Below are 57031 nucleotides of genomic sequence, written 5' to 3'. Positions count from 1 at the left end.
TTGTAGGACTATCCCTACACGACCTCAGCCGGCTTAGCTGAACGCAACTTCCATTCCTCCTGCCAATACACACGCATGTGCCTGATTGCCCTTTCGTGGAAGCAGCATTCCCGCTATCGGCTGGCGCTCATCGCCAATCGCGACGAGGCCCATGACCGTCCGGCGGCCCCGGCCGGCGTGGACCCGGTCGACCCGACGCTCTACGGCGGCCGCGACCTGCTCGCGGGAGGAAGCTGGCTGCTCGCTTCCACGCGCGGCCGCCTGGCCGCCGTCACCAACGTCCGCGCCGGCGCGGCCGAAGGACCGATGCCGCGCTCCCGCGGCGCACTCGTCCGCGAATTCGCCGCCGGCGACGGCGAGGTCGGCGCGCTGGCCGACCTCGCCTCGCAAGCCGCCGGTTTCGGCCGCTTCAACCTGCTGGCGTTCGACGGCGTGAGGCTCGCCTTCGCGAGCAACCATCCCGACTTCCGCACGTACGACGTCACGCCCGGGTTGCATGCGATGTCCAATGGGGACTTCGACGCGCCCTGGCCCAAGAGCGGCCACGCCACGCGGGCGCTGGAGCGCTGGCTCGCGAGCCCCGCGGCGCACGCCGGCCGGACCGGCGACGACGACGACCTCGCTCCGCTGTTCGAGGCGCTCGCCGACACCACACCCGCGCCGGACGACACCCTGCCCGACACCGGCGTCGGATTGCCGCTGGAGCGGTTGCTCTCGCCGCCGTTCGTGCGCGGCGAACGCTACGGGACGCGCTGCAGTTCGATCGTCCTGGTCGAGGACGCGCGGCTGACGTTCGTCGAGCAGAGCTACGGGCCGAATGGCGTCCGCCTCGGCCGCACCCGGGCGAGCTTCGCCATCGGCTGAACACGAGCGACCTCGCCGGCGCGGTCCCAAGGCGTCGCCAGCGGCACGCATCAGTGCGCGCATCGCGCTACCGGGCCCGCTGCCGCACGCCTACCATGTCGGTATCGCCCCATGCGCGAGGGCCATCGCGGCCTCATGAACACCCTCCTCCACCTCATCGCCGTCTACGGTCTGCTGGTCGTCTTCGTCAGCGTGCTGCTCGACCAGGGCGGCATCCCCGTGCCGGCGTATCCGCCGATCATCCTTACCGCCGCGCTCGCGACCGACCAGGGCCGCAGCGCCTGGCCGATCGTCGCCGTCGCGGCGATCGCCGCCGTCATCGCCGACTGGCTCTGGTACGTCGGCGGCCGACGGCTCGGCGCGAAGCTGCTTCGACTGATGTGCCGCCTCTCGCTGTCGCCGGATTCGTGCGTGCTGATGACACGCGGCATCTACGGTCGCTGGGGTCCGCCGTCGCTGATCGTCGCCAAATTCATCCCGGGATTCGCCGCCGTCGCGACCACGCTTGCCGGCGAAACCGGCACGCGGCCGGGGCGGTTCCTGTTGTTCGACGGCATCGGCGCGGTGCTCTGGGCTGGCGTCGCGGTGGCGCTCGGCGTCGTCTTCCACGAAGCGGTGAACAGCGTGCTCGAGCGCCTGGAAACGCTGGGACGCATGACGATCCCGGTCGTGCTCGCGCTGATCGCCGGCTTCGTGTTGTGGAAGCTGTGGCGCCGCCGGATGTTCCGGCGCCAGTTGCGCATGGCGCGCATCACGCCGGCGGAGCTGCGCGCATTGATGGATGGCGAATCGCCGCCGCTGATCCTCGACGTGCGCCCCCAACCGCAGCGCGCGCTCACCGGCTGGATCCCCGGTTCGATCTTCGTGCAGACCGTCGCCGAAGCGGCGCTGACGCCGCGCGAGGAAGTGATCGTCTATTGCGACTGCCCGAACGAAGCCTCGGCTGCGGTACTCGCCCGCGCGCTCAACAAGCGTGGATTCAAGCGCGTGCGGCCGCTCGCGGGCGGCTTCGATGCGTGGAAGAGCGACGGCAACCTGGTCTCGTTCGAATGACGGCGCATCACGTCGACGACCACGGCCACCATCCGCGGCCGGTGCTGGCATAACGGTCGGCGGCACGTTCGAACCGGTTGCGCACGCTGATCCCGCCCGACAACAGGTACAACGGCAGGAACAGCGGTCCGAGCGCGAGGTACTGGTAGACGTGCGCGCGTTCGTGATCGGCGAGCACGATCGGCGCTTCCTCGCCATGGCCGGCGCGATGCGCGTAGGTGACGCACGGCGCATCGAGGTCGTCGCCGGTGTGCAGGATCACGTTGCCGAACGTGATCGCCCCGCCCGGGCCCCACGGCCATCGATGGAACACCAGCGCCAGCTCGCGCCCGCGCCAGTGCGCATGCGCGCCGAACGCGAGCCCGATCGCGCCCAGCAGCAGCCCGACCAAGGTGTTGGGCAGCGTCCACAGCGCGCCCAGTGCGAGCGCCACGTTTCGAAGCATCGTCATGCGCGAAAGCGTAGCGCGGACGTCGAACGCCTGCGTGGCGTCAATCGCCTTCGGGGATCAGCAACCACAGGATCAGGTAGACGAGCGCGCCCGGGAAGGCGGCCGAGGCGATCGACACCAGCACGAACAGCACGCGCGTGAGGGTCGAATTCCAGCCGAATCGTCGGGCGATGCCGCCGAGGACGCCGGCGATCATGCGATCGTGGCGGGAACGGGAAAGCGTGCGGGTGACGTTCATGGGGCGTGCTCGGAAGGCCGACGCGCGCGAGTCTAGCGCCGGCCGTCAGGGCGTCGCGTGACGGAGCGCCGACAGCCGCCCACCGAGCCATTGCGCGGACGGCACGGCTGCCTTGCCCGGGCATCGCACCGAATACGCCTTGCCGCTCATGCTGCTCTGCGTGCCCGCGCGCTCGATGAACTGCTCGGCGGTGTCGACGAGATCGCGCTTTCGCAGGTAGTCGTACTTGCGTTGCAGGTGCGCCTGCGCGTCGGTCGCGGAATACCACGTGCCGTTGCGCTGGAACTCGCATCTGGATGCGCCCAGCGCGGCGATCAGTTGTTCGATCTCGCGCTGCGCCTGCGGCGGCGGCGCCGCCCACGCGGACGCGGAAAGCGCCCCGAGCAGCGCGCCGACGAAAAACCCTCGAACTGCACGCGAGGCGCGCATGCCCATCACTGCGCCGCCGCGAGCCACGGCCGCACGACGCCGGCCCAGATCGCGTAGCCGCTGGCGTTCATGTGTAGGCGGTCGGCGACGAACAATTCCTCGCGCGGCTGGCCCTGCGCGTCGAGCATCGGCAGGAAGATGTCGAGGTAGTCCACGCCGTCGGTCTGCTGCGCGAATTCGCGTACCAGCGCGTTGGCTTCACGGATCTGCGGAAGCAACGTCGCGCGCGACGGACTGGGCTTGATCGACACGAACGCGATGCGCGCCTTCGGCAGGCGGTCGTGCACCTTGCGCACGAATGCGGCGAAGTCGTCGCGCACCTGCGTCGGCGTGCGGCCTTCGAACAGGTCGTTGTCGCCGGCGTAGAACACGATCGCGCTGGGCGAATACGGCGTCACGATGCGATCGGCGTAGTACGTCGAATCGCGCACGCGCGAGCCGCCGAAGCCGCGGTTGATCGTCGCCACGCCGGGGAAGTCGTCGGCCATCGAATCCCACAGCCGGATCGACGACGAACCCACGAACACCACGCCGCCGGGGCGTCGGCGCACGACGCTGTCGGCCTGTTCGAATGCGGCGATGTCGGGCTCCCATCGGACCGAGTCGCTGGGAAGCGCAACGGGCGCATCCGGCGCCGGGGTGTGCCAGACGCAGGCGCCCAGCAGGGCCAGGCAGGCGATGAGCAGGATTCGAATCACGGTCGCGTCCGTCCTTCTTTGATCACGCGAGTTTCGCACGCACCGCGTCGACGCCGCGAGGTCGCCTGCGCGGAAGGGGACGGTCGTCACGCGTGTGCGCGATCGACGCGGGCTAGCGCGCCCGCTGTCCGAGCCAGTCGTGGATCGCCTGCGGCACTTCGCGCTGCGCCCGGCTCGACACGTAGATGCCGATGTGCCCGCCGCGGAACGACAGCTCGCTGTAGTCGTCGCTTCCGGTCAGCCCTGCCAGCGCCTTCGACGACGCCGGCGGCACGAGGTGGTCCTGCTCGGCGTAGATGTTGAGGATCGGCACGTCGATGTTGCGCAGGTCCACCGTGCGCCCGCCGATCTCGATGCCGCCCTTGAGGAAGCCGTTGCCCTGGTAGAACTGCTTCACGAACTGGCGGAAGGCCTCGCCGGCCTGGTCGGGCGAATCGAAGATCCACTTCTCCATGCGCAGGAAATCCTCCAGCGCCTTCGGATCGTCGAGCACGTCGACCATGCCGACGTATTTCTGCACGAACAGCCGCCACGGCTTGAGCGTGAGGTAGCACCAGTTCATGACGTCGGCCGGCACGTTGCCGAGCGTATCGACGAACAGGTCCACATCCAGGCCGCGCGTCCAGTTGCCCAGCATGTTGTCGCTGGTGTGGAAATCCACCGGCGTCACCATGGTGATGAGGTTGCGCACCTTGTGCGGGTTCAATGCGGTGAAGCACAGCGAGAACGCGCCGCCCTGGCAGATGCCGAGCACGTTGACGCCGTCCATGCGGTATTCGCCGCGCAGATGGTCCATCGCGCCGCCGATGTAACGCTGGATGTAGTCCTCCAGTTCGAGGTAGCGGTCCGAGCGATCGGGATAACCCCAGTCGAGCACATACACGTCCTCGCCGCGTTCCAGCAGGCCGCGCACGATCGACTTGTCGTCCTGCAGATCGACCATGTACGGACGGTTCACCAGCGCGTAGACGATGAGCAGCGGCACGCGCGCCGTCGGAGCGCGGTCGCCGCGGAAGCGGTACAGCACGACCTTGCCGTCGCGCCAGACTTCTTCGCGCGCGGTCGCGCCGTACTCGATCTCGTGCACCTGGTGCAGCGTGTCCAGCCCCGCGCGCAATTTGGCCTGGAGGCGAAGCGATTCCTGCGCGAGCGAATCGGGCGTGAACCCAAGCGGACCGAAGCCGTCCATCAGCGTGTCCTCCCGGTCTTGTTCTTCGATGCAGGCGCTGCCTGCTTCGCAGCCTTCGTCGCCTTGGACGCGGCCTTTTTCGGCGTGGAAGGCGGCGGCGATGCCTGCGCCGGTTCCTCGCGCTGCGGCGTGCGCGACGACTGACGCGTGAGTGCGTCGATCGCATCGCGCAGCCGGCGTTGTTCGCGTTCCAGCTCGACGATCTTGCGATGGGCCGAATCGACTTCGGTTCGCGTCGGCATGCCGAACTGGGAACCGATCTGCTCGACTTCCTTCTGCATGCGGCCGCGCAGCGTCATCTGCGCATTGACCAGCGCGGCGTACGCGTCGCGAAAACGCGGCGACAGCGCGATGTCGGCATAGGCTTCCTCGGCCGCGTCGATCCACACGTCGAACAGCGCGCGTACCGAATCGAGCTGCTTGCCCGGCGCGCTGCGCTCTTCGAGCTTGCGTTCGAACCGCGCGAAGGCGTCCTGCCCCGCTTCGGCCAGCAGCGCCTGGTACGCCTGGCTCTGCTGTTGCAGGTCGAGCTGCGCCTGCGCGAGCTGCTGCCAGCGTTCCTGGTGTTCGCGTGCGAAACCGAACGCGGGCAGCGACAGCCACGAACGCCCGCCCTGCTGCATCGACTGCAGCCAGGGCGCGAAGGTTTCGAACAGCTTCGACGGATCGGTCTGCGCGCTGCCCGGCATGTTCGCGAACACCTGCGCGAACGGGTTCGCGCCGTCGCCGCCGAGCGCCTGTTTCCAGGCGGACGCGATATCGGCCGCGTTGGCCGGGCGCCCGGCGAACTGCGCCGCCAGCTGCTGCATCTGTCCGAACCAGCCCTGCGCCTGCGCGTTGAAGCGCGTCACGGCCTCATCGCCCTGCGTCAGCCCGCCGCGCGCGAACTGCGACCACCAGTCCACCGCTTCGTTCCAGCCCGGCATGGCGGGCGTCGCCGATGGCTGCGTCGCGCGCAGCGCATCGCCCCAGGCGTTCCAGTACCGCCGGTTCCACGCTTCGAATTCGTCCACGCCCTGCATCGCCATCACCGCCGTCGGGGAAGGCGGTCATGGTACCAACGCCGTGTTTCGCCGCCGCGACGGCGCCGCTGTCAGGGTTTGGGGATGCGCAGCGTCTTGCTGATCATCAGCGAGCCGGAGAGCGCGAACATCAGCACCAGCGGATGGAACTGCCACGGCCCCAGCTGGATCATGCCCAGCCACAGGTTGTCGCCGATGGCGCCCTGCGAGGCGGCGATGGCGAGGACGATCACCAGCACCAGGCTCGTCGGGATCGGCGTGCCCTCGAAGTACTTCACCTTGTCGTCGTCGCCGGACAGCGCCTCGGCGGTGACGTTGTAGCGCGCCAGGCGGCTCACGCCGCACACCACGAAGTAGCTCAGCACGATCCAGTCCCAGCCGCCCTGCAGGCCGCAGGCGTAGGCCAGCGCGGCGGGCGCGACGCCGAAGGAAATCACGTCCGCCAGCGAGTCCAGTTCGCGCCCCAGCGTGGACGCCGACTTGCGCCAGCGCGCGACGCGGCCGTCGAGCGCGTCGAAGATGAAGGCCAGCGGGATCAGCGCCATACCGATGAGCAGGTCGTTGACCACGCCGTCCTGGAGGAAGCGCATCGCCGCGAAGATCGCGCCGGTGCCGCAGAAGGCGTTGCCGAGCGTGAACCAGTCGGCGAGATGGAACTCGCGCAACATCGAGAAATGGCGGCGCGGCATGCGGCGCTCCGTGTCCTGTGAGGCCGCCAGCGTGCCAAATCGGGCGTGAAAGCAGCAAGAGGCGCGGCCGGAGTGCGCCGACATGCGCATTCCGCCGGGTCGGCGTTTAGCCCCTCTCCCGTCGGGAGAGGGGTTGGGGTGAGGGGTAACGAAGCAGCGGCGGCGAACAACCTTCGCGGCAACGCGCTGCGTTGTTGCTTGCCCCAGCAAGACCCGGCCGAACCAATGGATTCCAGCGTTCACTGGAATGACGATGCAGCAAGTGAAACGTCGTTAGCCTGGATCCCGGCCTTCGCCGTGACGGCGGTTTCAGGGCATGGCCAGGTTCGAAGGCGCCAGCGCCTTCCCCGCACCGCGCGGCGTGGTTTCGATCACCGCATCGGCCGGCAGCGCGCCATGGCCGTCCAGATGCGCGCTGACGCGGTCGAGTGCCTGGTACACGTACGGCAGCAGCGGCAGGTAGCGCGCGCCGTAGTCCGGCAGGCCGAGGAACGCGTCGAAATGCTGCGCATTGCGCACCTGCCAGTAACGCACGTCACGACCGGCCGTCTGCGCGGCGCGCACGTACGGCGCGCTGCTGAAGGCGGGCGGGATCAAACCGTCGTCCGTGCCATGGATCACCACCACCGGCAGGCCTTCGCGCGGCAGGCCGGCGCGCGTTTCCGCGACCCCCTGCTTCACGCGCGCGGCATCGGCGCCCTCGCCCGTCCACAGGTCGCGCAGGCATTGGAGCGTGACCAGCGGCGCGGTCGGGTTCGCCTCGACGATGTGGACACCGGCGCCCGGCGGAATGCCGCTGGCGTCCGACCACCACGCGGCGCGTTCGGCCGCCATCGCCGGGCGCGGCGTAAAGTCGGTTCCCAGCGCGGAATAGCGATTGCCGCACGGCATCTCGTCGAATCCGTAGCGCCCGTACGCCGAGGCATAGGTCACCGCCACCGCGCGCCACAGATCGAAGCCGACCGACAGCGCGCCCGCGCGCAGCGCCTGGTCAGTCCAGCCGGACGATTTCATGGCCTCGTATGCCGATCGCGCCTGAGCCGCCGTGTCGGCACCATCGATCACGCCCGCGGCCTTCAACGCGGCGCAGCGCTGCGTCCACATCGGTACCGACTGCGCGGCGAGCGGCGGCTGCGGCAGGTTCTGCAGATGCAGCAGCGCGCACGGCATGAGCAGCGCCGCCTGCGTCGTGTAGTCGTACAACGGGCGCGCGCCTTCGACGAAGACGTTCGGCTCCCCGGCGACGACCGCGTCGAGCCAGTCGCCGTCCAGTTCGGCCGCGCGCAGCACCGCGCCGCCGCCGTTCGAGATGCCGACCGCGATCACGCGCGTGTTGTCGAAAGTGAAAGGCGCCGCGTCCGGGAAGGCGGTGTCGAGCGACTGCAGCGCGAACTGCGCCGCCTGCTTCACGTGCCGACCCCAGTCGGCCTCGGGGTTGTCCTGCGAATGCGCATGCTTGAACGCAACGCCGGTGGCGGACGTCGTTGCCGGCTCGAACGCGAGGTCGTCGCCGCGCGCGCCGACCGTCCCGTCCGCACGCATCCCCTGCCCGGCGTCGAGATCGAAATAATCCGTGCCCGCGCCCTTGTCGGTGTAGGCCACCGCGCAGCCCTTCGGCAGCCCCCAGGCACCGGCCACGGCGATGGAGCCGTAGATGCCGCGCGAACCCGACGAGGCCGTGACCACGACGCATCGCTTCGCCGCATCGAAGTTGTCCGGCACCTGCACCAGCACGCGGTGCGGCTGGCGCGCGCCGGCGACGGTCGCCAACGCGCTGAACTCGCGTCCCGGCGCCGGGGCGATGGCGCCGTACAGCTCGCCATAGCCGCCGCCGGGTGCGAGATCGGCGATGCCGCGCCAGTTGCTCCACAATGCGCGACGACGCAGTTCGGCCGGCGTGGGGTGTTCCGCATCGGCAAACGCCGGCGGTGCGATCGCGCGAAGCCCGGCAAGGCCGAGCCCGCCGCTGAGCAGGTCGTCGTCGCCGCGATGCTCGGTCGTGCGCGGTTGCGAGAGCACCGGTGCGGCCTCCTTCGCGGTGCGCGGGCTTTGGGCGGCGCATGCGGCCAGCGCGAGCGCGGCCCCTGCGACGGCGATGCGGACGGGTGTCAGGTTCATGCGGCGAGCCTAGCAATCCCGGCCGCGGCGCCCATCGTACTTTCGTACCAGCGCCGTGCCGGAAGGCTTGGCCGCTTGCTAGGCTTGCCCCATGCCGAGCCTGCTGATCGCCGACGACCACCCGCTGTTCCGCGCCGCCCTGCGGCAAGCGGCGATGGAGGCCGTTTCGGAGGCCGACATCCGCGAAGCGGGAAGCCTCGATGCAGTGCTCGCCGCACTCGAGGCCGACGCCGGCATCGATCTGGTCCTGCTCGACCTGCACATGCCGGGCAACCATGGCCTGGCCGGACTTGCGGCCATCCGCGCGCAATATCCCGGCGTTGCCGTCGTGGTGGTGTCGGCGAACGACGACCCGCGCGTGGTGCGTCGCGCGCTCGACCACGGCGCCGCGGGCTACCTGCCCAAGAGCGCCGGGCTGGACGAACTGCGCGATGCGATCCGCGCCGTGCTCGCCTGCGAGCAATGGCTGCCCGGATCGCTGCGTGCGGCCGTGGCGCGCACGCAGAGCGACAGCGGCGATGCGGATCTCGCCGCGCGCCTGGCGAGCCTGTCGCCGCAGCAATTCCGTGTGCTGACGCTGGTGGCGCAGGGCCTGCTCAACAAGCAGATCGCCGATCGGCTCGATGTCCAGGAACGCACCGTGAAGGCGCACCTGTCGGCGATCTTCGAACGCCTGCGCGTGCGCAATCGCACGCAGGCCAGCGTCGTCCTGCGCGAACTCGAACTGGCCGACCCGGCGCGGCAACTCGCGTCGTAGGGCCCGGCGTCCGCGCCTTCCCTGCGATCAGCGTCCGCCGCTTCCGTTGCTTCCGTTGGTTCCATTGCGGCCATCGCGCGCCGCGCGATTGCTTCCGCTGGCTTCCCCGCCCTTCCTTCCGATCGCCGACATGTGCTCGCGATCGCGGCTCACTGCCTCGCCGCCCTTGCGTCCGGCGATACGCGCTTCGTCGGAGTTGAATTCATGCGCGCGTCCGCTCTCGTGCGCGGCCTTGCCGCCCTTGCTGGCGATCTCGCGCTGCCTGCCTGCATCCATGGACGCGAAACCGCGTTCGCTCTTTCCGTGTCGACTCTCCTGTGAATGTTCGTTGGCCATCGTCGCGTCCTCTGGTGTGGGGTGGGCACAGGCCCCGGAATGCGCCTGCAACGAGGGAAGGCGCAATTTCCATGCCATCGCGGGCCCCTGTGCGACGGCGTGCCCCGGACGGTCGCGGATGAAATTGCTTCAGGCATCAACGAAGCTGCGGGCTCGCCGTTGCGCGAAAGCAGCGCGCCGGGCCTGCCTATGAGGCATGTGACGAAGGCGCTGCCATCCTTTCCCCGGATGCAGAACCGGCCTCGACGGTGAAGAACTTTCCGCCTGCCAGGGCGTGGCGATCAGAGCGCGACTTCGCGCGCGGCGAGCGCGCGGTCCAGCATCGACTTCAACGCGAGCGGCTTCACCGGCTTGGCCAGCAGCGACAACCCGGCTTCGTGTACGGCGCGGCGCACGTCCTCGCCGCGATCGGCGCTGAGGATCAGGGTCGGCCGCGCACCAAAGCGCTCGGCCAGGCGCCCGGCGACGCGCACGCCGGTGTCGCCCTCGTCGAGGTGGTAGTCGAACAGCCACAGCGCGGCAGGGGCATCGTGCAGCGCACGCGCCGCCCCGTCGCCGTCCAGCGCGCAGACGACCTCGTAACCCCAGCGTTGCAGCACGCCGGCGAGCGCCTCCATCGCCAGCGGATCGTTGTCGACCAGCAGCACGCGCAACCGCTGCCCGTCGTGCGCGATGGCGTGCGATGGCGCGACCGGACGCGCCGCCTGCATCACGCGCACGCAGAACGTCGTCCCGCGGCCGGGTTCGCTTCGCAGCGTCAGCGGCGCGTCGAGCAGCTGCGCGATGCGTTCGGCGATCGACAGCCCCAGCCCCAGCCCCTGCCCCGGCGCGTCCTCGCCACGGCGGAATTCCTCGAAGATCGCCGCCTGCTGCGTCGGCGCGATGCCCGGCCCGGTGTCGTGCACTTCGATGCGAAGGCCGTCGCCATCGCGCCGCACGCCGAACAGCACCGTGCCCTGTGTCGTATAGCGCACGGCATTGGCAAGGAAGTTCTGCAGCACGCGGCGCAGCAATTGCGGATCGCTGTGCGTCCACGCGCGCGTGCCGACGAAGCGGAACCGCAGGCCGTGCGCCGTCGCGATCGCGCGGAACTCCGAGGCGAGCGGTTCGAGCACGTCGGCCAGCGGGAACGCGCGCGGCTGCGGCTGCAATCCGCCGGCTTCCAGCCGCGACATGTCGAGCAGGCCCGTCAGCAGGTCGTTGGTCGAATCCAGCGCACCGCCGATCTGCGCCACCGTTTCGCGCTGGCGGCCATCCAGCGGCTGCTGCGCGAGCGCGTCGGCGAACAGCTGCGCGGCGTGCAGCGGCTGCATCAGGTCGTGGCCGATCGCGGCGAGGAAGCGGCTCTTGGCCTCGTTCGCGCGTTCGGCCTCGCGCTTGGCGACTTCGAGGTCCGCCGTGCGCTCGGCGACGCGCAGCTCGAGCGTTTCGTTCGCCATGATCAGCCCGGCTTCCGCGCGGCGGAACGCCGTGACGTCGGTGAAGGTCGCGACGAACCCGCCCCCCGGCATCGGGTTGCCGCGGATTTCGACGATGCTGCCGTCGGGCAGGACGCGCTCGGACAGGTGCGGCGTGCCGGCGCGCATGAAGGCCAGGCGCCGTTCGAGTGCGCGTTCGAGATCGCGCCCGCTCCAGCCACGCGACGGCAGACGTTGCAGCGCCCAGCGCGAGAGTTCGGCGATCGGCCGGCCCACGGTCAGCAGTTCGGGCGGGAACCCGAACAGCTCGGCGTAGCGGCGATTCCATGCGACCAGGCGCAGGTCGGCGTCGACCACGCTGATGCCCTGGCTCATGTTGTGCAGCGCGGCCTCCAGCACGCGCTGGTTGAAGCGCAGGTCGGCGGAAGCCTCGCCGACGATCGCGGCGACCGTATCCAGTTCGTGGCTGCCGGCGCGACGCGCGGCGTCGAGCAGCACGCGCGCCGAGGCCGAACCGAGCACGGCCGCGAGTTCGCGCTCGATGCCCGCTTCCACGGACGCCGGCACCGCGCCCACGGTCGGCACGCCGTGCAGCAGCTGCGCGACGCGTTCGCGCGGGAGGAAGCGCAGGCCGGCGTCGCGCAAGGTGCGCAGGTCGAGGCCGCGTTGCGCGCGACGCGGGGTTTCGCGTCGCCATAGCGCGACGATGACGGTGGCCATCGTGCCGACGAACAGGCTCGTACCGACCGCGCGGCCGAGGCGGCTCCAGCCGGTCAGGCCGAACAGGCCGTCCGGCGCGAGCCAGCCCTGTCCGAACGGGCCGCCGACGATCCACGACGGCACGGCGCCGCGCGCCTCGAAGGTCATCGGCACCAGCAGCACCCACGCCCACGCCGCGAAGCCCGCGACGATGCCGGCGACCGCCGCGCGCGCCGGCGTCTGTGGCCGCCACACGGCGAAGAACAGCGCGGGCGCCAGCGTCGCCAACGCCGAGAACGAGACCGCGCCGACGTCGGCCAGCGCGTCGCTGCCGGCGAGCAGGCGGCTGTACGCCCACGCCAGCAGCATGATCGCGACGATGCCGCTGCGGCGCAGCGCAAGCACGCTGCCGCGCAGGTCGCTGCCGTCGTTGCGCGACCACGCGCCGCGCAGCAGACCCGGCGCGAACCAGTGGTTGCCGATCATCAGACTCAACGTGAGCGTGCTGACCACGACCATGCCGGTAGCCGCGCTCAGGCCGCCGAGGAAGGCGAACAGCGCCAGGCCTTCCTGACCGTGCGACAGCGGCAGTGCGAGCACGTAGAGATCCGACGGCACGCCGGTGTGCGCCAGCAGCGACTGCCCGGCCGTCGCCAGCGGCAACACCGGCAGCGCGATCAGCACCAGGTACAGCGGGAACTGCCAGCGCGCGGTGCGCACGTCGCGCTCGTCGCGGCATTCGACCACGCCGACGTGGAACTGGTGCGGCAGCACGAACATCGCCAGCGCGCCCAGCAGCACCAGCGGCGCGAAGCCGTCGGCGCCGCGCGTGGGCGGCGGCGGCGTGGCGGGCTGCGGCAGATCGCCGAGGCCCAGCCACACGAACGCGCCCAGCGCCAGCATCGCGGCAAGCTTGAACACCGACTCGAACGCCATCGCCAGCACGAGGCCGCGATTGTGTTCGGCAGCGCTCGCGCGGCGCGTGCCGAACAGCATCGCGAACAACGCCATCGCCAGCGCGACGTACAACGCGCTGTCCTGCCACGCCGGCGCGGCGGCTCCTTCCGCGCGGCGCGTGGTGAGCATCGCGAAGCTCATCGCGACCGCCTTCAGCTGCAACGCGATGTAGGGGATCAGGCCGAGTGCGGCGACGAGGGTGACCGTCGCGGCCAGCCACGCATCCTTGCCCAGGCGCGTGGCGATGAGGTCGGCTAGCGAGGTCGCATTGGTCTCGCGCGAAAGCCGCACGAGTTTCACCATGAAGGCGATCGCCAGGCCGTACAGCAGGATCGCGCCGAGGAAGGTCGGCGGCAGCGGCCAGCCGTAGCGCGCGGCCTGCGTGACGGTGCCGTAGAACGTCCACGACGTGCAGTGCACCGCGAGCGAGAGCGCGTAGACGTGCCGCCATTGCCGCGCGAGCACCGTCGGCCGCCGCTCGGCATACAGCGCCGTGCCGAACATCAGCGCGAGCCACGCGAGGCTGGCGATGGCGACGGTGGTGAAACTCAGCATGGGCATGCGGCGGGGCTCATGGGCTGAGGATAGCGGGCGCCGCGCACTGGCCGGAATGCCGGCGCTTCAGCCCTCCCCCGGGAGGTGTTCTGGGGTGATGGTCGAGACGTGCGGACACGTCGAGAATTGCGACGCGCTTGTAGCCCGGGTAAGCGCAGCGCACCCGGGGTTGCCTCGGAGCGAAGATCCAGATGGGTTCGCTGGAATGACGGAGATGAGGCTGCGTGCGTGACGGCCTGGGTCCCGGCTTTCGCCGGGATGACGGCGGGGGTGCCTCAGCTTTCGCTGGAATGACGGTGATGAGGCTGCGGGCGTGACAGCCTGGGTCCCGGCTTTCGCCGGGATGACGAAGGGGTGCTGATGACGCGACCGCTCTTGTAACCCGGATAAGCTCAGCTCTTGTAGCCCGGGTAAGCGAAGCGCACCCGGGGCTTGCCTCGACGCGAGCATCAAGCGTGATCCCGACCGAGCCGGGATCACGCGTGAGCCAACGCCACCCCTCAGAAGTCGTACCGCACCGCCAGGCTGTACTGCCGCGGCGCGCCGTAGAAGCCCGTCAGCACGCCCAGCGCGGCGTTGAGGTTGTAGCCCGTCGTGCGGTACTCCTTGTCGGCCAGGTTCGTGCCCTGCAGCGAGAACGACCAGTTCTCGTCCAGGCGCCAGATCACGCCCGCGTTGACCAGCCCGTAGCCGTCCTGCGTGATCGGCAATGCACCGGTGCGCACGATCTCCGTCGTCGCCACGACGTCGCTCTGGTAGCTGTAGCCCACGCGCGCCGAGAGGTCGCCGCCGTTCGACAGCGGCGTGCGCCATTCGACGTTCAGCGCACCGGAGAACTCCGGCGCGTTGGTGAACTCCTGCTCGTCGGCGATGTTGACGCCGGCGTACATGAACTCGTCGTACTCCGCATCCAGCCACGCGAAGTTGCCGCTGATCAGCCAGTGCTTCGTCGGCAGCCACTGGTACTCGACTTCCACGCCTTCCACCGTACCCGAACCGGCGTTGGTGAAATCGCCGAAGAACGCGTCGTTCACGCCGTCGCCGTTGCTGTCGTAGGAGGTGAACACCGACAGCTGGATGTCCTCGTACTTGTTGTGGAACGCGGCGAGGTTCACGAACAGCGTCTGGTCGAGGAAGCCCATCTTCGTGCCGATCTCGAAGCTGTCGACCGACTCGTCGTCGAACGGCTCGGCCGAACGCGGCACCGCGGTGGCCTGCGCGCGGATGTTGTAGCCGCCCGACTTGAAGCCGCGCGAGGCCAGGCCGTACACCATGATGTCCGGCGTGATCTGGTAATCCAGCGAGATCTTCGGCGAGGTGTTCTGGAAACCGATGCGCTTGTCGAAGTTGGCCGCGATCGGCGTCGGATTGTTCGCCGCGCAACGCACCGCCAGCGTGCTGAAGGTCGCATCGGTGTAGCAGCGGTTGAGCACGACCGCATGCTTGCGCTCGTCGGTGTAGCGCGCGCCGACGTCGAGCTTGAGCTTCTCGGTCAGGTCGAACGTCCAGTCCGCGTACAGCGCCCACTGGTCGGTGTACACCGTGCCCTGCGTGTCGCCGAAGGAGGCGTTGAAGAAGTTGTTCAGCACCTGGCCGCCGGCCCAGCCGTCGAAGAAATACAGGCCGACCACGCCGCGGCTGCGGCCGCCGGCGTCGTAGTTCACCTGCAGTTCGTTGGTGACCTGCTCGTCGCTGTAGAACGCCTTCACGTCGGCGACCTTGTTGGGCAGCGTGTCGAAGTCGATGTTGGTTTCGGTGTCGGACTCGCGCTTGGCGAGGATGTACTTCACCGCCCAGTCGTCGTTGACGCGCCAGTTCACTCCCACCGAGGCGCCCTTCATTTGCGTGTCGTTGACGTTGGGCATGCCGCTGCGGATGTCGTAACGCGAATCCAGCGGCGCGAAGCCCGGCGCGAAACGGTTCGGCGCGAGCATCTTCGCGCCGCGCACGCCGGACTGGTCGTCCATCCAGTCGAAGGCGAACTGGATGTCGAGGTTGTCGTTGACGTAGGCGCCCAGCTGGCCGCGCGCGGCGAGGATTTCCTTGTCGCTGACCGGCTGGTCGTTGATGAGGTTCTCGCCGAAGCCGTCGCGGTTGAGGCTCGCCACGGCAAGACGCCCGCGCAGCGCGCCGTCGCCGACCGAACCGCTGGCGGCCGCGCGCACGTCGAGCTGGTTGTAGTTGCCGACGGTGACCGACACCTGGCCGTCGGGTTCGACGCTCAGCCCGCGCGAGATGTACTTGATCGCGCCGCCGATGGTGTTCTTGCCGTACAGCGTGCCCTGCGGGCCGCGCAGCACTTCCACGCGCTCCACGTCGAAGACGTCGAGCAGCGCGCCCTGCGGACGGGCGATGTAGACATCGTCCATGTAGATGCCCACGCCCGGGTCCACGCCCCACAGGGGATCGGACTGGCCGACGCCGCGGATGTAGGCGGTGATCGTGCTGGACGAACCGCGCGCGGCGTAGATGGTGAGGTTGGGCACCTGCGCGTCGAGATCGCTGAGGTCCTCGACGTTGAGCTGGTCGAGCGCGTCGGCGGTGAACGCGGTCACCGCGACCGGCACTTCCTGCAGGGTTTCCTCGCGCTTGCGCGCGGTGACGGTGACGCCGCTCAGCGTGGTCGCTTCCTCGCCCTGCGCGGCGGCGGCGGTCTCCTGCGCCTGCGCGAGCGGCGCGATGAGCGCCATCGCGATGGCGAGGCTCAGGCCGTTACGGGTGCTGCGATGTTTCATCTCGACGCTCCTTCCCCAACGTTGTACGCAAGCCGGCCCGTGGCCGGCACGAATGGACAACGGGCCCTCCCCCGTCTGGACGCCAGACTAGGGCGCAAGGCGAAAAGCCCGCTCCTGTACCTTCGGACAATGCCGGGCGCTCCCCGCGCCAATGAGACTGCATCCGTCGTCCCGCGAACCGGGGCGGTGGAGGCTGCGTCGCCGTCGCAGGCGGGCGTCCTTCCGTCGATTCGCCCTCGGGGACGTACATGGCATTTCTGATCGTGCTGGCCGCGCTGTGCTTTCTGATGTTCGTCGCCTACCGCGGCTACAGCGTGATCCTGTTCGCGCCGGTGGCCGCGCTCGGCGCGGTGCTGCTCACCGATCCGTCGCTGGTCGCGCCGATGTTCACCGGCCTGTTCATGGACAAGATGGTCGGGTTCCTGAAGCTGTATTTCCCGGTGTTCCTGCTGGGCGCGATCTTCGGCAAGGTGATCGAGCTGTCCGGCTTTTCCAAATCGATAGTCACCGCGACCATCGGCCTGTTCGGCGCACAACGCGCGATGCTGTCGATCGTCGTCGTGTGCGCGCTGCTCACCTACGGCGGCGTGTCGCTGTTCGTGGTGGTGTTCGCGGTGTATCCGTTCGCGGCGGAACTGTTCCGCCAGAGCGACATCCCCAAGCGGCTCATCCCCGGCACCATCGCGCTGGGCGCCTTCACCTTCACCATGGACGCGCTGCCGGGCACGCCGCAGATCCAGAACATCATCCCGACGACGTTCTTCGGCACCAACACCTGGGCCGCGCCGGTGCTGGGCACGATCGGCGGCGTGTTCATCCTGGTGGTGGGCCTCGCGTACCTGGACTGGCGCCGCCGCACCGCGCGCGCGAACGGCGAAGGGTACGGCAACGCGCTGGTCAACGAACCGGCGCCCTTCACCGGCCAGGCGCTCGCGCATCCGCTGATCGCCATCGCGCCGCTGGTGCTGGTCGGCGTGGCGAACAAGGTGCTGACGTCGGCCATCCCGCGCTTCTACGGCGACAGCCACAGCTTCGATCCGGCGGTGATCGGCAGCGCCGCGCCGGTGGTGCAGGAAGTCGCGAAATTCGCCGCGATCTGGGCCGTCCTCGGCGCGCTGCTGATCGGCATCGCCACCGTGCTGGCGTTCGCGTGGAAGCCGGTCATGACGAGCTTCGCCGAAGGCACGAAGTCGGCGATCGGCGGCGCGTTGCTGGCGGCGATGAACACCGCATCGGAGTACGGTTTCGGCGCGGTGATCGCGGCGCTGCCGGGGTTCCTCGTCGTCGCCAACGCACTGGGCGCAATCCCCAATCCGCTGATCAACCAAGCCGTGACGGTGACCGCGCTGGCGGGCATCACCGGTTCGGCGTCGGGCGGCATGAGCATCGCCCTGGCGGCGATGGCCGAAACCTTCATCGCCAATGCGAACGCCGCCGGCATCCCGATGGAGGTCCTGCACCGCGTGGCCGCGATGGCGTCCGGCGGCATGGACACCCTGCCCCACAACGGCGCGGTGATCACGCTGCTGGCGGTCACCGGGCTGACGCACCGCCAGGCGTACAAGGACATCTTCGCGATCACGGTGATCAAGACGATCGCGGTGTTCGTGGTGATCGGGGTGTTCTATGCGACGGGCTGGGTGTGAGTGCTCGGCATTCATCGCGAGCTGTTGTAGCCCGGGTAAGCGCAGCGCACCCGGGGGGCTGTCACGCTCATGAGCCCGCTTTAGCCCCTCTCCCTGCGGGAGAGGGGTTGGGGTGAGGGGCAACGGAGCGGCAGCGAGATGTTGTAGCCCGGTAAGCGCAGCGCACCCGGGGGCTGTCACGCTCATGAGCCCGCTTTAGCCCTCTCCCTGCGGGAGAGGGGTTGGGGTGAGGGGCAACGGAGCGGCAGCGCTGAAATCTCGCGTCGGCCGTACAACACTGCGGTTCTAGCTCTCGTAGTTGGGCGTGACAGCCCCCGGGTGCGCTTCGCTTACCCGGGCTACAACGGCCGACGTCATCAACCCGGCTCGGGCTCGGCGCGGTGCTGGATGACGAGGGACAACGCATCGTCTACATAACCCGCCGTGCGGTCGAAGAGTTCGGACAGCGCGTCCAGCGAGAGGACGACATACTCGGTCGGCTCCCTGTGGGCGTCGGTGAATTGAGCCAGCAGGCGCAGCTGATCGCGCGTTTGGACTAGCGAGTCGTGGGCGGAACGGGGCAGCAGATAGCCGCGAAATGCGGCGGGGATGGAACGCGTGTCCTTGCTCATGCGGGGTCTCCAGCAAACCAGCCGGGCTCGCGCCGGGGATTCGGCGCAAGGGTGTCGGGAGGTTAGAAGCCGCACTAGGACGGTGAGCGTATTCCCTCTTTCGAGGTCTTTTATTAGCCGCCCTCCCGACGCGGAACTGCACGCGTCGGACTTATGCCCGAAGTTCGAGCATAAGAAACCCGCCGATGTTGCTGGCGGGTTTCCGCCTAGTGCGGAGCTTCTACACTCCTTGAGAGCGAGTGTGCTGACGACGGTAACGAAAGAGGTTTTTCTTGATTGCAGCTTGAACCTTCAGGTTGGATAAGCTGCGCAAGAACGGATTTACAACCTTTTCCACGTACTTGCTGACAAGCGCGCTCGTGGCTCCCTTTACAACGCTACCCACGATTAACAACGCAGTTGATTCCGCCATACAACGTCCCTATTAGGTTTGTTCGGTAATTAGCCCGCTCCACGACATTCGTTTCACGAACAGTTCTTCAGCGAGGCATTCGATAGGACTCTTCTCACCTGAGTCCCAACAACACCCCCACCGCCACCGCATTGTTCAAAACATGCAGCGCCACCGCCGGCGCCAGTGAACCGGTGCGCTTCACCAGCCAGCCACCGAACAACCCCATGGCGAAGTAGTAGAGAAAGCGCGGCGGATCATCGTGCATGGCGGCAAAGCCGAGTGCCTGCAACGTGTTGGCCCAGCCGAAGCTGATGTGGCGCGACAGGCCGCCCAGCAGCAGGCCACGGAATACGAGCTCTTCGAACACGGGGCCCACCAGCGCCAGGATCAGCAGTGACAGCATCGGGCCGCCGAGCTGCGCGCCGCCTTCCACCATCGCGGCGACCATACGCGTCTGGTTGGTTTCAAGGTTCACGCCCAACCGCATCTGCACGACGGTCAGCATCCAGCCGATGGCGAGCAGTGCGGCCCACATCAGCAGCACGATCCACCACGTGCGCAGTGCGGTGCGGTCGCCGAGGAACTGGCGCCGCGTCATGCCGACCAGTGGCGGCACGATGAAGACCAGCGCCGTGATTTCGGCGATGAGAAAAGCGCGGAACATCTGCGCCGATGCCGCCGCATTGCCGCTGAACATGTCGGCCATCGCCTCCGGCCGCACCAGCAGCACCACCAGCATCGGGACGATGAGCGCGACGGCTCCGGCGTACCACGCGCGCCACAGGCCGACGGCCGGGAACAACGGTTCGCTGGCCTTGCCCTTGAGGCGCCGCGCCAGCCCGCGGTAGTGCGCGGGTACCAGCACCACGCCGGGCGCCAGCAGCAGGACCAACAGCCACGCGAGGCAGATCGCCACACCCGGCAGCATGCTCGGGCTGACCAGCGTGAGCGGCGCGGCCATCGCCAGCGTGGTGAAGCGCGAGAGGTGGCCGGCGAAGTTCGGGCGATCGGTCAGGTCCACCAGCTTGGCCGCGCCGGCGTAGTCGCGGGCGCCCATGGCGGCCTCGAACTTCAGCGACCGCGTCGCTTCGCACTTGATGCAGACGTCCTTGAGCACACGCTGCGCCGAGGCGAAATCGCCGACGCGCATGTAGGCGCGCGCGGCCGCTTCACGGTCGACGAACTCGATCAGTTTCGGCTGGCGGCGCAGTTGCAGCAGGCCTGCCTTCGGGTCGGGGAATGCGAGGGCGGCCTTGACGCGCGCGGCCACATCCATCGGGTTTTCCGACGGTGCGGCCTTCGCCAACAGCGCGGCCGCCTCGTCCAACTTCTTCTGGCTCGCCAGATACTGCGCCGCGGCGCCGGTCCGGGAGGCATCGCCCAAGCGTACCGCCAACAGGGCCAGCTCGCCAGAACGTTCCGGGTTGCCGCTGAACTCGTGGCCCGTCGACGTCTGGCTCAGCAACTCGCGTCGGGACGACGGCGGCCAGTGGTCGGCGGTCTTCAGGATGGCTTCGCCGCGCTTGGCGGCTTCTTCGCCGTAAAGCGTTTCCATCTCGAACAACGCCACCTGCGGCGCGTTTGGCCAGCGCTCGCGCAGTTCCCGCGTGCAGGACGCACGGGCATCTTCCGCGGCGGGAATCCAACGGCCGCCTTCCGGGTTGCCATAGAACTCAAGGAAGCGGCATCGCGAAACGGCGAGCTCGATGTCGCCGGGCGCCTGCCTGATGGCGGCATCCAACGTGGCGAGCGCGTCGTCGTAGGCGCGCTGGGTGGCCTCCTCGACCTTCCCGATAGCCATTCCCGCTTGCGCACTCGCAAGCTCGTGCCCCGGCTCCGTCGCCTGCGCCTGACCGATGAAAAGTGCAGCAGCCGCACACAGCGCCCGCCATGCCACGCGAGTATCCATACCCCATCCCCCAATATCCCCGCCCCGAGTTTGCGATAGGGCGCGCGGGAAATGAAGGGCCGGTGGAGGGCTTCCCGGGGCGCCGTGGACGGGATGCGTCGACGGTTGGGGCGGCTTCCCTAGCCGTGGCGGACGGGCGGTCCCGGATGCGCTTCGCTTACCCGGGCTGCAAATGCAGGCCTGCGGCGGGTTTGTGTCGTGCGACCTGCGGAAAGTGCTTCGCGTCTCGCAAAAAGCGGTACGAGTGACACGTGGAGTGCCAGCGCCGGTACTGCGACTGGCAACGTCGGCACTTTCAGTGCCCGCGATGGCGCTTCTTTGGTTCGGAAGCAATCAGGAAAGGGGCATGCCTGGCGCTTTTTGCGCCAGCGTCGGCACTTGAAGCGGGGCACGCGGCACTCTGCGTGCCATCGATGACGCTTTCTTCGCCTCGAGGCACTCAGGAAAGCGTCGCGCATGACGCCTGGTTCGTCAGCGTCGGCACTACCGGCCCTTCGCGCGTCGCTTCATTCGTTGCGGACGGCAGTCGAAACGCAGCGCGTGTCGGGAAAGCGCCGTCGATGCCACGTCCTGTACCGACGCTGGCGCGCAAAGTGCCCTGCCCCGGCGTTAACTGCGCGTGCCCGACGCCGCCGGACTTACGTCGGCATGTCCCCGATCCGCAACGACACCGTCACCAGGCTCGGATCTTCCGGATTGGTGACCACCGAGAACCCCAGCGCCCGGCACATCTCGATCATCGTGCGGTTCTCCTGCAGCACCTCGCCCTCGATCGAGCGCAGTCCGAGCCAGCGCGCGTACTCGATCATGATCTGCATCAGCCGCCAGCCCAGGCCGTGGCCCTTGAGGTCGGAGCGCACGAGGATTCCGTACTCGCCCTTGTCGTAGTTCGCATCGGCGAGCAGGCGCACGGCGCCGAGCATTTCGCCGGTCGGCGGATCGATGGCGACCAGCGCGATCGAGCGCGCGTAATCCAGCTGCGTGAGCTGCGCGATGAACTCATGGCTGAAGTGCTTCACCGTCTGGAAGAACCGCATGCGCAGGTCTTCGTCCGATACGCGCGCGAAGAACTCACGGAACATCGCGTCGTCTTCCGGACGCACGGGCCGCACGAACGCCGTCGCGCCATCCGACAGCACCATCGCGCGTTCCCATTCCTTCGGATACGGCCGGATCGCCAGCCGCGGATGCCCCGGCCCCTTGTGCAGCAGGCGCGACGGCGAGACGCCGATGCGCGCATCGACCGCGATCAGGCCGTCCTTGTCGGCCAGCAGCGGGTTGATGTCGACTTCGCGGATCTCCGGAACGTCGACGACGAGCTGCGCCAGCTTCACCAGCACCAGCGCGACGGCGCGCTCGTCCGCGGCGGGCACGTCGCGGTAGGCCTTGAGGATGCGCGACACGCGCGTGCGGCCGATCATTTCGTGCGCCAGGCGCAGGTCCAGCGGCGGCAGCGCCAGCACCTTGTCGTCGATCACTTCCACCGCCGTGCCGCCGCGGCCGAACACAATCGCGGGGCCGAAGGTCTCGTCGTCCGCGACGCCGGCGATCAGCTCGCGCGCCTTCGGTCGCACGATCATCGGGTGCACGGTGACGCCATCGATCCGCGCGTCGGGCCGCAGGCTGCACGCGCGTTGCAGGATCGACTCGACGGCGTCGCGCACCGCCTGCTCGCTGAAGAGGTTCAGCCGCACGCCGTCGACGTCCGACTTGTGCTCGATGTCCGGCGAAAACACCTTCACCGCCACCTGCAGGCCTTCCGCGAACCACGTCGCGGCAGCGCGCGCCGCCTCGTCCGCATCGCGCGCATGCGCCACCGGCGTGATTGGAATGCCATACGCGCCCAGCACGCGCGTGACCTCGATGGGATCGAGCCAGCGGCGTCCCGCGCTGACGGCGCCCTCGACGATGCCACGCGCCGTGTCGGTGTCGACGACGAAATCGTCCGGCAGGCTCGGCGGCGTTTCCATCAGCGTCATCTGCGCTTCGCGATGGCGCACCAGGTACATGAAGCCGCGTACGGCGTCGGCTTCGGTCGGGTAATTGGGAATGCGCGCCGCGTTGAGGCGATCGGCCGCGGCCTCGTCGGCGCCGAGCCACACCGCGAACACCGGCTTTTTGCGCGTGTGCCACGGCAGCGATTCGCGCGCCTGCGCGAGCGCGTCGGCGCGGCTGTGCGCGCCCATCAACGCGGTCGGCGTGTTGAGCACGAGCAGCGCGTCGTTCGCATCGTCCTCAGCCAATGCGCGGAACGCCTGCGCGTAGGACGCATGGTCGACGTCGCCGTAGAAGTCGACCGGGTTCGTGCCCGGCCACGCGGACGAGGCGATCGGCTGGATGCGGGCGCGCGCCTCCTTGGAAATCGCCGCCAGCGTGCCGCCCATGTCGAGCAGGCGATCGGCGGCGAGCGCGCCGGTGCCGCGGCCGTTGGCGAAAATCGCCAGGCGCCGTCCGGGCAAGGTGTCGACGCGGCTGAGCGCTTCGGCCGCGGAGAACAGTTCGTTCAACGCGCGCACGCGCAACATGCCGGCGCGATGGAATGCGGCGGCGTAGACGGCGTCCGGCGCAGCAAGCGCCGCCGCATGCGTGTGCGGCGCGACGGTGCGCGGCGCATGGCGGCCGGATTTCACCACCACCACCGGCTTGAGCCGGGCCGCGGCGCGCGCCGCCGACATGAACTTGCGCGCGTCGCGGATCGATTCGACGTACAGCAGGATTGCGCGCGAGTGGCGGTCGCGCGCGAAGTAGTCGAGCAGGTCGGCGAAGTCGACGTCGAGCGCATCGCCCAGCGCGGCGACCGCGGAAAACCCGATCTCGCGGCTCGCGCCCCATTCGACCAGCGCCGCCGCGATCGCGGCCGATTGCGACACCAGCGCGATGTCGCCCGGCAGCGGCGTGTGCGCGGCGAAACTCGCATTGAGCCGCGCGTGCGGCGCGATCACGCCCAGGCTGTTGGGTCCGGCCAGGCGCATGCCGTGCGTGCGCGCGATGGCCTGCAGTTCGGCAGCAAGCGAACCCTCGCCCTGCCCCAACCCCGTCGTGAGCACGACGGCCGCTGAGGCGCCGTGCTCGGCGGCCGATTTCGCGTATCGGGGCACCATCGCGGCGGGCGTCGCGATCAGCACGAGTTCCGGCACGAACGGGAGATCGGCGACGCGCGCAACGGACGCGACGCCTTCGATCTCGCGATGGCGCGGATTCACCAGCCCGATGCGGCCGGCAAAGCCACCGGCCTGCAGGTTGCGCAGCACGGCGCGGCCAATCGAGCGCTCGCGCGGGCTGCCGCCGATGACGGCGACGGACGCAGGCGAGAACAGCGATGGGAGGGAATAGGTGCTCATCGGGCGCGTGGCCAGTCCGACATCATGCGCCCGAACGATGCACGCGGCCACGTGCAAGTTTCAAGCTGACATCGCATCGGGGACATCCGCAAATGGAGGCGTCACCACCCTAGCGGATTTGCCATGCAACACGACGTCACGATCCGGTTCGAAGGCCTGCCCGTTTCCGATGCGCTGCGCGAGGACATCCTCCGCCACGCGCACAAGCTGTGGCAGATCGCGCCGCAGCTCCAGTCCTGCGACGTGGCCGTGCGCCACGCGGAGCATCGCCACCAGCACGGAAACCGCTACGAGGTGCACGTGCACGCGGTGATGCGCGGGGCCACGTTCGAGGCCGGCCGCACGCCGGCAAAGGACCATTCGCACGAGGACGCCTATGTGGCGGTTCGCGACGCGTTCGACGCGATGCAGCGGCAGGTATCGGAGCACGTTCGCAGCGTGCGCGACGGGGCGAAGCGGGCGGCGGCGGCGAGGACCGAGGATGCGGCCTGATCGTTGAGCACCTGCGAAAGCTTTTGTAGCCCGGGTAAGCGAAGCGCACCCGGGGCCTGTCACGCCCAACCCGGGTGCGCTTCGCTTACCCGGGCTACAAGGGCATGCGGCTTCCGACACGTGACCGCGCCGGCCGTACTTGTTAGCATTTTGACTAACAAACACACCGCACCACGGCCCGTGTCCGCACCGCCCCGCAAGATCCTCCATGTCGACATGGACGCCTTCTACGCGTCCGTCGAACAGCGCGACGACCCGTCCCTGCGCGGCCGGCCGGTGGTCGTCGCCTGGCGCGGGGCGCGCTCGGTGGTGTGCGCGGCGAGCTACGAGGCGCGTACCTTCGGCGTGCGCTCCGCCATGCCCGCCATCCGCGCCGAACGCCTGTGCCCGCAGGCGGTGTTCGTGCCGCCGGATTTCACGCGCTACAAGGCCGTGTCGCGGCAGGTGCGCGAGATCTTCCAGCGGCACACCGACCTCATCGAGCCGCTCTCGCTGGACGAGGCCTACCTCGACGTGAGCGAAACCAAGACCGGCCTGCCGACGGCCACCGCCACGGCGCAGGCGATCCGCGAGGCCATCCGCGAGGAAACGCAGCTCACCGCATCGGCGGGCGTGGCGCCGAACAAGTTCCTGGCGAAGATCGCCTCCGACTGGCGCAAGCCCGACGGCCTGTTCGTGATCCGTCCGCACCAGATCGAGGCCTTCCTCGCGCCGCTGCCGGTCGGACGCCTGCCCGGCGTGGGGAAGGTCATGGAAGCGAAGCTGCAGGAACTGGGCATCGAAACGGTCGCCCACCTGCGCGAGCTCGGCGCCGCCGAACTGGAACTGCGCTTTGGTCGCTGGGGCCGGCGCCTGCATGAACTCTCGCTGGGCATCGATCACAATCCCGTGGAGCCGGAACGTCCGACCTTGCAGATCTCCTCCGAAGACACCTTCGAGCGCGACCTGCTGATGGACGAACTGGAGCCGCACATCCACCGGCTCGCAGAAAAAACCTGGGAAAGCTACGGGCGCGAACTGGAACGCGACCCCGAGCGCGTGGCGCGCACGATCGTGCTGAAGCTGAAGACCGCCGACTTCCGCATCCTCACGCGCAGCCTCACGCCGGCGGAGCGGCCGACGAGTCTGGAACAGCTCACGCGTATCGCCTGCGATCTGCGCGGGCGCGTGCCGTTGTCGTCGGACACGCGTTATCGGCTGGTGGGCGTCGGGCTGTCGGGATTCATCGGCCGCGACGAGGTGCCGGTCGCGCAGAACGATCTGTTCGCGTCCGGCACGGCCTGACTGCGCCAGCTCTTGTAGCCCGGGTAAGCGAAGCGCACCCGGGGAATCTTGCGGCACGCCAGTCCCCAGGTGCGGCTCTCGGCCTAACCCGGGCTGCAAGAGCTACAAGCAACTTCAGCGGCGCTCGTTCAAGCCCGCTTTCCGCAACGCCACGGCCGCTGCGTCCAACGCCGCCGATTGCGCGGCATCAAGACCCGCGCGCCGTGCGAAATCCGCCACATCGGCAAACGCCCCGCGCTCGCGCCGGCTGCGCAACGCGCGTACGGCGATGGCCGCATCGATGCCCGGCAACGTGCGCAACTGCTCGAACTCGGCGGTGTTGAGGTTCACCGCGACACCGTTCGACGCCATGCCCGGCAACGTCACCGGCGTGTGCCCCAGCAGCCAAAGGTCCTGCCCGAGCATCGCGCGCATCCGCTTCGGATCCTGCGCGACCGCCGCCTGCAGCTGTGCCATGCGCGCGAGCCTGCTTCAAGCCCGTCACGAAACACGCCAGCAGCCCGGACCACAGGATGGAGTTCGACATCGCATGCCTCCCGATGCCGGCCCGCGCCGGCTGGAGGCCAAAGGATGCGGCAGGCGTGCACTGCAACACGCCTGCCATCGGGCGGCCCACTGCCGACACTTGCCACGTCGAAGGATCGGGCGTTCGGCGCGGCGGGGCTCTCCCGCCCCCGACGGCGTGCGCGTGCGAGTTACGCCGGCGCGATGCAGCGGTCGAACAGGTCGAGCTTGCGATCGTATTCCGGCGTCTGCACCTGCATCAGGCCGAGCACGGAGTGGAACAGGTTGTCCTGGCTCGCCGGCGCATGGCTCTCGCGCTTCATGCAGTCGATATCGAGGTTGCGGTCGGCCGCGAAACCCGGCGAGAACCACATCACCATCGGCACGCGCGTCTGCGTCTGCGGCGCGATCGCGTACGGCACGCCATGCAGGTACAGGCCGTTCTCGCCGAGCGATTCGCCGTGGTCGGACAGGTAGATCAGCGCGGTTTCGCGCGAGGATTGTTCGGCGAGGAAGCGGATCGTGCGCACAAGGAAATCGTCGGTGCCGAGCACCGAGTTGTCGTACGCGTTGACGATCTGCTCGCGCGTGCAATCGCCGAGATCGGCCGTCTCGCAGGTCGGCGTGAAGCGGCGCAGGCGTGCGGGGTACCGCTTCGCATAGCTCGGGCCATGACTGCCGAGCTGGTGCAGCACGACGACCTCGTCGCCCGGGCGGCGGGCGATCGCGTCGGCGAGGCCGTGCAGCATCACCTCGTCCAGGCAGCCTTCGGCGGTGCAGGCCTGCGGATCGCGCGCGTGTTCGAACGACTCGAACGGCAGGCCCTCGCACACGCCCTTGCACCCGGTCTGGTTGTCGCGCCACAGCACGCCGATGCCGGCGTGGTCGAGCACGTTGAGCAGCGACTGCGTGTGCGCGATGCGGTCCTCGTCGTAATGCGCGCGGCCGAACGGCGAGAACATGCACGGCACCGAGACTTCCGTCGCCGAGCCGCAGGACGTGACGTCGGTGAAGTTGATCGGCCCGATGTCGCGCAGCTGCGGCGTGGTCTGCCGTGCGTAACCGTTCAGGCCCCAGTTCTGCGCGCGGACGGTTTCGCCGACGACGATGACCAGCAGGCGCGGCTTGGCGTTGGGATCGCGGCCGACGACGTGCGCGTTCACGCCGATGGGCGTTTTCGGCCGGTGGCGCGCGCCGTCGTGCTCCGCCACGCGCACGAGCGAGACCAGGTAGTTGCCCGGCGTGATCAGGTGGCGCAGTTCCTTGTGGTTGCGCATCAGCGCCGACAGATCCTGGAACGAGGCCATCATCGCGCCGCCCGCCACCAGCAGCGACAGCACGATGCACCCGAGCCGCACGAGCACCGCGCGCCCGATCGGCCGCGTCTTCACGCGGACGCGCCACACCAGCAGCGTCGGCAGCACGCCGAGCCACAGCAGGCCAGGCAGCATGCCGAGCGACAGCAGCTCACCGGACTCCTTGCCGTCGGTGTGCAGGATGTTGCGCAGCATGTCCGGGTCAAGATAGACCGTGTAGCGGCTCATGAAATGCGCGGCCATCGCGGTGACCGGGATCAGCACCGTCAGCACCGGCCGCACGGTCCAGCGATTGAGCAGCAGGCACAGCAGCAGCATGTTGAGCGCGCCGATCATCAGCACCAGGCTGAGCGCGAGCTTCCAGCCCGACGCGTCGTGCAGCGCGCCCGTCGCGCCGACCGCATGGAAGAACGCGACGTTGCAGAACACGGTGAAGAACACCGCGACGTACAGCGCGAGGCGCTCGACGCTCATCTCCGGACGGATCGCCAGCAGCTGGCGGGAGCGACGCAGCGCCTCGTCGAACGGACGATTGGAAACGACGGAGTTCATGCCTTCGTCTCCCGGGAGTCGATGCCCGCGGCCATCCAGCGCGATCGCACCAGGCTCGGACGGAACAGCTGCCACGTCGCGATCGCGACAGCCCAGCAGATTCCGGCGGAGGCGATGTCATGCGAAGCGAAATGCGCGCCGCGCAACTGCTGCGCGATGCCGAACACGAGTCCCAGAACGATGCCGGCAGCGAGGCCGGCCCAGCGCCAGCGCGGCCGCACGGCGCCGAGGAAGAAATACAGCGACAGCCACGCGTAACCGCCGCCCGCATGCCCCGCGGGGAAGCACGCGCCGCGCTCCAGGCCGACGGGGCGCACGTCCCAGAGGCCGACGAAGGGACGCAGGCCGCCGTAACGGGTGAGGTCCCACGGGCAATCCATGTTCGACCACGACTTCACCCACGCCACGCACAACACCGACAGCGCGACGGCGACGGCCAGATACGTAAGCGGCGCGCGCAGCGGCGCCCAGCGCGCGCGACGTCGCGCGACCAGCCAGGCGACGAGTACGCCGATCCACAGCGCGATGCCCACGTATCGCCCGAAACGATGCACCAGCGTCTGCGTGACGAACGCATCCCGCAACGCCCATTGCCCGCCCTGCATCGCGTACAGGCGATCGGCGAGCCACTGGTCGCCGCTGGACCAGCGCATCGCCAGCAGCAGCACGACGAAGCCCAGCATCGGCGCGAACACGTGCGTGACCGCGAAGCGCAGGCCATCGCGCGGCAAGAGGTCGGTCGAGTGGTTGGGAAGGGTGGGACGTGCGCGCATGGGGGCTACGGACGGCGGTGAAATCGCACTGCGCATGACGGAAGGGATGGCTCGGATGACGGAGAACGCGTGCATGCTCCGGCGCGGGGTGTCGGAATGCGGTCGGATCCGGCGTGCACGGAACATCGCGTTCATCGGGCATTTCGCCGACACGAGAGCGGCGTGGATTCCGACGCCATTCCCATGTCGACGGGTGCACAATGGAGCGCAGGCGCATGCGCGCCGAAAGGAGGCGGAGACCGCGATGCGCGTGCTGGTCGTCGAGGACAATCACAACCTGGTCGCCAACCTGTTCGAGTATTTCGACGCGCGTGGCTTCACGCTCGACGCCGCGCCCGACGGCCCCACCGGCCTGCACCTGGCGATCACCACTGAATTCGACGCGATCGTCCTGGACTGGATGCTGCCGCGCATGGACGGTCGCGAAGTACTGAGCCGCTTGCGCGAAGCCGGTCGCGACACGCCGGTGCTGATGCTCACCGCGCGCGACGAACTGCCCGACAAGATCGCCGGCTTCCGCGCAGGCGCCGACGATTACCTCACCAAGCCCTTCCACCTGCCCGAACTCGAAGTGCGGCTGGAAGCGCTGGTGGCGCGTGCGCGGGGTCGCGGCCGCAGCAAGGTACTGCAGGTGGGCGATCTCAAACTCGACATGAGCACGCTGGAAGCCACGCGCGCCGGCCGGCCGCTTCACCTGTACCCGGCGTGCCGCAAGCTGCTGGAAGTGCTGATGCAGGCCAGTCCCGCCGCCGTCACGCGCGACCGCCTGGAGCACGCGCTGTGGGGCGACGACCCGCCCGACGGCGACATGCTCCGTTCGCACATCTACGAATTGCGCCGCAGCGTGGACGGTCCCTTCGCGATCAAGCTGATCCAGACGCTGCCGCGCGTGGGCTACCGCATCGTTGCCGGCGATGTCGCGCCGATCGTGAGCGAGGCCATCGAGTGAGCACGGCGCGCAGCGGCCTTCGCCGGCGCATCCTGCTCGGACTGCTCGGCTACGTGGTGGTGCTGAGCATCGCGGTGGTCATGCACGGGTTCATCGTCAACGAGAACGCGGAGGACCTCGTCTGGCAGACGCTGCTCAATTCGGAAATGGACCACCTGCTCGAACTCCACGAGCGCGACCCGACCTTTCCGTGGACAAACACCGAAAGCCTCGCCTTCTACGACGGGCACCATCCCGAGGACATGCCGCCGCCGCTGCGTGGCGTCCCGCCGGGCGTGTACGACGAGATCATGATCGACGGCGTCGAGCGCGTCGCGCTCGTGCGCGAAGTGGACGGCCGCCCGCTCGCGCTCGCGCTCGACATCACCGACCTGGAAGAGCGCGAGTTCGACATGGGCCTGACGATGGTCGGCTCGGCCGTGACGCTCGTCGTCGTGCTGTGCCTGGCCATCGCGTGGAGCGTCAACCGCCTGATCAAGCCGTTGCGCGACATGGCGCAGTCCATCGCGAAGTTGCGGCCCGACCAGTCCGGCCAGCGCATCCACACGCCGGACTCGGCGAGTTCGGAACTGGTGGTGATCGCCGACGCGCTCAACGATTACCTGCAGCGCAACGATCGCTTCGTCGAGCGCGAACGCGTGTTCATCGACAGCGCCAGCCACGAGCTGCGCACGCCGGTGGCCATCATCGCCGGCGCGAGCGAGATCGCGCTGCAACAGCCGCAGTTGCCCGAGCCCGCGCGCGGCCAGCTGATGCGCATCCAGCGCACCGCGCGCGAAGTGGAGCAGCTGGTCTCGCTGCTGCTGGTGCTGGCGAAAGACCCCGCGCGGCTGGCGCGTTCCAGCGATCACGTCGCGCTCGACGAGCTGATCCCCGGCATCGTCGAAGACCATCGCCATCTCACCCGCGACAAGGACCTGCGGCTGGACATCGTCGGTCTGCAGCCGTGCGAGATCGTCGCGCCGCTGCCGATCGTGCAGGTCGCCATCGGCAACCTGCTGCGCAACGCGATCGAGCACAGCGATCGTGGGCGCATCACCATCCGGCTGGAATCGCCGGCGACGGTGGTGATCGACGACCCCGGCCACGGCATGACGCCGGAGGAAATCGCGCAGATCTACGCGCGCATCGCCCGCGGTGGCGGCCGCGACGGTGGCGGCATCGGCCTGGACCTGATCTCGCGCCTGTGCGAACACCTCGGCTGGCAGCTCGATTTCGCCTCCGACGAAGGACGCGGGACGACGACGACATTGCGCATGGGGACCTAGGCTTCGCGCCTTGTGCCGGACGGACGCGCTGCGTAGGCTCGGCCTTCGCCATCGAAAAGGGGGCCGCATGCATCCGGGTTGGAAGATCGCGGCACTCGCCGTGCTGGGCATGTTCGCACTGGGATCGCTGGTCGCCGGGGCGCCGTACCTCGAATCGACGCTTCCCGGCGGTTTGCCGTTCGGCAATGCGCTGGCCGCCGTCGGGCTGTGCGCGATCGCCGCGTGCGGCGTGGCGACCGCACGACGCGGCGTGATGCGGCATGTCGCGTTCGTCGCGCTGTTCGCGTCGGCGGCGTGGCTGCCGGTGTCGATCGCACTGGCCGGCAACCTCACGCTGGTATTCTCCGGCGCGCGGGGCGACGCCTGGATCGCATGGAGCGCGGGCGTTGCGGTGCTGTCGATCGGCGCGCTCGCGCTGGCGATGCTCCAGCGGCTGGTGGCATGCGTATGGCCGCGGCACACGGCAACCTCGTCGCGCGGCTGAGGCGTGCAGCCCGGGCGAAACGCGCTCCGGCGCATGTGTCACAACCGGCGCTTGGCGCCCGTCCTCTCTCATGAAGCGGCCATCGTGGCCGCCAACCTGAGAGACGACATGAACGCCGCACACGCTCTGGATTACACCGCCCTCGCCCCCAGCGCCTTCCAGCACCTGCTCAAGCTCAACACCGGCCTGCATCAGGGGCCACTTGGCGCGAAGCTGGTCGAATGGGTGTCGCTGCGGGTGTCGCAGCTCAACGGCTGCGTGTTCTGCCTGGACATGCACTCGACCATGCTGCGCAAGGCCGGCGAAAGCCAGCGCAAGCTCGACACGCTGCCCGCGTGGCGCGAAAGCCCGCTCTTCGACGCACGCGAACGCGCCGCGCTGGCGTGGGCAGAAACCCTCAATGCGCTGGGCACGTCGCCGGTTCCGGACGATGCGCTCGAACACGCACGCGAGCAGTTCAACGAGCAGGAGATGGCGGAGCTGACGTTCGCGGTCGCGGCGATCCGCGCGTGGAACGTGCTTAATGTCGGGCTGCGCAAGCCGTTGCCGGACGCGTGAGGCGACGTCGACGCGCCTCTCCCCGCGTGGGAGGGGCGCGTCGATCAGACGTGCAAGCCGCGCAGCTTGTCCGGATTCAACACCGACAGTACCTGCGTGATCCGGCCGTCTTCGTCGACGCTGATGGTGCTGATCGAATGCAGGTGCCCGTCGTGGAAGCGCAGCAGCGCCGGCTCGCCGTTGACGTGTCCGATGCGCACTTCCGCCGCACCCGCGGTACGACGCGCCACGGTCCAGTACAGGTCGGCGATCCGCGCCGCGCCTTCCAGCGGCCGAATGACGGCCGTGACCTTGCCGCCGCCGTCGGACACCAGGCGCGCGTCGGCGTGCAACAGCGCGACGATCGAATCGCGATCGCCGCGCTGCATCGCGTGCATGAAGCGTTCGAGCAATTGGCGATGCGTGTCCGGCGCGACGGCGAAGCGCGGACGTTCGGCCTGCACGCGCGTGCGGGCGCGGCTGGCCATCTGGCGGCAGTTCGCCTCGGTGTGGCCGAGCAGCTCGGCGATCTGCGCGTAGTCGTAGTCGAACACGTCCTTGAGCAGGAACGCGGCGCGCTCCTCCGGCCCGAGTTTTTCAAGCAGCGCGAGGAAAGCCAGCGAGACCTGTCCGGCGACGTCGGCCTGCTGCTCGGGGCCGGGCGAATCGTCGACGGTGAGCGGCTCGGGCAGCCACGGGCCGGGATAGACCTCGCGCTGCGTACGCGCCAGGCGTAGCCGGTCGATGCCCAGGCGCGTGGTGGCGGTGACCAGCCAACCTTCCGGATCGCGGATCGAGGCCTGGTCGGCCTGATGCCAGCGCAGCCACGCGTCCTGCACGACCTCCTCGGCGTCGCTGCGGCTGCCGAGAAGACGGTAGGCCAACGCCATCAGGCGCCGGCGGTGGGTTTCAAAGGCAGTGTCGGGCGTGTTCGCGGACATGGCGGGACGAATGAAGTTGCGATGCCTACAGGACGGCGGACGGACCGAATCTGTGACAGGCGGGCGTCGTGCGCGGCACACGAGGCGTCATTCGAGTTCAGCCTTCGCCTTCTCCGGCAGCTTCAGATCGAAGCAGTGGCGTCCAGCCGGATGCGGCCAGTCGGGGCGGCCATAGACATCATCGTCGGTGGCCGCCGTGTCGGTTTCGAACACCGCGCAGAGCGTGTAGGTCGAACTGGTGCGCACGACGTACTCATACGGTTTGCCGGCGAATGGATCCTGCGTAAGCGCTCGCACGCCCGGACGTGCGAGCGCGCCGATGTCCGCCGGTAGCGAACCGGTGCGTTCGGCCCAGCTTTCGATCTGGTCCTTCAGGCGGTCGAGGTCGCGCACGCGCCGATCGTCCTGGCGCACCATCCGCTGCTGGCCCGGCGTCCCCATCGCCACGACTGCCGCGATCACGCTGGCGGCGACCACGACGCCGGCGATGACCAGGAGCCAGCGCCCCGTCGCGGCGCTCATGCATCCACCTCTTCGCGCCGCAGGTCGTACAGGTACCAGGCGAAAGCGCTGCCGGCGATCAACGCCACCACGACGACCTTCAGCACGAAGCGTGCGGTCAGCTCCCCGCCCAGGACGTTGAAGACGAGTGTCGTCATGTCGCCGATCAGAACGGCCGCCGCCACGAACAGCGTCAGGTACGTCAGCCAGCGGCGCACCGGCGAGAGTCGCTTGATCGGATGTCGCGCGACGTCTTTCGCCACGTAGTTCGAGACGAACGCGAAGACCGGGAAGGCGATGATCAAGGCGGCCGTGGACCAGCGGATCGAGCGGCCAAGACGATACGCCGCGTAATCCTCCGCCGGGTCCGGCCAGGCACGCGCGATCAGGTCGAACAGCAGGCTGCCGAGGTGCCAGGCGGCGAAGTACAACGAGGCGAACAGCACCAGGTAGAGGAATGCCTCACGCGCCGACACCGACGCACGCGGGCGCGGCACCGGCACGACGAACGGCGTGTCGGCATAGGCGTCGAGCACGCCGCGGGTCTGCTCGTCGCGCCAGCCTGCACTGGCGAGCGCGGCGCTGATCGATGCCTTGGACTCTCCCCGCACCAACGCCTCGTATACGAAGCGCTCCAGCTCCTGCGATCCCGACGCCATGCGGCTCCCCCTCCGGTTGGATGGCGCAAGCGTAGCAAGGCGGTGAGGGGTGAGGGGCGAGCGACGTGAGCGGGTGCGTGCGTTCGCGATGACCGCTCATGTAGTCCGGGTAAGCGCGGCGCACCGGGTTGGGCGTGACAGTCCCCGGGTGCGCTGCGCTTACCCGGGCTACAAGGGCGAAAGCGGTTCGAGCCCGGTTGTTCGAAAGAACGCGGACAAAGAAAAAGCGGGCCGAAGCCCGCTTTCTCGTGTTTCCGGCGATGGTCGCCGAAGGGTCGACGTCCGGCTTACTCGGCCGGCACGCCCTCGCCTTCCTCGACGGCCTTCATCGACAGGCGGATGCGGCCCTGCTTGTCGACTTCCAGCACCTTCACCTTGACGGTGTCGCCTTCCTTCAGCTTGTCGGAAACCTTCTCCACGCGCTCGCTCGAAATCTGCGAGACGTGCACCAGGCCGTCCTTGCCCGGCAGGATCGTGACGAACGCACCGAAGTCCATGATCTTGGCGACCTTGCCTTCGTAGATGCGACCCGGCTCGACGTCCGAGGTGATCTGCTCGATGCGCGCCTTCGCGGCCTGGGCAGCGGCGGCGTTGACCGACGCGATGACGATCGTGCCGTCGTCCTGGATGTCGATCTGCGTACCGGTTTCCTTGGTGATCGCCTGGATGGTCGAACCGCCCTTGCCGATCACTTCGCGGATCTTGTCCGGGTGGATCTTCATCGTCAGCAGGCGCGGCGCGTACTCGCTCAGCTCGCTGCGCGGCGCGGTGATGGCCTTGGCCATCTCGCCGAGGATGTGCAGGCGGCCTTCCTTCGCCTGGGCGAGGGCGACCTTCATGATCTCCTCGGTGATGCCCTGGATCTTGATGTCCATCTGCAGGGCGCTGATGCCCTCCTGCGAACCGGCCACCTTGAAGTCCATGTCGCCCAGGTGGTCTTCGTCACCCAGGATGTCCGACAGCACGACGAAGCGATCGTCTTCCTTCACCAGGCCCATCGCGATGCCCGCGACCGGCGACTTCACCGGCACGCCGGCGTCCATCAGCGCGAGCGAGGAACCGCAGACCGAGGCCATCGACGAGGAACCGTTCGACTCGGTGATTTCCGACACGACGCGGATCGTGTACGGGAACTCTTCCAGCGTCGGCATCGTGGCGAGCACGCCGCGCTTGGCAAGGCGGCCGTGGCCGATCTCGCGACGCTTCGGCGCGCCGAAGCGGCCGGTCTCGCCCACCGAGTACGGCGGGAAGTTGTAATGGAACAGGAAGTTTTCCTTGTACTCGCCCGAGACGGCATCGATGATCTGGCCGTCGCGCGCGGTGCCCAGCGTGGTGACCACGATGGCCTGCGTCTCGCCGCGGGTGAACAGCGCCGAGCCGTGGGTGCGCGGCAGCACGCCAGTCTTGCACTCGATCGGACGAACGGTGGTCAGGTCGCGGCCGTCGATGCGGATCTTGGTGTCGAGCACCGAGTCGCGCATGGTGCGGTATTCGAGTTCGCCGAATTCCTTGTTGTACTCGGCGGCGACCCAGCCGGCGGCTTCAGCGCGGCCGGACAGCTGTTCCCACGTGTCCTTGCGGATCGCACCGATCGCTTCGCGGCGCTCGGCCTTGTTGCGGATCTGGTAGGCCTGCTTCAGCGAGGCGCCGGCCGATTCGACGATGGCGGCGATCAGTGCGTCGTTCTTCGCCGGGGCGACCCAGGTCGACGGCTTGGTGCCGGCTTCCACGGTCAGCTCGTTGATGGCGTTGATGACCTTCTGCATCTCGCGATGGCCGAACATCACCGCGCCGAGCATCACCTCTTCCGACAGCATCTTCGCTTCGGATTCGACCATCAGCACCGCGTTGGACGTACCGGCGACGACCAGTTCCAGGTCGGAATCGGCCAGCTGCGCGGCGGTCGGGTTGAGGATGTACTGGCCGTTCTTGTAGCCGACCTTCGCGGCACCGATCGGGCCCTGGAACGGCGTGCCGGCCAGTGCGAGCGCCGCCGAGGCACCGATCATCGCCGGGATGTCGCCGTCGATTTCCGGATTCAGCGACATCACCGTCGCGATGATCTGGACTTCGTTCTTGTATTCCTCGGGGAACAGCGGGCGGATCGGGCGGTCGATCAGGCGCGAGATCAGCGTTTCCTTCTCGGTCGGACGGCCTTCACGCTTGAAGAAGCCACCCGGGATGCGGCCACCGGCGTAGAACTTCTCCTGGTAGTCCACCGTCAGCGGGAAGAAGTCCTGCCCTTCGCGCGCGCTCTTGGCGGCGACGGCAGACACCAGCACGACGGTGTCGTCCATCTTGACGATGACGGCGCCGCTGGCCTGGCGGGCGATCTCGCCCGTTTCCAGCGTCACCTGATGGTCGCCGTACTGGAAGGTCTTGGTGATTTTTGCCACGTTGGGTTCCTATCGTTTCTGATGCGTTCCGGTCGAGGCCCCTGCCCCGCTCCGGGCGACCGCGTTGGCGGCCAGAATTCGGATGGTCGAACCGGAGGGTTCGATGTGTTGCGTTGAAGCGCCGTGCGCCTGCGTGTTGCCGTACCTCAAAAACGAACCGCGGCGCATCGCTGCGCCGCGGCTGGTAGTGCGTTTAGCGGCGCAGACCGAGTTTCTCGATCAGAGCCTTGTAGCGCTCGTTGTCCTTGCGCTTCAGGTAGTCGAGCAGGCTGCGGCGACGGTTGACCATCTGCAGCAGGCCACGACGGCTGTGGTGGTCCTGCTTGTGGATCTTGAAGTGGCCGGTGAGCTGCTCGATGCGAGCGGTGAGCAGGGCGACCTGGACTTCCGGCGAACCGGTGTCGTTGGCGCCGCGCTTGTTGTCTTCGATGATCTTGCTGGTGTCGATGGACATGATGTGCCTTGTAGATGCGAGGCCTGCAGAAAGCGAATCGACCGGAATGACCCGCGCCGACGCACCGCCTGGCCCGCCGTTTGCTGATGGGATGCTGCGAAGAGGAACTGCTTAGGTGCTTGAAAAGCGGCGAAATTGTAACAGCAGCACCACGCGAATGCGACCGCTACGATGCGCCCGCCTTCCGTCCAGCGGATTCATGTGGCCGATCGCGGACGCGTTCAGGCGGTCGAACCCACTGGCTGTTCAGCCTGACCACCCTGCACCGCCCAGCGGAACAGGCGCTGTGGCGTGAGCCGGGCGCCGGAACGCTGGCCCAGGCCCAGACAACGACCGTCGAGCCCGAAAACGGCGACCAGCCCGTCGTCCGCCGGGGCGCAATCCACGCCCTGCCCCTGCCCGAGGCGGCGGGTCGACGCGGCGTCCAGGTCGACCCGCGGGAACTGCGAAAGCCCGGCCTCGATCGGCAGCAGTAGGCCGTCGATCGCCGCCTCCCCGTCGGATTCGCGCATCGCCCGGAGGGCCTCTAGCGTGATCATCCGGGGCGCGCGGAACGGGTCGACCCAGAGCCGGCGCAAGGTGGCGACATGGGCGCCGCAGCCGAGCGCCTCGCCCAGGTCGCGGACCAAGCTGCGTACGTAGGTGCCGGAACCGCATTCGACGTGCAGTCGCAGGCGCGGCCCATCGCGTTCGAGCACGTCGAGCCGGTGGACCACGACGTCGCGCTCGGGCGCCTCGATGGCCTCACCCCGACGCGCCTTCGCGTAGAGCGGCTCGCCGCCCTGCTTCAGGGCCGAGTAGATCGGGGCGCGCTGGCGGATCGGGCCGCGCAGGGGCGCGAGCGCCGCTTCGATGGCCGCATCGTTCAGCTCGGGAACCGTGCGCTCGAGCAGCGGCGCACCGTCGGCGTCGTCGCTGTCGGTGGTGAGGCCGAGCACCGCGGTGGTTTCGTAGGCCTTCGCCGAGCCGAGCAGCAGGCCCGCGATCTTGGTCGCCTCGCCGAAGCACAGCGGCAACAGGCCCGTCGCCAACGGATCCAGGCTGCCGGTGTGACCGCCCTTTTCCGCACGGAACAGATGGCGCGCCTGCTGGAGGGCCTGGTTGGAACTCAGGCCCTGCGGCTTGTCCAGCAGCAGGATGCCGTCGAGCGGGCGGAAGCGCGTCTTGGCTTTCGTCATGGATCGTCCGCAGAAGGTCCGCAGGTCGCAACCGGGATGCGCGAGGCCTGCCTGCCCGAGGGCAGGACGAAAGACGGCGCGCTCCGTGCGAATCCTGCGGGGATCCCCGGGTCAGGGCAACGGGTGTGTGGATCGGATGGAGGACGGGCTGACGGACGGCGGGCGTCCGTCGACGCGCGATGACGCGGACGGTTCAGTCGTCCGCGGGATCCGTGTCGTCCTGCCCGGCAGCCGGGTTGTCGCGCAGCAGGTTGCCGATGCGTTCGCCACGATCGACCGAGTCGTCGTAATGGAAATGCAGCTCCGGCACGTGGCGCATCTTCACCGCGCGACCGAGCTGGAAACGCAGCTCGCGGGAAAGCTCCTTGAGCGCCTTCACCGCTTCCTTCGAACGCTCCGGCTGCAGCGCGGTGACGAACACCTTGGCGTGCGCGAGATCGCGCGAGACCTCCACGTCGGACACGCTGACGGACGGCAGGCCGTGCTCGCGCACGGCCTCGTGCACCAGGGTGCCCAGCTCCCTGCGGAGCTGGGCGGAAACGCGGTCGGTGCGATGGAACGATTTGCTTGGCACGTGTTGGTGATTCGTGATTGGTGATTCGTGATTCGAAAAACCGTCAGGCCGTGATCGGGATCCGCTACTCGCCTTTGACGAATCACGAATCCCGGATCACGAATCCCGGCTTCAGAGCGTGCGCTGGACTTCGATGCGCTCGAAGCACTCGATCTGGTCGCCCGGCTTGACGTCGTTGTACGCCTTCACGCCGATGCCGCACTCGGTGCCGCTGCGGACTTCGTCCACGTTGTCCTTGAAGCGACGCAGCGATTCCAGTTCGCCTTCGAAGATGACCGCGTTGTCGCGCAGCACGCGGATCGGCTTGTTCCGCTTGACCACGCCCTCCACGACCATGCAGCCGGCGACGGCGCCGAACTTCGAGCTGCGGAAGACGTCGCGGACCTCGGCGGTGCCGATGATCTCTTCGCGGATCTCCACGCCCAGGATGCCCGAGGCCACCTGCTTCACCTGGTCGATCACGTCATAGATGATCGAGAAGTAGCGCAGGTCCAGGCCGTTGGCTTCGATCACCTTGCGGGCCGACGCGTCGGCACGCACGTTGAAGCCGATGATCGTGGCCTTCGCGGTGAGCGCGGCGTTGGCGTCGGACTCGGTGATGCCGCCCACGCCGGAGCTGATCACGTTGATGCGGATCTGCTCGTTGGACAGCGCGGTGAGCGACTGGCGCAGCGCTTCCACCGAACCCTGCACGTCGGCCTTGACGACAAGGTTGAGGCTCAGCTGGCCCTCGCCCTTGCCCATCTGGGCCATGATGTCTTCCATGCGGTTGCCGGCGGCGGCGACCAGGCGCGATTCGCGGCGCTTGGCATCGCGCTGCTGCGCGACGTCCTTCGCCAGGCGCTCGTCGTCGACGACCACGAAGTCGTCGCCCGCGTCGGGCACGCCCGACAGGCCCAGCACCTGCACCGGAATCGACGGGCCGGCCTTCTCGACCTGCTTGCCGTTCTCGTCGAACAGCGCACGCACGCGGCCGTACTGCACGCCGCACACGAGGTAGTCGCCCTTCTTGAGTTCGCCCTGCTGCACCAGCACGGTGGCGACCGGACCGCGGCCCTTGTCGAGCGCGGATTCGATCACCGTACCCGTCGCGCGGCCCGTCGGGACGGCACGCAGTTCGAGCACTTCGGCCTGCAGCGAGATCGAGTCGAGCAGGTCGTCCACGCCCAGGCCCGTCTTGGCCGACAGCTCGACCATCTGCGTGTCGCCGCCGAAATCCTCGGCGACCACGTCTTCGGCCAGCAGGTCGTTCTTGACGCGCGACGGATCGGCATCGGACTTGTCGATCTTGTTGATCGCCACGATCAGCGGAACGCCGGCGGCCTTCGCGTGCTGGATGGCTTCGCGCGTCTGCGGCATCACGCCGTCGTCGGCGGCCACGACCAGCACGACGATGTCGGTGAGCTTCGCGCCGCGGGCGCGCATCGAGGTGAACGCCGCGTGGCCCGGGGTGTCGAGGAAGCTGATGACGCCCTTGTCGGTTTCCACGTGGTACGCGCCGATGTGCTGGGTGATGCCGCCGGCTTCGCCGGAGGCCACCTTGGTGCGGCGGATGTAGTCCAGCAGCGAGGTCTTGCCGTGGTCGACGTGGCCCATGATGGTGACCACCGGCGGACGCGAGGTCTTCTCGCCCTGCGTCTCCTCGACGTGGGCCAGCAGTGCCTCTTCCGCGGTCGCGGCATCGGCCCTCACCACCACGTGGCCGAGTTCCTCGGTCACCAGCGCGGCGGTGTCGTAGTCGATCGACTGGTTGATGGTCGCCATGACGCCCATCTTGAACAGCGCCTTCACCACGTCGCCGCCCTTGAGCGCCATCTTCTGCGCCAGGTCGGCGACGGTGATGGTCTCGCCGATCGCCACTTCACGGACGATGGGCGCGGTCGGGCGCATGAAGCCGCTGCCCGAACGGGCCTGCTCGGCGTGACGGCGGGTCGGCTTGGCCTTGCCGCGCGAGCTGCTGGAGCGGCGCGCACGGTCGGTGGCGCTCAGGTGCATCTGGCCGGCGAAGCGGTTGGTGCGGTCGTCGTCCTCGACGGTCGCGACCATCGCGTGCGAACCGCGCGTCTTGTGCGCCGGGGCGCCGCGGGCGGGTTCGGGCGCACGCGCCGGCGCGGCGGGCTTGGGATGACCGTGACCATGGCCGTGGCCATGGGTGCCGGCGGGCTTGCGGGCCGGCTCGTCTTCCTCGGCGACCGCACTGGCATCGGCCAGGCGCGCACGCTCTTCTTCCTCGGCCTTCTGGCGCGCGGCTTCCTCGGCCTCGCGACGGGCGGCGTCGAGCTCATCGGCGCGGCGCTTGTCGTCGGCGGCCAGGCGCTGCTGCTCGGCGAGGTTGCGCTGCTTGGATTCCTCCAGCTTGCGCAGGATCTCGGCGCGCTCGTCGCCTTCCGACATCGGCTGCGACTCGGTCGGCTTCACCAGCGTGACCTTCTTGCGCACCACGACATCGACCGTCGTCTTGTTCTTGCCGCCGCCGACGGTGATTTCCTGCTTCCGGCTGCGGTTGAGCGTGATCTTCTTCGACGCGTCGCCCGGCTCGGCCTTGTCCTCGCCCTTGCCATGGGCACGCTTGAGGAAGCCGAGCAGCTTGACTTTCTCGATGCTGGTCACGACCTGGTCGGGGCCGCTGAAGGTCATGCCGGCCTCGGCCAGCTGCTCCAGCAACTTCTCGACCGGCGTGTTCACCAGTTCGGCCAGCTTGCGGATGGTGGTTTGCTGCGACATTCGGATTCGGTGTCCTCGTGGCGCGGGACGGGTCCCGCGCGTGTTAGCGTCATTCTAGCCCGGGGGTCCCGGGCGGGCCGACGCGGTATTCATTCGAACCAGTGCTTGCGCGCTTCCATGATCAGCGCGGCGGCGCGGGTCTCGTCGATGGCTTCGATATCTGTCAGCTCGTCGGTGGCCATGTCGGCCAGGTCGTCGCGGGTGACCACGCCATGGGCGGCCAGGGCGTAGGCGGTCGCCTCGTCCATGCCGTCCAGCTCGAGCAGGTCGGCCGCCGGCTGGTGCTCGTCCAGCTCTTCCTCGGCCGCCAGGGCCTCGTTGAGCAGGGCGTCGCGGGCTCGCGAGCGCAGTTCCTCGACGATGTCCTCGTCGAAGCCCTCGACCGCCAGCAGCTCGCCGACCGGCACGTAGGCGATTTCCTCGACCGTGCTGAAGCCTTCCGAGACCAGGATGCCGGCGATTTCCTCGTCGACCTCCAGCTTGTCCTGGAACAGCTGGCGGGCGGACGCCTGTTCGGCCTCCGACTTCGCCGTGACCTGGTCCTGGGTCATCACGTTCAGCTGCCAACCCGACAGGCGGCTGGCCAGGCGCACGTTCTGGCCGCCCTTGCCGATCGCCTGCGCCAGGCGGTCTTCCGCCACGGCCAGGTCCATCGAGTGCTTCTCTTCATCGACGATGATCGACTGCACTTCGGCCGGCGCCATCGCGTTGATGACGAACTGGGCCGGGTTGTCGGACCACAGCACGATGTCCACGCGCTCGCCGTTGAGCTCGTTGCTCACGGCCTGCACGCGCGAGCCGCGCATACCGATGCAGGCGCCGATGGGATCGGTGCGGTTGTCGTGCGCGACGACGGCGATCTTGGCGCGGTCGCCCGGATCGCGGGCGCAGGCCTTGATCGACACCAGGCCCTGGCCGACTTCCGGCACTTCGAGCTTGAACAGCTCCATCATGAATTCCGGCGCCGCGCGGCTGATGAACAGCTGCGGGCCGCGGGGTTCGCTGCGCACGTCGAACAGGTAACCGCGCACGCGGTCGCCGGTGCGCAGCACGTCGCGCGGGATGCCCTTGTCCTTGGGGATGATCGCCTCGGCGTTGCCGCCCAGGTCGACGTAGATGTTGCCGCGCTCCACGCGCTTGACCACGCCGGTGACCAGCTCGCCCACGCGGTCCTTCCACGCATCCACGACCTGCTGGCGCTCGGCTTCGCGCACGCGCTGGACGATGACCTGCTTGGCGGCCTGGGCGGCGATGCGGCCGAACTCGGGGTTCTCGATCTGTTCTTCGATGTAGTCGCCGACTTCCACGCCCTCGACCTCGTCGATGGCGTCCATCATGCGGATCTGGCGGTCCGGCGATTCCATCACGACGTCGTCGGCCACGACCTCCATGCGGCGGAAGGTCTCGTAGCTGCCGTCCTTCTGGTCGATGGTGACGCGCACCAGCACGTCCTCGTCGTGATAGCGCTTCTTCGCGGCCGAGGCCAACGCGGCCTCGATGGCCTCGAAGATGACCTCACGCGGCACGCCCTTCTCGTTGGCGACTGCGTCCACGACCAGCAACAGTTCCTTGCTCATCTCTCTGACTCCGCACGGTCGGCGACTCGCGCCGCCGGCTTTGATGGTGATTTGGTGGTTTACTTCTTCGCCTTCGAAGCGCTGCCCTTCGGGGCGCCCTTCGCCGGCTTGTCCTTGCCCGGCTTGACCGGGGCCATTCCCAGCGCGGCCCAGTCCGGGACCAGGCGCGCCTTGTCGATGTTGCCGAATGCGACGACGAACTCGCTGCCGTCCAGGTCGAACACGACGTCAGAACCCTGCACGCGCACGATGCGGCCCTGCAGGCGACGACGGCCGTCCTGCGGCAGCTTGAGGCCGACCTTGGCGGTCTCGCCAGCGAAGCGCTCGTAATGCGCCAGCGTGAACAGCGGGCGGTCGATGCCCGGGGACGACACTTCCAGCGTGTACATGCCGCTGATCGGATCCTCGACGTCGAGCTGCGCGGACACCTCGCGGCTGACCGCCTCGCAATCCTCGATCGTCACCGAACGCGGCTGGCCGTCTTCGCCCGTGGCCTGGTCGGCCGGCACATCGATGTACAGGCGCAGCACGGCGCTGCCCGGCGACGGCAGGTATTCCGCGCCCAGCAGCTCGACGCCCAGCGACGCGACGGTCGGGGCGAGCAGGTTCGCGATTTCGACAGCTTTATCGGCCACGCGTACTTCACTCCCATGAAACCGGCACCGTGTTGCCGCCGCGGTGCCTCGATGCAATGCAATACCCAGCAAAACGCCACTGCGTACACGTTCTGGCGAAGCACGCATTCCAGGCAGGTACTTCCGGATCGCGAGCCCACAAGCGCGAAAACGACAAAGGGCCCTTGCGGGCCCCTTGTCCGTACAGCTGGATTTCGGTGTGGTCGCGTGAGCAGTGCGCGACCACCAAGCCCGAGCCTTTGGCTTGGGAGAACCCGGTGTTCCGGATTCTCCGCCAGCGTGAGTCTGAAGAAGACCACGCCTGCCGAAGCTGGTAGCGGGGGCAGGATTTGAACCTGCGACCTTCGGGTTATGAGCCCGACGAGCTGCCAGACTGCTCCACCCCGCATCAGGCCGACCATCATAACGGCCGACTAAAACCTGCGCAACCCCGATTCATGAATTAAATCGGATTGCGCGAAAAAACTCAGCCCGCGAACGCCCTCTGGCACCACGCCATGATCGGATTCCACGCCAGGCCCAGCGCGAGCAGCGCCAGTGCATTCACGCCAAACGCGATGCGCAGCGGACGGTTGTCGGTGGCTTCGATGCCCTGCCCGTCCGGCTCGTCGAAGTACATCGCCTTGATCACGCGCAGGTAGTAGAACGCACCCACCACCGCGAACACGACGCCCACCAGGGTCAGCCACAGCATGTCGCCCTGCAGCGCGGCGCGCAGCACGGCGAGCTTCGACCAGAAGCCCAGGAACGGCGGCACGCCGGCCAGCGAGGCCATCACGCACAGCACCAGACCCGCCATCCACGGATTGCGCGCATTGAGGCCCCTGTAGTCCTCGATGCGGTCGGCTTCGAAGCCGCGGCGCGACAGCACCACGATCGCGCCGAACGCCGCCGCCGACATGATCGCGTAGCTGATCGCGTAGAACAGCGCGGCGGCGAAGCCTTCGCGACCGCCGCCGGCAAGGCCGACGAACAGGAAGCCGACGTGCGAGATCGTCGAGTACGCCAGCAGTCGCTTGAAGTTGGTCTGCACCATCGCGCTGAGGTTGCCGATGGCCAGCGACAGCACCGCGAGGACGGCGAGCATCAGGCGCCATTGTTCCTCGAACGCCGGGGCGCCGATCTCGAGCAGGCGATAGGTCATGCCGAACGCGGCGAGCTTCGGCGCGGAACCGATGAACAGCGTGATCGGCGTCGGCGCACCGTGGTACACGTCCGGCAGCCACATGTGGAACGGCGCGGCGCCGAACTTGAAGGCGATGCCGGCGACGACGAACACCACGGCGGTGATCAGCATCAGCGTGTTGCCTTCGGCGATGCGCTGTTGGGTCGCAATGGCGATCTCGTCGAGCTGCAGCGAGCCGGTCGCGCCGTAGATCAGCGACAGGCCGTACAGCAGCAGGCCCGAGGCCAGCGCGCCGAGCACGAAGTACTTGATGGCCGCCTCGGAGGCGAGCGGGCTGTCGCGATCCACCGCGACCAGCGCGTACGAGCACAGCGCCAGCATTTCCAGGCCCAGGTACACCATCACCAGGCTGCCGGACGAGACCAGCAGCATCATGCCGGCGATCGCGAACAGCATCAGCACCGACACCTCGCCCTTGTACAGGTCGCGGGCGCGCAGGTACGGCCAGGTGTAGATCATCGACAGGATGCCGACGACGCAGATGGTCACCTTCATGACGTCGGCCGCGGTGTCGCGCACGAACATGCCGCTGAGCACGGTGCCGTGTTCGCCCACGCCGGTGGCGAGCATGAAGGTCGCCACGGCCAGCACGGCGATGGCGAAGAGATGGCTGACGACGCGGCGGCGCTCGTCCACGAACAGGTCGAGCATCAGCAGCGCGAACGCGCCGAGGATCACCACCAGCTCAGGCAGGAGCGGCAGCAGGTCGGCGGCGGAGCGGACAGGCATGTTCATTCGCTACAACCTCAGAGCTTCGACGCGGCGATCTGCGTCGCCAGGTTCGCGATGGCGGGTTCCATCAGGTCCGTCAGGGGCTTCGGCCACAGGCCGAGGATCAGCACGCCGGCGGCGAACACGCCCAGCACGAAGGCTTCGCGGGCGTTGATGTCCTCCAGCTCGGCGACATGCGCGTTGCCCACCTCGCCCCACATGGTGCGCTTGACCAGCCACAGCGTGTAGGCCGCGCCGATGATCAGCGTGGTGGCGGCGACGAAACCGATCAGCGGGTGCTGCTGGAAGCTGGCCAGGATCACCATGAACTCGCCGACGAAACCCGACGTGCCCGGCAGGCCGGAGTTGGCCATCGCGAACAGCACGACGAACGCGGCGAACCACGGCATGACGTTCGCGACGCCGCCGTAATCCTTGATCATGCGGGTGTGCATGCGGTCGTACAGCACGCCGACGCAGGAGAACATCGCGCCCGACACGAAGCCGTGGCTGATCATCTGCACCATCGCGCCCTGCAGGCCGAGGCGTGCGCCATCGGTGTTGCCGGCCTCGCGCACCAGCGCGAAGGCGATGAACGTGCCGAGCGTGACGAAGCCCATGTGCGAGACGGACGAGTACGCGATCAGCTTCTTCATGTCGTCCTGCGCGAGGGCGACCAGGCCGACGTAGACCACGGCGATCAGGCTCAGTGCGATCACCAGCCACGCCCACTCGGCGCCGGCGTCCGGCACGATCGGCAGCACGAAGCGGATGAAGCCGTAGCCACCGATCTTCAGCATGATCGCCGCCAGGATCACCGAACCGGCGGTCGGCGCCTCGACGTGCGCATCCGGCAACCACGTGTGCACCGGGAACATCGGCACCTTCACCGCGAAGGCGATGAGGAATCCGAAGAACAGCCACATCTGCTCGGTCGCCGTCAGCGGCAGCGCGTACATGTCCGCGAGCTGCCAGCTGCCGCCCTTCAGGTACAGGTAGATCAGGCCCAGCAGCATGAACAGCGAGCCGAGGAACGTGTACAGGAAGAACTTGATCGACGCATACACGCGACGCGGGCCGCCCCACACGCCGATGATGATGAACATCGGGATGAGCATGCCTTCGAAGAACACGTAGAACAGCATCGCGTCCAGCGCGGCGAACACGCCGACCATCAGGCCTTCCAGGATCAGGAACGCGGCGTAGTACTGGGCCACGCGCTTGTCGATCGAGGTCCAGGCGCCAATCATCGCCAGCAGCGTGGTCAGCGTGGTCAGGGCGATCAGCGCGACGGAGATGCCGTCGACGCCGAGGTGGTAACGGATGTCGTACGCCGGGATCCAGTTGCGGTTCTCGACGAACTGCATCGCGGACGCGGTCATGTCGAAACCGGTGAGCAGCGGGATGCTCGCCAGCAGCGTGATGAAGGCGATGCCGGTGGCGAACCAGCGCGCCGCACCGGCGCGCTCGTTGCCGAAGGCCATGGTGGCCAGGCCGCCGAAGATCGGCAGCCAGACCAGCAGGCTGAGCAGGAAGGAAGTGCTCTGCAAGGGCTCGGGGTTCACGTCGGGTCCTTGTCCTAAGTTAGTGCCAGTAGCGGATCAGGGCGGCCAGCAGGGCAATCAGGCCGATGATCATCGCGAACGCATAGTGGTAGAGATAACCCGACTGGATGCGGCGGGTCAGGTTGGCGACGAGGTCGACCACGCGGGCGCTGCCGTTGACCACCGCGCCGTCGATGAGGTGCGAGTCGATGGCGCGCGAGGCCTTGCCGAGCCCCAGGCCGCCGCCGGCGAAGCCGTTGATCCAGAGCTTGTCGAAGCCATACTTCTCCTCGAGCACGCGCACCGGAAGGGCGAACACGCGGCGCGCCTTGGCGGGCAGCTCGGGCTTCCACCAGTACATGATGGTCGCGAGCACGAAGCCGGCCAGGGTCAGCCAGAACACCGGCGCGGTGAAGCCGTGGATCGCGTACTTGACCGGGCCGTGCCACACCTCCTCGCCGATCGCGGCGACCGTGTCGCGCGCCGACGCGAGGTCGATCGCGCCGAGGAAGAACGGCAGGCGCTCGTGATGGCCCATCACGTCGGTCCCGAACAGCATCGGGCCGGCGGTGAAGAAGCCGATCAGCACCGACGGGATCGCCAGCAGGATCAGCGGCACCGTCACCACCCACGGCGACTCGTGCGGCGTGTGCGCGTGGTGGTCGTCGTGGCCATGGCTGTCGCCATGCTTGGCGTGCGACGCGTGCGCGTCGTGCGAGACCGGGGCGTGGCCGTCGTGGCCGTGCTGCTCGGCGAGCTGCGACTCGTGCTCGGTCGAATCCGCTTCCGGCGCGACGTAATGGTCCGGCACCGGATCGTGGAAGCGTTCCTTGCCGTGGAAGGTCAGGTACAGCAGGCGGAAGCTGTAGAACGAGGTCACGAACGCGCCCAGCAGCACCGCCCAGTAGGCGTAGGTCGCGACCCAGCCGCCGGCCTCATGCGCGTGGTGCGCGGCGGCCTCGATGATCGTGTCCTTCGAGTAGAAGCCGCTGAAGAACGGCGTGCCGATCAGCGCCAGCGTGCCGATGAGCATCGTCCAGTACGTGATGGGCATGTACTTCTTCAGGCCGCCCATTCGACGCATGTCCTGCTCGTGGTGCATGCCGATGATGACCGAGCCGGCACCGAGGAACAGCAGCGCCTTGAAGAAGGCGTGCGTCATCAGGTGGTACACGCCGGCGCTGTATGCCGACACGCCCAGCGCGACGGTCATGTAGCCCAGCTGCGACAGCGTCGAGTACGCGACCACGCGCTTGATGTCGTTCTGCACGATGCCGATCAGGCCCGTCCAGAACGCGGTGGTGGCGCCGATGAACAGCACGAAGGTCAGCGCCGTCTCGGACAGCTCGAACAGCGGCGACATGCGCGCCACCATGAAGATGCCCGCGGTCACCATCGTCGCGGCGTGGATCAGCGCCGAGATCGGCGTCGGGCCTTCCATCGAGTCCGGCAGCCAGACGTGCAGCGGCACCTGCGCCGACTTGCCCATCGCACCGATGAACAGGCAGATGCAGATGAAGGTCATCAGCGACCAGCCGCCGATCGGCGCCAGCCAGCCGCCGGCCTGCGCGAGCGCCGGCCACGCGTTCTGCATCTGCGCCGCGGCGAGCGCGGGTTCGCCGGCACGTGCGAACACGGTGCCGTAGTCGAGCGAGTTGAAGGTGTACAGCACGCCGGCGATGCCGAGCAGGAAACCGAAGTCGCCCACGCGATTGACCAGGAACGCCTTGAGGTTCGCGAACACCGCGGTCGGGCGCTTGAACCAGAAACCGATCAGCAGGTACGACACCAGGCCCACCGCTTCCCAGCCGAAGAACAGCTGGAGGAAGTTGTTGCTCATCACGAGCATCAACATCGAGAAGGTGAACAGCGAGATGTAGCTGAAGAAGCGCTGGTAGCCGTCGTCCTCGGCCATGTAGCCGATGGTGTAGACGTGCACCAGCAGCGAGACGAAGGTGACGACCACCATCATCATCGCGGTGAGCTTGTCGACCATGAAGCCGACGTGCGCTTCGATGCCGCCGACCTGGAACCAGGTGTAGACGTTCTCGTTGAACGGCGAGGCGCCCTGCAGCAGCTGCCACAGCGTGTACATCGACAGCGCGCAGCTGATCGCGACGCCGAGGATGGTCACCGAATGCGCACCGGCGCGTCCCACCTGGCGGCGGAACAGGCCGGCGACGATCGCGCCGATCAGGGGCGCCAGGACGATCAGCAGTAGAAGGTTTTTAGATATCACGGCTCATTTCCATTGCGTCGTCGTACTGCACCAGATCTCTATCCGTTGGCCATGCCATCCATGGCGGAACGCTTCGGGCTTCGGATCGCCCTGCCCGACCATCCATGGCGGGGCGTTCGCCGCCGCGCGAGCCAGAGGCTCGCAAGCGCGGCGGCTCACCCCTTCATCGAATCGATTTCGGCCACGTTGATCGTGCGGCGGTTGCGGAACAGCGTGACCAGGATCGCCAGGCCGATTGCGGCTTCGGCCGCGGCCACGGTCAGGATGAAGAACACGAACACCTGACCGGCCGGATCGGCCAGCTGGCGCGAGAACGCGACGAAGTTGATGTTCACCGACAGGAGCATCAGCTCCAGCGACATCAGCAGCATGATCACGTTCTTGCGGTTGAGGAAGATGCCCGCGACGCTGATGCAGAACAGCACCGCGCCGAGCGCGAGGTAGTGGCCGAGCGCCAGCCCGGCGCCGAAGAATTCGCTCACGGCTTGCCCTCCTCTGCCGGGGTTTGCGCCGGTACGACCGGCTTGACGGCGTCCATCTTCACCACGCGGACGCGATCGACCGACCGCACACGCGCCTGTGCCGACGGGTTCTGGTGGCGCGCACCGACACGGCGACGCAGCGTCAGGGTCACGGCCGCGATGACGGCGACGGTCAGGATGACCGCGGCGACCTCGAACGGCAGCAGGAACTGCGTGAACAGCGCACGCGCCAGCCACTGGGTGTTGCCTGCAGCGGACGGGTCGGCCGGGAAGCCGGTGGCGACGTTGGCCTTGACGCCGATCAGCGTCAGCATTTCCACCAGCATGATCACGGCGACGACGAGGCCGAGCGGCAGGTAGCGCACGTAGCCTTCGCGCAGCGGCGCGACGTCGATGTCGAGCATCATCACCACGAACAGCAGCAGCACCATCACCGCGCCGACGTACACCAGGATGAGCGCGACGCCGAGGAACTCGGCACCGGCGATGATCCAGGTGCAGGCGACGGAGAAGAACGTCAGCACCAGCAGCAGGACGGCATGCACCGGGTTCTTGACGCTGATGACGCCGACCGCGGCCATCGTGGCGACGGCGGCGAAGACGAGGAAGGCAATCTGGGCGAGATCCATGTTCGTCAGGCCCTCAGCGGAAAGGTGCGTCGGCCGCGCGACGCTCGGCGATCTCCGCCTCGAGGCGGTCGCCGATGGCCAGCAGCTGCGGCTTGGTCACGATGTTCTGGCCGCGCCGGTCGAAGTGGTACTCGTGCACGTGCGTCTCCACGATCGAATCGACCGGGCAGGACTCCTCGCAGAAGCCGCAGAAGATGCACTTGAACAGGTCGATGTCGTAACGCGTGGTGCGGCGGGTGCCGTCCTCGCGCTTGGTCGAATCGATGGTGATCGCCAGCGCCGGGCACACGGCCTCGCACAGCTTGCATGCGATGCATCGCTCTTCGCCGTTGGGATAGCGACGCAGCGCGTGCACGCCGCGGAAGCGCGGCGACTGCGGCGTCTTTTCCATCGGGTACATCAGCGTGTACTTCGGCTTGAACAGGTACTTCGCCGTGAGGGCGAGTCCCTGCGACAGCTCGATGAGCAGCAGGCTCTTGAAGTAGGAAACGATGCGATTCATGCCTGCCCCTTACACCCCGGGCTCGAAGATTTTGAAGTACGCCATGACCGCGACCACGCAGATCCAGGCGATGGTGATCGGAATGAACACCTTCCAGCCCAGGCGCATGATCTGGTCGTAGCGGTAGCGCGGGAACGACGCGCGGAACCAGATGAAGCAGCTGGCGAAGAAGAACACCTTCGCGAGCAGCCACCACCAGCCGTCGACCGACAGCAGCGGGATGCCCCAGCCGTGGAACGGGCTCAGCCAGCCGCCGAGGAAGAAGATCGAGGTCAGGAAGCTGATCAGGATCATGTTCGCGTATTCGGCGAGGAAGAACAGCGCGAACGCCGAACCCGAATACTCGACCATGTGGCCGGCCACGATTTCCGACTCGCCTTCCACCACGTCGAACGGCGCGCGGTTGGTTTCGGCAACGCCCGAGATGAAGTAGACGACGAACAGCGGCAGCATCGGCACCCAGAACCACTCCAGGAAACCGGAGTTGCCCGACTGCGCCATCACGATGTCGGTGAGGTTGAGGCTGCCGGCGCCGACCATCACGCCGACCATCGCGAAGCCCATGGCGATCTCGTACGAAACCACCTGCGCCGCGGCGCGCATGGCGCCGAGGAACGCGTACTTCGAGTTCGACGCCCAGCCGGCGAGGATGATGCCGTACACGCCCAGCGAGGTCATCGCGAGCAGGTAAAGCAGGCCCGCGTTCGCGTTCGACAGCACCAGCTGGTAGTCGAACGGCACCACGGCCCATGCGGCGAACGCCGGCGCGAGCGCGAGCAGCGGCGCGAGCTTGAACAGGAAGTTCTCCGCCCGCGTGGGCTGGATGACTTCCTTGAACAGCAGTTTGAAGACGTCGGCGAACGCCTGGAGGATGCCCATGCCGACGTACATCGGCCCGTGGCGCACGTGCATCCAGCCGATGAGCTTGCGCTCCCAGACCACGTAGAACGCCACGGTGATGATCACCGGCATGGCGATCAGGAGGATCTTCAGCACGATCCAGACGATCGCGCCGATGTTGCCGAGCGACAGCAGCCAGTCGCGGAACGGATCAAACATGGTTTATGCCCTCCCCGCCTGCACGCGGCCCGACATCGGCGCGGTGGCGCCGTGGCCGGACTCCACCCACACGGTGCCCGGCGCGACCTTGTCGCTGACCGACACCGGCAGCGTCGCGGTGCCCGCGGCGGTGTTGAACTTGCCCACGACGCCGTCGGCGAAACCCAGCGCCTGCGCATCAGCGGGATGGATCACGGCTTTCGGCTCGACGTTGAGCGGATGCGCCTGCAGTGCCGGCGCGCGACGCACCACCGCATCGCTGCGGTAGATCGCCACGCTCGCGGCGACTTCCAGGCCATCGCCCGCGACGTTCGGCGCCTTGCCCGCGGCGACGTTCACTTCGCGCATCTGCATGCCAGAACGCAGGCCGGCGAGGTCCACGAAGTCGAAGCCCTTCGCCTGCAGCTCGCCGCCGAGCGCACGCAGCACGCGCCAGCCGGCACGCGCCTGGCCCGGCAGCTTGCCGCCGGCGACGGTCGCCTGCTGGCGGCCGTCGAGATTGGTCAGCGTCGCGTCGATTTCCGGCAGCAGGCCGATCGGCAGGATCACGTCGGCGACGGCGCGCGTCGAACGGCACGCGAAGGTGCTGAACGCGACGACCTGCGCGGCGTTGAGCGCCTTCAGTGCGACCGCGGTGTCCGCGAAATCCATGCCCGGCTCGATGCCGTACAGCAGGTACGCCGAACGCGCATCGACCAGCATCGACTGCGCGTCGCGCGAGGTCGGCAGCACGCCGTAGTCGGACAGGCCGACGGCGTTTGCGCCCTGCGGGATGCGGTTGAGCGATGCGCCGGTAGCGGCGGCGAAATCGGCGGCGGCCTTGCGGATCGCGCTCGCGTGCGGGCCGTTCTCGGCCAGCGCTCCGACGATCACGACGGCGCGCGTCGCGTTCTTCGCGATGTCGACCAGGCCGTCGTCGCCCAGGGTCGCAGCGATCTGCGACGGGGAAACGATCGCCTTCTGCGCGATGTCGTACGTGAAGTCGAAGTCGACCGGATTGACCACGTACACCTTCGCGCCGCGGGTCCAGGCCTTGCGCACGCGCTGGTTCACCAGCGGCAGTTCGTGGCGCAGGTTGGAGCCCACGATGACGATGACGTCGGCGTGGTTGATGTCGGCCACTGGCGCGCCGAACGTCGTCGCGTGCGCGGCGTCGCTCAGGTCGTGCTGGCCGATGCGGTGGTCGAGGTTGCCCGTGCCCAGCGCTTCGGCAAGGCGGGCCAGCAGCGCGCCCTCCTCGTTCGAGGTGGCCGGGCCGGCGAGGATGCCGAGCTGGTCGGCGCCGTTGTCGCGCAGGATCTTCGCCGCCTTCGCCAGCGCTTCTTCCCACGAGGCCTCACGCCACTCGCCGTTCTCCTTCACCATCGGCACCGTCGCGCGGTCTTCCGCGTACAGGCCCTGGTGCGAATAGCGGTCGCGGTCCGACAGCCAGCATTCGTTGACCGCTTCGTTGTCGCGCGGCACGGTGCGCAGCACTTCGCCGCGACGCACGTGCAGGAACAGGTTGCTGCCCAGCGCATCGTGGTAACCCAGCGATTCGCGCGCGATCAGCTCCCAAGGACGCGCCTTGAACTGGAACACCTTGTTGGTCAGCGCGCCGACCGGGCACACGTCGATGACGTTGCCGGACAGTTCCGTCGTCAGCGGCTTGCCGTCGTAGGTGCCGATCTGCAGGTTCTCGCCGCGGTACATGCCGCCCAGCTCGTACGTGCCGGCGATCTCCGCGGTGAAGCGCACGCAGCGCGTGCACTGGATGCAGCGGGTCATCTCGGTGGCGACCAGCGGACCGATGTCCTCGTCCGGCACCACGCGCTTGCGCTCGGCGAAACGGCTGACCGAACGGCCGTAACCCAGCGACAGGTCCTGCAGTTCGCACTCGCCGCCCTGATCGCAGATCGGGCAGTCGAGCGGATGGTTGATCAGCAGGAACTCCATCACGTTGCGCTGCGACTTGAGCGCCTTGTCGCTACGGGTGGAGACCTTCATCCCGTCAATCACCGGCGTGGCGCAGGCCGGCGCCGGCTTGGGCATCTTTTCCACTTCGACCAGGCACATGCGGCAGTTCGCCGCGACGGCCAGCTTGTCGTGGTAGCAGAAACGCGGGATCGGAATGCCGGCCTTGTCGGCGGCATGGATGATCATGGAACCCTTCGGCGCGGCCATTTCGACGCCGTCGATGAAGACGGTGACGTGGTCCGGCGGCAGGTTCGGATTTACGGGCTGTGCGCTCATGCGGCGACCTTCTCCACCACCGTGCCGGCGCGCTGGTCGTCGACCAGGAAACGCTTGTTCACGATCGCGTACTCGAATTCATCCCAGTAGTGACGCAGGAAGCCCTGCACCGGCCACGCGGCGGCTTCGCCGAACGCGCAGATGGTGTGGCCCTCGATCTGGCCGGCGGAGACGCGCAGCATGTGCAGGTCTTCCAGCGTCGCCTGCTTCTCGGCGATGCGGGTCAGCATGCGGTACATCCAGCCGGTGCCTTCGCGGCACGGCGTGCATTGGCCGCAGCTTTCCTTGTAGTAGAAGCGTGCGATGCGCTGGCACGCGCGCACCATGCAGGTGTCCTCGTCCATCACGATGACCGCGCCCGAACCCAGGCCCGAACCGGCCTTCTGGATGGCGTCGTAATCCATGGTCAGCGACATCATCGTGTCGCCCGGCAGCACCGGCATCGACGAGCCGCCCGGGATCACGGCCTTGAGCTTCTTGCCGCCCCGCATGCCGCCGGCGAGCTGCAGCAGCTCGGAGAACGGCGTGCCCAGGCGGATCTCGTAGTTGCCCGGCTTGGCGACATGGCCGGAGACCGAGAAGATCTTCGGGCCGCCGTTGTTCGGCTTGCCGAGGTTGAGGAACCACTCCGCGCCGTTGCGGATGATCGCCGGCACCGAGGCGTAGGTCTCGGTGTTGTTGATCGTCGTCGGCTTGCCGAACAGGCCGAAGTTCGCCGGGAACGGCGGCTTGTAGCGCGGCTGGCCCTTCTTGCCTTCCAGCGATTCCATCAGGGCGGTTTCTTCGCCGCAGATGTACGCGCCGGCGCCGAGCGCACCGTAGATGTCGATGTCCACGCCGCTGCCGAGCACGTTCTTGCCCAGCCAGCCGTTTTCGTACGCTTCCTTCAGCGCCTGCTCGAAGTGCTCGAACGGCTCATGGTGGAATTCGCCGCGCAGGTAGTTGTACGCCACGGTCGAACCGGTGGCGTAGCAGGCGATCGCCATGCCCTCCACCACCGCGTGCGGGTTGTAGCGCAGGATGTCGCGATCCTTCGCCGTGCCGGGCTCGGATTCGTCCGAGTTGCACAGGATGTACTTCTGCGTGCCGCTGCCCTTGGGCATGAAGGACCACTTCAGGCCGGTCGGAAAGCCCGCGCCGCCGCGGCCGCGAAGGCCCGAGGCCTTCACCAGGTCCACGATCGCCGCCGGATCCATCTTCTCGGTCAGGATCTTGCGCAGCGCCGAGTAGCCGCCGGTCTTGAGGTAGTTCTCGTACGACCACGGGGTGTCGTAGTGCAGCGTCGTGTAGACGACGCTGTGCTCCTGCGGAGCCGGTCCGACCGGACCATAGCCCTGGGAATAGTCGTGATGATCGTGCGCCATCTCAGCCGGGCCTCACTTCAATCCGTCGAGCAGCTCGTCCACCTTCGTGGCGTCGAGCTTCTCGTGGTAATGACCGTTGATGACCACGACCGGCGCGCCGCAGCACGCGGCCAGGCACTCTTCCTCGCGCTTGAGGTAGACGCGGCCATCGGACGTGGATTCGCCCAGCTTGCAGCCCAGCTTTTTCTCGGCGTGGCGCACGAGGTCCTCGGCGCCGTTGAGCCAGCAGCTGATGTTCGTGCAGAAGGCGACGTTGTTGCGGCCGACCTGCTCGGTCTCGAACATCGAGTAGAAGCTCGCGACCTCGTACGCCCACACCGGCGGCAGGCTGAGGTACTTCGCCACGGCGGCGATGAGCTCGTCGCTCAGCCAGCCGCCGTTCTGCTCCTGCGCCGCGTGCAGGCCCTGCAGCACGGCCGAGCGCTTGCGGTCCGGCGGGAACTTGGCCAGCCAGTGGTCGATGTGCGCACGCGTCTTGTCAGACAACGCGACCATCGGGTCCACGTGCTGACAGGCTTCGAAATTTCCGGTCGCCTTCATTTGTCCAGATTCCTCAACGGGCCGCCGCGATCAGCGGTCGACCTCGCCGAACACGAGATCGTAGGTGCCGATCATCGCCACGACGTCGGCCAGCATGTGGCCGCGAACGACGGCGTCCATCGACGACAGGTGCGCGAAGCCCGGCGCGCGCAGCTTCACGCGGAAGGGCTTGTTGGCGCCGTCCGAGACCAGGTAGCAGGCGAACTCGCCCTTCGGCGCTTCGACCGCGGCGTAGGTCTCGCCGGCGGGCACGCAGTAGCCTTCGGAGAACAGCTTGAAGTGGTGGATCAGCGCTTCCATGTCGTCCTTCATGTCCTCGCGCCGGGGCGGAGCGACCTTGAAGTTGTCGACGATGACCGGGCCCGGGTTGGCCTTCAGCCACTTCACGCACTGCTTGATGATGCGGTTGGACTGGCGCATCTCCTCGACGCGCACGAGGTACCGGTCGTAGCAGTCGCCGTTGACGCCCACCGGGATGTCGAAGTCCATCTGCGCGTACTTCGCGTACGGCTGCTTCTTGCGCAGGTCCCAGGCGATGCCCGAGCCGCGCAGCATCGCGCCGGTCATGCCCCACGCGAACGCCTGTTCGGGCGAGATCACGCCGATGCCGACGGTGCGCTGCTTCCAGATGCGGTT

The 57031-nt window shown here is 68.0% G+C and carries 48 protein-coding genes and 1 tRNA gene (1 of these 49 cut by a window edge); 10 read left to right on the top strand and 39 right to left on the bottom strand.

All coding sequences use genetic code 11. The features are described from left to right. The first annotated feature begins 75 nt into the window (after window positions 1-75). Window positions 76-864, top strand: a complete 789-nt coding sequence (locus LA521A_RS07140) for an NRDE family protein (protein ID WP_281781610.1) — start codon at window positions 76-78, stop codon at window positions 862-864. 135 nt (window positions 865-999) lie between these two features. Beyond that, complete coding sequence (locus LA521A_RS07135; RefSeq protein ID WP_281781609.1) at window positions 1000-1917, top strand: DedA family protein/thiosulfate sulfurtransferase GlpE; 918 nt, start codon at window positions 1000-1002, stop codon at window positions 1915-1917. Between the two features lie 7 nt (window positions 1918-1924). Here LA521A_RS07135 and LA521A_RS07130 read toward each other — a convergent pair whose 3' ends face one another. The 8 genes from LA521A_RS07130 to LA521A_RS07095 form a co-directional block, all read right to left on the bottom strand. Next, a complete protein-coding gene (locus LA521A_RS07130; protein WP_281782046.1) occupies window positions 1925-2362 on the bottom strand; it encodes a hypothetical protein in 438 nt (145 codons plus the stop codon). Window positions 2363-2408: 46 nt separating this feature from the next. After that, window positions 2409-2606 (bottom strand): PspC domain-containing protein, encoded by a 198-nt coding sequence (locus LA521A_RS07125; RefSeq protein ID WP_281781608.1) that lies wholly within the window; start codon window positions 2604-2606, stop codon window positions 2409-2411. Window positions 2607-2651: 45 nt separating this feature from the next. Next, window positions 2652-3035 carry a YfeK family protein gene (locus LA521A_RS07120; RefSeq protein ID WP_281781607.1) on the bottom strand — a complete coding sequence of 128 codons (384 nt, stop codon included), beginning with the start codon at window positions 3033-3035 and terminating at the stop codon, window positions 2652-2654. A gap of 5 nt (window positions 3036-3040) precedes the next feature. Next, window positions 3041-3733 carry an SGNH/GDSL hydrolase family protein gene (locus LA521A_RS07115; RefSeq protein WP_281781606.1) on the bottom strand — a complete coding sequence of 231 codons (693 nt, stop codon included), beginning with the start codon at window positions 3731-3733 and terminating at the stop codon, window positions 3041-3043. 112 nt (window positions 3734-3845) lie between these two features. Continuing rightward, entirely contained in the window at window positions 3846-4922 is a 1077-nt protein-coding gene (locus LA521A_RS07110) for a class III poly(R)-hydroxyalkanoic acid synthase subunit PhaC (RefSeq protein WP_281781605.1), read from the bottom strand. Further along, window positions 4922-5950 (bottom strand): class III poly(R)-hydroxyalkanoic acid synthase subunit PhaE, encoded by a 1029-nt coding sequence (gene phaE, locus LA521A_RS07105; RefSeq protein ID WP_281781604.1) that lies wholly within the window; start codon window positions 5948-5950, stop codon window positions 4922-4924. Before phaE ends, LA521A_RS07110 begins: the two co-directional genes overlap by 1 nt. Window positions 5951-6015: 65 nt before the next feature. Continuing rightward, window positions 6016-6633: a CDP-alcohol phosphatidyltransferase family protein gene (locus LA521A_RS07100; RefSeq protein ID WP_281781603.1), complete on the bottom strand. Its 618-nt coding sequence runs from the start codon at window positions 6631-6633 to the stop codon at window positions 6016-6018. A 309-nt stretch (window positions 6634-6942) separates the two neighbouring features. Further along, on the bottom strand, window positions 6943-8751 hold the full coding sequence (locus LA521A_RS07095; protein WP_281781602.1) for a 3-hydroxybutyrate oligomer hydrolase family protein: 1809 nt from the start codon (window positions 8749-8751) through the stop codon (window positions 6943-6945). A gap of 91 nt (window positions 8752-8842) precedes the next feature. On the opposite strand from LA521A_RS07095, the gene LA521A_RS07090 reads away from it, so the two are divergent. After that, window positions 8843-9508, top strand: coding sequence for a response regulator transcription factor (locus LA521A_RS07090; RefSeq protein WP_281781601.1), 666 nt, complete (start codon window positions 8843-8845; stop codon window positions 9506-9508). A gap of 27 nt (window positions 9509-9535) precedes the next feature. Here LA521A_RS07090 and LA521A_RS07085 read toward each other — a convergent pair whose 3' ends face one another. The 3 genes from LA521A_RS07085 to LA521A_RS07075 all read right to left on the bottom strand — a co-directional run bounded on the left by LA521A_RS07085 (window position 9536) and on the right by LA521A_RS07075 (window position 16208). Further along, complete coding sequence (locus LA521A_RS07085; protein WP_425494587.1) at window positions 9536-9844, bottom strand: KGG domain-containing protein; 309 nt, start codon at window positions 9842-9844, stop codon at window positions 9536-9538. A 281-nt stretch (window positions 9845-10125) separates the two neighbouring features. Next, window positions 10126-13473 carry a hybrid sensor histidine kinase/response regulator gene (locus LA521A_RS07080; protein WP_281782045.1) on the bottom strand — a complete coding sequence of 1116 codons (3348 nt, stop codon included), beginning with the start codon at window positions 13471-13473 and terminating at the stop codon, window positions 10126-10128. A gap of 500 nt (window positions 13474-13973) precedes the next feature. Continuing rightward, a complete protein-coding gene (locus tag LA521A_RS07075) occupies window positions 13974-16208 on the bottom strand; it encodes a TonB-dependent receptor (RefSeq protein WP_281781599.1) in 2235 nt (744 codons plus the stop codon). 248 nt (window positions 16209-16456) lie between these two features. Between LA521A_RS07075 and LA521A_RS07070 the strand changes: the two genes are divergently transcribed. Beyond that, window positions 16457-17854 (top strand): GntP family permease, encoded by a 1398-nt coding sequence (locus LA521A_RS07070; protein ID WP_281781598.1) that lies wholly within the window; start codon window positions 16457-16459, stop codon window positions 17852-17854. A gap of 356 nt (window positions 17855-18210) precedes the next feature. Here the strand turns inward: LA521A_RS07070 and LA521A_RS07065 are convergent, their stop codons facing one another. The 3 genes from LA521A_RS07065 to LA521A_RS07055 all read right to left on the bottom strand — a co-directional run bounded on the left by LA521A_RS07065 (window position 18211) and on the right by LA521A_RS07055 (window position 24109). Next, on the bottom strand, window positions 18211-18465 hold the full coding sequence (locus LA521A_RS07065; protein ID WP_281781597.1) for an XAC0095 family protein: 255 nt from the start codon (window positions 18463-18465) through the stop codon (window positions 18211-18213). A 506-nt stretch (window positions 18466-18971) separates the two neighbouring features. Further along, window positions 18972-20768, bottom strand: a complete 1797-nt coding sequence (locus LA521A_RS07060; protein WP_281781596.1) for a CPBP family glutamic-type intramembrane protease — start codon at window positions 20766-20768, stop codon at window positions 18972-18974. Between the two features lie 638 nt (window positions 20769-21406). Beyond that, a complete protein-coding gene (locus LA521A_RS07055) occupies window positions 21407-24109 on the bottom strand; it encodes a bifunctional acetate--CoA ligase family protein/GNAT family N-acetyltransferase (protein ID WP_281781595.1) in 2703 nt (900 codons plus the stop codon). A gap of 123 nt (window positions 24110-24232) precedes the next feature. Between LA521A_RS07055 and LA521A_RS07050 the strand changes: the two genes are divergently transcribed. Together LA521A_RS07050 and dinB are read left to right on the top strand one after the other, a co-directional pair. Beyond that, window positions 24233-24601: an HPF/RaiA family ribosome-associated protein gene (locus LA521A_RS07050; protein ID WP_281781594.1), complete on the top strand. Its 369-nt coding sequence runs from the start codon at window positions 24233-24235 to the stop codon at window positions 24599-24601. A 216-nt stretch (window positions 24602-24817) separates the two neighbouring features. Further along, window positions 24818-25885, top strand: a complete 1068-nt coding sequence (dinB, locus tag LA521A_RS07045) for a DNA polymerase IV (protein WP_281782044.1) — start codon at window positions 24818-24820, stop codon at window positions 25883-25885. A 114-nt stretch (window positions 25886-25999) separates the two neighbouring features. On the opposite strand, the gene LA521A_RS07040 is transcribed toward dinB, so the two are convergent. The 3 genes from LA521A_RS07040 to LA521A_RS07030 form a co-directional block, all read right to left on the bottom strand. Continuing rightward, the gene (locus tag LA521A_RS07040) at window positions 26000-26341 is read right to left on the bottom strand and encodes a ComEA family DNA-binding protein (protein WP_281781593.1); all 342 of its coding nucleotides are present in this window, start codon (window positions 26339-26341) and stop codon (window positions 26000-26002) included. Between the two features lie 239 nt (window positions 26342-26580). Continuing rightward, entirely contained in the window at window positions 26581-28257 is a 1677-nt protein-coding gene (locus tag LA521A_RS07035) for a phosphoethanolamine transferase (protein ID WP_281781592.1), read from the bottom strand. Next, a complete protein-coding gene (locus LA521A_RS07030) occupies window positions 28254-29030 on the bottom strand; it encodes a phosphatase PAP2 family protein (RefSeq protein ID WP_281781591.1) in 777 nt (258 codons plus the stop codon). Before LA521A_RS07030 ends, LA521A_RS07035 begins: the two co-directional genes overlap by 4 nt. 244 nt (window positions 29031-29274) lie before the next feature. Between LA521A_RS07030 and LA521A_RS07025 the strand changes: the two genes are divergently transcribed. From LA521A_RS07025 to LA521A_RS07010, 4 genes are all read left to right on the top strand, one after another. Beyond that, window positions 29275-29979 (top strand): response regulator transcription factor, encoded by a 705-nt coding sequence (locus LA521A_RS07025; RefSeq protein ID WP_281781590.1) that lies wholly within the window; start codon window positions 29275-29277, stop codon window positions 29977-29979. After that, on the top strand, window positions 29976-31247 hold the full coding sequence (locus LA521A_RS07020) for a sensor histidine kinase (RefSeq protein ID WP_281781589.1): 1272 nt from the start codon (window positions 29976-29978) through the stop codon (window positions 31245-31247). Before LA521A_RS07025 ends, LA521A_RS07020 begins: the two co-directional genes overlap by 4 nt. Before the next feature lie 67 nt (window positions 31248-31314). Then, window positions 31315-31731 (top strand): hypothetical protein, encoded by a 417-nt coding sequence (locus LA521A_RS07015; RefSeq protein ID WP_281781588.1) that lies wholly within the window; start codon window positions 31315-31317, stop codon window positions 31729-31731. Between the two features lie 108 nt (window positions 31732-31839). Next, window positions 31840-32289: a carboxymuconolactone decarboxylase family protein gene (locus LA521A_RS07010; protein WP_281781587.1), complete on the top strand. Its 450-nt coding sequence runs from the start codon at window positions 31840-31842 to the stop codon at window positions 32287-32289. A gap of 44 nt (window positions 32290-32333) precedes the next feature. On the opposite strand, the gene sigJ is transcribed toward LA521A_RS07010, so the two are convergent. From sigJ to LA521A_RS06900, 22 genes are all read right to left on the bottom strand, one after another. Next, window positions 32334-33158: an RNA polymerase sigma factor SigJ gene (gene sigJ, locus LA521A_RS07005; RefSeq protein WP_281781586.1), complete on the bottom strand. Its 825-nt coding sequence runs from the start codon at window positions 33156-33158 to the stop codon at window positions 32334-32336. A 138-nt stretch (window positions 33159-33296) separates the two neighbouring features. Next, window positions 33297-33731: a hypothetical protein gene (locus LA521A_RS07000; RefSeq protein ID WP_281781585.1), complete on the bottom strand. Its 435-nt coding sequence runs from the start codon at window positions 33729-33731 to the stop codon at window positions 33297-33299. Continuing rightward, window positions 33728-34369, bottom strand: a complete 642-nt coding sequence (locus LA521A_RS06995) for a DUF5671 domain-containing protein (RefSeq protein WP_281781584.1) — start codon at window positions 34367-34369, stop codon at window positions 33728-33730. The genes LA521A_RS07000 and LA521A_RS06995 overlap by 4 nt, the downstream gene beginning before the upstream one ends. Window positions 34370-34656: 287 nt before the next feature. After that, window positions 34657-36765: a polyribonucleotide nucleotidyltransferase gene (pnp, locus tag LA521A_RS06990; protein WP_281781583.1), complete on the bottom strand. Its 2109-nt coding sequence runs from the start codon at window positions 36763-36765 to the stop codon at window positions 34657-34659. A gap of 193 nt (window positions 36766-36958) precedes the next feature. Further along, on the bottom strand, window positions 36959-37219 hold the full coding sequence (gene rpsO / locus LA521A_RS06985; RefSeq protein WP_206859236.1) for a 30S ribosomal protein S15: 261 nt from the start codon (window positions 37217-37219) through the stop codon (window positions 36959-36961). A 221-nt stretch (window positions 37220-37440) separates the two neighbouring features. Then, window positions 37441-38397 (bottom strand): tRNA pseudouridine(55) synthase TruB, encoded by a 957-nt coding sequence (truB, locus tag LA521A_RS06980; RefSeq protein WP_281781582.1) that lies wholly within the window; start codon window positions 38395-38397, stop codon window positions 37441-37443. A 193-nt stretch (window positions 38398-38590) separates the two neighbouring features. Further along, entirely contained in the window at window positions 38591-38971 is a 381-nt protein-coding gene (gene rbfA / locus LA521A_RS06975; protein WP_281781581.1) for a 30S ribosome-binding factor RbfA, read from the bottom strand. Between the two features lie 111 nt (window positions 38972-39082). Further along, on the bottom strand, window positions 39083-41695 hold the full coding sequence (gene infB / locus LA521A_RS06970; RefSeq protein WP_281781580.1) for a translation initiation factor IF-2: 2613 nt from the start codon (window positions 41693-41695) through the stop codon (window positions 39083-39085). A gap of 89 nt (window positions 41696-41784) precedes the next feature. Beyond that, on the bottom strand, window positions 41785-43272 hold the full coding sequence (gene nusA, locus LA521A_RS06965; RefSeq protein ID WP_281781579.1) for a transcription termination factor NusA: 1488 nt from the start codon (window positions 43270-43272) through the stop codon (window positions 41785-41787). 59 nt (window positions 43273-43331) lie between these two features. Continuing rightward, window positions 43332-43907, bottom strand: coding sequence for a ribosome maturation factor RimP (rimP, locus tag LA521A_RS06960; protein WP_281781578.1), 576 nt, complete (start codon window positions 43905-43907; stop codon window positions 43332-43334). A gap of 311 nt (window positions 43908-44218) precedes the next feature. Then, window positions 44219-44295 (bottom strand) — tRNA-Met (locus LA521A_RS06955). A gap of 78 nt (window positions 44296-44373) precedes the next feature. Next, the gene (gene nuoN / locus LA521A_RS06950) at window positions 44374-45828 is read right to left on the bottom strand and encodes an NADH-quinone oxidoreductase subunit NuoN (RefSeq protein ID WP_281781577.1); all 1455 of its coding nucleotides are present in this window, start codon (window positions 45826-45828) and stop codon (window positions 44374-44376) included. 11 nt (window positions 45829-45839) lie between these two features. Continuing rightward, window positions 45840-47288, bottom strand: a complete 1449-nt coding sequence (locus LA521A_RS06945; RefSeq protein ID WP_281782043.1) for an NADH-quinone oxidoreductase subunit M — start codon at window positions 47286-47288, stop codon at window positions 45840-45842. Window positions 47289-47388: 100 nt separating this feature from the next. Further along, complete coding sequence (gene nuoL, locus LA521A_RS06940; RefSeq protein WP_281781576.1) at window positions 47389-49587, bottom strand: NADH-quinone oxidoreductase subunit L; 2199 nt, start codon at window positions 49585-49587, stop codon at window positions 47389-47391. A 155-nt stretch (window positions 49588-49742) separates the two neighbouring features. Beyond that, the gene (nuoK, locus tag LA521A_RS06935; protein ID WP_281782042.1) at window positions 49743-50045 is read right to left on the bottom strand and encodes an NADH-quinone oxidoreductase subunit NuoK; all 303 of its coding nucleotides are present in this window, start codon (window positions 50043-50045) and stop codon (window positions 49743-49745) included. Window positions 50046-50065: 20 nt separating this feature from the next. Continuing rightward, window positions 50066-50698 carry an NADH-quinone oxidoreductase subunit J gene (locus tag LA521A_RS06930; protein WP_281781575.1) on the bottom strand — a complete coding sequence of 211 codons (633 nt, stop codon included), beginning with the start codon at window positions 50696-50698 and terminating at the stop codon, window positions 50066-50068. Window positions 50699-50711: 13 nt separating this feature from the next. Next, window positions 50712-51200, bottom strand: a complete 489-nt coding sequence (gene nuoI / locus LA521A_RS06925) for an NADH-quinone oxidoreductase subunit NuoI (protein ID WP_115840665.1) — start codon at window positions 51198-51200, stop codon at window positions 50712-50714. A gap of 9 nt (window positions 51201-51209) precedes the next feature. Beyond that, window positions 51210-52259 carry an NADH-quinone oxidoreductase subunit NuoH gene (gene nuoH, locus LA521A_RS06920; protein ID WP_281781574.1) on the bottom strand — a complete coding sequence of 350 codons (1050 nt, stop codon included), beginning with the start codon at window positions 52257-52259 and terminating at the stop codon, window positions 51210-51212. A 3-nt stretch (window positions 52260-52262) separates the two neighbouring features. Beyond that, a complete protein-coding gene (gene nuoG, locus LA521A_RS06915) occupies window positions 52263-54491 on the bottom strand; it encodes an NADH-quinone oxidoreductase subunit NuoG (protein ID WP_281781573.1) in 2229 nt (742 codons plus the stop codon). Continuing rightward, window positions 54488-55855, bottom strand: coding sequence for an NADH-quinone oxidoreductase subunit NuoF (gene nuoF / locus LA521A_RS06910; protein WP_281781572.1), 1368 nt, complete (start codon window positions 55853-55855; stop codon window positions 54488-54490). The genes nuoG and nuoF overlap by 4 nt, the downstream gene beginning before the upstream one ends. A 12-nt stretch (window positions 55856-55867) precedes the next feature. Then, a complete protein-coding gene (nuoE, locus tag LA521A_RS06905) occupies window positions 55868-56395 on the bottom strand; it encodes an NADH-quinone oxidoreductase subunit NuoE (RefSeq protein WP_281781571.1) in 528 nt (175 codons plus the stop codon). 30 nt (window positions 56396-56425) lie between these two features. Further along, window positions 56426-57031 carry the final stretch of an NADH-quinone oxidoreductase subunit D gene (locus LA521A_RS06900; protein WP_281781570.1) on the bottom strand. It continues 675 nt past the right edge of the window, so the window shows 606 of its 1281 coding nt (coding positions 676-1281); the start codon falls outside the window, past its right edge — the gene reads right to left on this strand; its stop codon occupies window positions 56426-56428.

The organism is Lysobacter auxotrophicus (assembly GCF_027924565.1).
In the GTDB taxonomy this organism is placed as follows: Bacteria; Pseudomonadota; Gammaproteobacteria; order Xanthomonadales; family Xanthomonadaceae; genus Lysobacter_J; species Lysobacter_J auxotrophicus.
This window is presented reverse-complemented; position numbering and strand designations above follow the sequence as displayed.

Bases quoted from the DNA above. Each gene is read 5' to 3' on its own strand.
- LA521A_RS07140 (WP_281781610.1), top strand. From the start codon at position 76: ATGTGCCTGATTGCCCTTTCGTGGAAGCAGCATTCCCGCTATCGGCTG.
- LA521A_RS07135 (WP_281781609.1), top strand. From the start codon at position 1,000: ATGAACACCCTCCTCCACCTCATCGCCGTCTACGGTCTGCTGGTCGTC.
- LA521A_RS07130 (WP_281782046.1), bottom strand. From the start codon at position 2,362: ATGCTTCGAAACGTGGCGCTCGCACTGGGCGCGCTGTGGACGCTGCCC.
- LA521A_RS07125 (WP_281781608.1), bottom strand. From the start codon at position 2,606: ATGAACGTCACCCGCACGCTTTCCCGTTCCCGCCACGATCGCATGATC.
- LA521A_RS07120 (WP_281781607.1), bottom strand. From the start codon at position 3,035: ATGCGCGCCTCGCGTGCAGTTCGAGGGTTTTTCGTCGGCGCGCTGCTC.
- LA521A_RS07110 (WP_281781605.1), bottom strand. From the start codon at position 4,922: ATGGACGGCTTCGGTCCGCTTGGGTTCACGCCCGATTCGCTCGCGCAG.
- phaE (WP_281781604.1), bottom strand. From the start codon at position 5,950: ATGGCGATGCAGGGCGTGGACGAATTCGAAGCGTGGAACCGGCGGTAC.
- LA521A_RS07100 (WP_281781603.1), bottom strand. From the start codon at position 6,633: ATGCCGCGCCGCCATTTCTCGATGTTGCGCGAGTTCCATCTCGCCGAC.
- LA521A_RS07095 (WP_281781602.1), bottom strand. From the start codon at position 8,751: ATGAACCTGACACCCGTCCGCATCGCCGTCGCAGGGGCCGCGCTCGCG.
- LA521A_RS07090 (WP_281781601.1), top strand. From the start codon at position 8,843: ATGCCGAGCCTGCTGATCGCCGACGACCACCCGCTGTTCCGCGCCGCC.
- LA521A_RS07085 (WP_425494587.1), bottom strand. From the start codon at position 9,844: ATGGCCAACGAACATTCACAGGAGAGTCGACACGGAAAGAGCGAACGC.
- LA521A_RS07080 (WP_281782045.1), bottom strand. From the start codon at position 13,473: ATGCTGAGTTTCACCACCGTCGCCATCGCCAGCCTCGCGTGGCTCGCG.
- LA521A_RS07075 (WP_281781599.1), bottom strand. From the start codon at position 16,208: ATGAAACATCGCAGCACCCGTAACGGCCTGAGCCTCGCCATCGCGATG.
- LA521A_RS07070 (WP_281781598.1), top strand. From the start codon at position 16,457: ATGGCATTTCTGATCGTGCTGGCCGCGCTGTGCTTTCTGATGTTCGTC.
- LA521A_RS07065 (WP_281781597.1), bottom strand. From the start codon at position 18,465: ATGAGCAAGGACACGCGTTCCATCCCCGCCGCATTTCGCGGCTATCTG.
- LA521A_RS07060 (WP_281781596.1), bottom strand. From the start codon at position 20,768: ATGGATACTCGCGTGGCATGGCGGGCGCTGTGTGCGGCTGCTGCACTT.
- LA521A_RS07055 (WP_281781595.1), bottom strand. From the start codon at position 24,109: ATGAGCACCTATTCCCTCCCATCGCTGTTCTCGCCTGCGTCCGTCGCC.
- LA521A_RS07050 (WP_281781594.1), top strand. From the start codon at position 24,233: ATGCAACACGACGTCACGATCCGGTTCGAAGGCCTGCCCGTTTCCGAT.
- dinB (WP_281782044.1), top strand. From the start codon at position 24,818: ATGGACGCCTTCTACGCGTCCGTCGAACAGCGCGACGACCCGTCCCTG.
- LA521A_RS07040 (WP_281781593.1), bottom strand. From the start codon at position 26,341: ATGGCACAGCTGCAGGCGGCGGTCGCGCAGGATCCGAAGCGGATGCGC.
- LA521A_RS07035 (WP_281781592.1), bottom strand. From the start codon at position 28,257: ATGAACTCCGTCGTTTCCAATCGTCCGTTCGACGAGGCGCTGCGTCGC.
- LA521A_RS07030 (WP_281781591.1), bottom strand. From the start codon at position 29,030: ATGCGCGCACGTCCCACCCTTCCCAACCACTCGACCGACCTCTTGCCG.
- LA521A_RS07025 (WP_281781590.1), top strand. From the start codon at position 29,275: ATGCGCGTGCTGGTCGTCGAGGACAATCACAACCTGGTCGCCAACCTG.
- LA521A_RS07015 (WP_281781588.1), top strand. From the start codon at position 31,315: ATGCATCCGGGTTGGAAGATCGCGGCACTCGCCGTGCTGGGCATGTTC.
- LA521A_RS07010 (WP_281781587.1), top strand. From the start codon at position 31,840: ATGAACGCCGCACACGCTCTGGATTACACCGCCCTCGCCCCCAGCGCC.
- sigJ (WP_281781586.1), bottom strand. From the start codon at position 33,158: ATGGCGTTGGCCTACCGTCTTCTCGGCAGCCGCAGCGACGCCGAGGAG.
- LA521A_RS07000 (WP_281781585.1), bottom strand. From the start codon at position 33,731: ATGAGCGCCGCGACGGGGCGCTGGCTCCTGGTCATCGCCGGCGTCGTG.
- LA521A_RS06995 (WP_281781584.1), bottom strand. From the start codon at position 34,369: ATGGCGTCGGGATCGCAGGAGCTGGAGCGCTTCGTATACGAGGCGTTG.
- rpsO (WP_206859236.1), bottom strand. From the start codon at position 37,219: ATGTCCATCGACACCAGCAAGATCATCGAAGACAACAAGCGCGGCGCC.
- truB (WP_281781582.1), bottom strand. From the start codon at position 38,397: ATGACGAAAGCCAAGACGCGCTTCCGCCCGCTCGACGGCATCCTGCTG.
- infB (WP_281781580.1), bottom strand. From the start codon at position 41,695: ATGTCGCAGCAAACCACCATCCGCAAGCTGGCCGAACTGGTGAACACG.
- nusA (WP_281781579.1), bottom strand. From the start codon at position 43,272: ATGAGCAAGGAACTGTTGCTGGTCGTGGACGCAGTCGCCAACGAGAAG.
- nuoN (WP_281781577.1), bottom strand. From the start codon at position 45,828: ATGAACATGCCTGTCCGCTCCGCCGCCGACCTGCTGCCGCTCCTGCCT.
- LA521A_RS06945 (WP_281782043.1), bottom strand. From the start codon at position 47,288: ATGGCCTTCGGCAACGAGCGCGCCGGTGCGGCGCGCTGGTTCGCCACC.
- LA521A_RS06930 (WP_281781575.1), bottom strand. From the start codon at position 50,698: ATGGATCTCGCCCAGATTGCCTTCCTCGTCTTCGCCGCCGTCGCCACG.
- nuoI (WP_115840665.1), bottom strand. From the start codon at position 51,200: ATGAATCGCATCGTTTCCTACTTCAAGAGCCTGCTGCTCATCGAGCTG.
- nuoH (WP_281781574.1), bottom strand. From the start codon at position 52,259: ATGTTTGATCCGTTCCGCGACTGGCTGCTGTCGCTCGGCAACATCGGC.
- nuoG (WP_281781573.1), bottom strand. From the start codon at position 54,491: ATGAGCGCACAGCCCGTAAATCCGAACCTGCCGCCGGACCACGTCACC.
- nuoF (WP_281781572.1), bottom strand. From the start codon at position 55,855: ATGGCGCACGATCATCACGACTATTCCCAGGGCTATGGTCCGGTCGGA.
- nuoE (WP_281781571.1), bottom strand. From the start codon at position 56,395: ATGAAGGCGACCGGAAATTTCGAAGCCTGTCAGCACGTGGACCCGATG.